General features: G+C 60.7%; 77 protein-coding genes and 1 pseudogene (1 of these 78 running past the window's edge). 29 read left to right on the top strand and 49 right to left on the bottom strand.

The features are described from left to right. The 4 genes from E4S61_RS24330 to E4S61_RS24315 form a co-directional block, all read left to right on the top strand. Nucleotides 1-371, top strand: the 3' portion of a protein-coding gene (locus tag E4S61_RS24330) for a hypothetical protein (protein ID WP_245180941.1). Its footprint begins 2,212 nt before the window's first position; the window shows 371 of its 2,583 coding nt (coding positions 2,213-2,583); the start codon falls outside the window, past its left edge; it ends in the stop codon at nt 369-371. Between the two features lie 47 nt (nt 372-418). After that, nucleotides 419-1,978: a S8 family serine peptidase gene (locus E4S61_RS24325; protein WP_167768630.1), complete on the top strand. Its 1,560-nt coding sequence runs from the start codon at nt 419-421 to the stop codon at nt 1,976-1,978. A 2-nt stretch (nt 1,979-1,980) separates the two neighbouring features. Continuing rightward, the gene (locus tag E4S61_RS24320) at nt 1,981-2,685 is read left to right on the top strand and encodes a twin-arginine translocation signal domain-containing protein (protein WP_135306372.1); all 705 of its coding nucleotides are present in this window, start codon (nt 1,981-1,983) and stop codon (nt 2,683-2,685) included. Nucleotides 2,686-2,786: 101 nt separating this feature from the next. Beyond that, entirely contained in the window at nt 2,787-4,427 is a 1,641-nt protein-coding gene (locus E4S61_RS24315; RefSeq protein ID WP_135306371.1) for a polysaccharide deacetylase family protein, read from the top strand. A gap of 82 nt (nt 4,428-4,509) precedes the next feature. Here E4S61_RS24315 and E4S61_RS24310 read toward each other — a convergent pair whose 3' ends face one another. Further along, complete coding sequence (locus E4S61_RS24310) at nt 4,510-5,250, bottom strand: site-specific integrase (protein ID WP_135306370.1); 741 nt, start codon at nt 5,248-5,250, stop codon at nt 4,510-4,512. Nucleotides 5,251-5,502: 252 nt separating this feature from the next. Between E4S61_RS24310 and E4S61_RS24305 the strand changes: the two genes are divergently transcribed. From E4S61_RS24305 to E4S61_RS24210, 20 genes are all read left to right on the top strand, one after another. Further along, a complete protein-coding gene (locus E4S61_RS24305) occupies nt 5,503-6,558 on the top strand; it encodes a hypothetical protein (protein WP_135306369.1) in 1,056 nt (351 codons plus the stop codon). Between the two features lie 359 nt (nt 6,559-6,917). Beyond that, complete coding sequence (locus E4S61_RS24300; RefSeq protein ID WP_135306368.1) at nt 6,918-7,727, top strand: FkbM family methyltransferase; 810 nt, start codon at nt 6,918-6,920, stop codon at nt 7,725-7,727. A 42-nt stretch (nt 7,728-7,769) separates the two neighbouring features. Then, nucleotides 7,770-8,297, top strand: a complete 528-nt coding sequence (locus E4S61_RS24295) for a hypothetical protein (protein ID WP_135306367.1) — start codon at nt 7,770-7,772, stop codon at nt 8,295-8,297. 2 nt (nt 8,298-8,299) lie between these two features. Continuing rightward, nucleotides 8,300-9,031 (top strand): hypothetical protein, encoded by a 732-nt coding sequence (locus E4S61_RS24290; protein WP_135306366.1) that lies wholly within the window; start codon nt 8,300-8,302, stop codon nt 9,029-9,031. Next, entirely contained in the window at nt 9,028-9,402 is a 375-nt protein-coding gene (locus E4S61_RS24285; RefSeq protein ID WP_135306365.1) for a hypothetical protein, read from the top strand. Before E4S61_RS24290 ends, E4S61_RS24285 begins: the two co-directional genes overlap by 4 nt. A gap of 2 nt (nt 9,403-9,404) precedes the next feature. Continuing rightward, nucleotides 9,405-9,809 carry a hypothetical protein gene (locus tag E4S61_RS24280; protein ID WP_135306364.1) on the top strand — a complete coding sequence of 135 codons (405 nt, stop codon included), beginning with the start codon at nt 9,405-9,407 and terminating at the stop codon, nt 9,807-9,809. A gap of 3 nt (nt 9,810-9,812) precedes the next feature. Beyond that, entirely contained in the window at nt 9,813-10,160 is a 348-nt protein-coding gene (locus tag E4S61_RS24275) for a hypothetical protein (RefSeq protein ID WP_135306363.1), read from the top strand. Beyond that, nucleotides 10,160-10,477 carry a hypothetical protein gene (locus tag E4S61_RS24270; protein WP_135306362.1) on the top strand — a complete coding sequence of 106 codons (318 nt, stop codon included), beginning with the start codon at nt 10,160-10,162 and terminating at the stop codon, nt 10,475-10,477. Before E4S61_RS24275 ends, E4S61_RS24270 begins: the two co-directional genes overlap by 1 nt. Next, nucleotides 10,477-11,394 carry a hypothetical protein gene (locus E4S61_RS24265; RefSeq protein ID WP_135306361.1) on the top strand — a complete coding sequence of 306 codons (918 nt, stop codon included), beginning with the start codon at nt 10,477-10,479 and terminating at the stop codon, nt 11,392-11,394. Before E4S61_RS24270 ends, E4S61_RS24265 begins: the two co-directional genes overlap by 1 nt. After that, the gene (locus tag E4S61_RS24260; protein ID WP_135306360.1) at nt 11,394-11,624 is read left to right on the top strand and encodes a hypothetical protein; all 231 of its coding nucleotides are present in this window, start codon (nt 11,394-11,396) and stop codon (nt 11,622-11,624) included. Before E4S61_RS24265 ends, E4S61_RS24260 begins: the two co-directional genes overlap by 1 nt. Further along, nucleotides 11,624-11,941 (top strand): hypothetical protein, encoded by a 318-nt coding sequence (locus E4S61_RS24255; RefSeq protein WP_135306359.1) that lies wholly within the window; start codon nt 11,624-11,626, stop codon nt 11,939-11,941. The genes E4S61_RS24260 and E4S61_RS24255 overlap by 1 nt, the downstream gene beginning before the upstream one ends. Nucleotides 11,942-11,980: 39 nt before the next feature. Next, nucleotides 11,981-13,027, top strand: a complete 1,047-nt coding sequence (locus E4S61_RS24250; protein WP_135306358.1) for a hypothetical protein — start codon at nt 11,981-11,983, stop codon at nt 13,025-13,027. Next, nucleotides 13,027-13,356 carry a hypothetical protein gene (locus tag E4S61_RS24245; protein ID WP_135306357.1) on the top strand — a complete coding sequence of 110 codons (330 nt, stop codon included), beginning with the start codon at nt 13,027-13,029 and terminating at the stop codon, nt 13,354-13,356. Before E4S61_RS24250 ends, E4S61_RS24245 begins: the two co-directional genes overlap by 1 nt. A gap of 4 nt (nt 13,357-13,360) precedes the next feature. Further along, complete coding sequence (locus E4S61_RS24240; RefSeq protein ID WP_135306356.1) at nt 13,361-14,065, top strand: hypothetical protein; 705 nt, start codon at nt 13,361-13,363, stop codon at nt 14,063-14,065. Next, entirely contained in the window at nt 14,058-15,128 is a 1,071-nt protein-coding gene (locus E4S61_RS24235) for a hypothetical protein (protein ID WP_135306355.1), read from the top strand. The genes E4S61_RS24240 and E4S61_RS24235 overlap by 8 nt, the downstream gene beginning before the upstream one ends. A gap of 10 nt (nt 15,129-15,138) precedes the next feature. Beyond that, nucleotides 15,139-16,539, top strand: a complete 1,401-nt coding sequence (locus E4S61_RS24230; RefSeq protein ID WP_135306354.1) for a hypothetical protein — start codon at nt 15,139-15,141, stop codon at nt 16,537-16,539. Further along, nucleotides 16,539-18,515, top strand: a complete 1,977-nt coding sequence (locus E4S61_RS24225; RefSeq protein WP_135306353.1) for a hypothetical protein — start codon at nt 16,539-16,541, stop codon at nt 18,513-18,515. Before E4S61_RS24230 ends, E4S61_RS24225 begins: the two co-directional genes overlap by 1 nt. 2 nt (nt 18,516-18,517) lie before the next feature. Next, nucleotides 18,518-18,853, top strand: coding sequence for a hypothetical protein (locus E4S61_RS24220; protein WP_135306352.1), 336 nt, complete (start codon nt 18,518-18,520; stop codon nt 18,851-18,853). After that, complete coding sequence (locus E4S61_RS24215) at nt 18,850-21,300, top strand: hypothetical protein (RefSeq protein ID WP_135306351.1); 2,451 nt, start codon at nt 18,850-18,852, stop codon at nt 21,298-21,300. The genes E4S61_RS24220 and E4S61_RS24215 overlap by 4 nt, the downstream gene beginning before the upstream one ends. Continuing rightward, nucleotides 21,297-22,256, top strand: a complete 960-nt coding sequence (locus E4S61_RS24210; protein ID WP_135306350.1) for a minichromosome maintenance protein MCM — start codon at nt 21,297-21,299, stop codon at nt 22,254-22,256. Before E4S61_RS24215 ends, E4S61_RS24210 begins: the two co-directional genes overlap by 4 nt. 652 nt (nt 22,257-22,908) lie before the next feature. Here the strand turns inward: E4S61_RS24210 and E4S61_RS24205 are convergent. From E4S61_RS24205 to E4S61_RS23990, 46 genes are all read right to left on the bottom strand, one after another. Further along, nucleotides 22,909-24,438, bottom strand: coding sequence for a hypothetical protein (locus E4S61_RS24205; protein ID WP_135306349.1), 1,530 nt, complete (start codon nt 24,436-24,438; stop codon nt 22,909-22,911). A 257-nt stretch (nt 24,439-24,695) separates the two neighbouring features. Then, nucleotides 24,696-24,899: a hypothetical protein gene (locus E4S61_RS24200; RefSeq protein ID WP_135306348.1), complete on the bottom strand. Its 204-nt coding sequence runs from the start codon at nt 24,897-24,899 to the stop codon at nt 24,696-24,698. A 417-nt stretch (nt 24,900-25,316) separates the two neighbouring features. Next, on the bottom strand, nt 25,317-25,559 hold the full coding sequence (locus tag E4S61_RS24195; protein WP_135306347.1) for a hypothetical protein: 243 nt from the start codon (nt 25,557-25,559) through the stop codon (nt 25,317-25,319). Between the two features lie 73 nt (nt 25,560-25,632). Next, complete coding sequence (locus E4S61_RS24190; RefSeq protein WP_135306346.1) at nt 25,633-26,802, bottom strand: hypothetical protein; 1,170 nt, start codon at nt 26,800-26,802, stop codon at nt 25,633-25,635. Continuing rightward, on the bottom strand, nt 26,799-28,241 hold the full coding sequence (locus E4S61_RS24185) for a hypothetical protein (RefSeq protein ID WP_135306345.1): 1,443 nt from the start codon (nt 28,239-28,241) through the stop codon (nt 26,799-26,801). The genes E4S61_RS24190 and E4S61_RS24185 overlap by 4 nt, the downstream gene beginning before the upstream one ends. 104 nt (nt 28,242-28,345) lie before the next feature. After that, nucleotides 28,346-28,564, bottom strand: a complete 219-nt coding sequence (locus E4S61_RS24180) for a hypothetical protein (RefSeq protein ID WP_135306344.1) — start codon at nt 28,562-28,564, stop codon at nt 28,346-28,348. After that, complete coding sequence (locus tag E4S61_RS24175) at nt 28,561-28,887, bottom strand: hypothetical protein (RefSeq protein ID WP_135306343.1); 327 nt, start codon at nt 28,885-28,887, stop codon at nt 28,561-28,563. Before E4S61_RS24175 ends, E4S61_RS24180 begins: the two co-directional genes overlap by 4 nt. Next, on the bottom strand, nt 28,884-29,219 hold the full coding sequence (locus E4S61_RS24170) for a hypothetical protein (protein ID WP_135306342.1): 336 nt from the start codon (nt 29,217-29,219) through the stop codon (nt 28,884-28,886). The genes E4S61_RS24175 and E4S61_RS24170 overlap by 4 nt, the downstream gene beginning before the upstream one ends. Further along, a complete protein-coding gene (locus E4S61_RS24165) occupies nt 29,212-30,021 on the bottom strand; it encodes a hypothetical protein (protein WP_135306341.1) in 810 nt (269 codons plus the stop codon). Before E4S61_RS24165 ends, E4S61_RS24170 begins: the two co-directional genes overlap by 8 nt. Further along, nucleotides 30,018-30,416 (bottom strand): hypothetical protein, encoded by a 399-nt coding sequence (locus tag E4S61_RS24160; RefSeq protein ID WP_135306340.1) that lies wholly within the window; start codon nt 30,414-30,416, stop codon nt 30,018-30,020. Before E4S61_RS24160 ends, E4S61_RS24165 begins: the two co-directional genes overlap by 4 nt. After that, a complete protein-coding gene (locus E4S61_RS24155; RefSeq protein ID WP_135306339.1) occupies nt 30,413-30,913 on the bottom strand; it encodes a hypothetical protein in 501 nt (166 codons plus the stop codon). The genes E4S61_RS24160 and E4S61_RS24155 overlap by 4 nt, the downstream gene beginning before the upstream one ends. After that, the gene (locus tag E4S61_RS24150; RefSeq protein ID WP_135306338.1) at nt 30,910-31,320 is read right to left on the bottom strand and encodes a hypothetical protein; all 411 of its coding nucleotides are present in this window, start codon (nt 31,318-31,320) and stop codon (nt 30,910-30,912) included. The genes E4S61_RS24155 and E4S61_RS24150 overlap by 4 nt, the downstream gene beginning before the upstream one ends. Beyond that, nucleotides 31,310-31,717, bottom strand: a complete 408-nt coding sequence (locus E4S61_RS24145) for a hypothetical protein (protein ID WP_135306337.1) — start codon at nt 31,715-31,717, stop codon at nt 31,310-31,312. Before E4S61_RS24145 ends, E4S61_RS24150 begins: the two co-directional genes overlap by 11 nt. After that, complete coding sequence (locus E4S61_RS24140) at nt 31,714-32,724, bottom strand: hypothetical protein (RefSeq protein ID WP_135306336.1); 1,011 nt, start codon at nt 32,722-32,724, stop codon at nt 31,714-31,716. The genes E4S61_RS24145 and E4S61_RS24140 overlap by 4 nt, the downstream gene beginning before the upstream one ends. Continuing rightward, the gene (locus E4S61_RS24135) at nt 32,724-32,939 is read right to left on the bottom strand and encodes a hypothetical protein (protein ID WP_135306335.1); all 216 of its coding nucleotides are present in this window, start codon (nt 32,937-32,939) and stop codon (nt 32,724-32,726) included. Before E4S61_RS24135 ends, E4S61_RS24140 begins: the two co-directional genes overlap by 1 nt. Beyond that, a complete protein-coding gene (locus E4S61_RS24130; RefSeq protein ID WP_135306334.1) occupies nt 32,936-33,610 on the bottom strand; it encodes a hypothetical protein in 675 nt (224 codons plus the stop codon). Before E4S61_RS24130 ends, E4S61_RS24135 begins: the two co-directional genes overlap by 4 nt. Before the next feature lie 154 nt (nt 33,611-33,764). Further along, nucleotides 33,765-33,956 (bottom strand): hypothetical protein, encoded by a 192-nt coding sequence (locus E4S61_RS24125; RefSeq protein WP_135306333.1) that lies wholly within the window; start codon nt 33,954-33,956, stop codon nt 33,765-33,767. After that, nucleotides 33,949-34,155 (bottom strand): hypothetical protein, encoded by a 207-nt coding sequence (locus E4S61_RS24120; protein WP_135306332.1) that lies wholly within the window; start codon nt 34,153-34,155, stop codon nt 33,949-33,951. Before E4S61_RS24120 ends, E4S61_RS24125 begins: the two co-directional genes overlap by 8 nt. Beyond that, entirely contained in the window at nt 34,152-34,580 is a 429-nt protein-coding gene (locus E4S61_RS25755; protein ID WP_167768629.1) for a hypothetical protein, read from the bottom strand. The genes E4S61_RS24120 and E4S61_RS25755 overlap by 4 nt, the downstream gene beginning before the upstream one ends. Then, nucleotides 34,573-34,872, bottom strand: coding sequence for a hypothetical protein (locus tag E4S61_RS24110; RefSeq protein WP_135306330.1), 300 nt, complete (start codon nt 34,870-34,872; stop codon nt 34,573-34,575). Before E4S61_RS24110 ends, E4S61_RS25755 begins: the two co-directional genes overlap by 8 nt. Before the next feature lie 272 nt (nt 34,873-35,144). Beyond that, on the bottom strand, nt 35,145-35,489 hold the full coding sequence (locus tag E4S61_RS24105; protein WP_135306329.1) for a hypothetical protein: 345 nt from the start codon (nt 35,487-35,489) through the stop codon (nt 35,145-35,147). After that, the gene (locus tag E4S61_RS24100) at nt 35,489-36,034 is read right to left on the bottom strand and encodes a hypothetical protein (RefSeq protein WP_135306328.1); all 546 of its coding nucleotides are present in this window, start codon (nt 36,032-36,034) and stop codon (nt 35,489-35,491) included. Before E4S61_RS24100 ends, E4S61_RS24105 begins: the two co-directional genes overlap by 1 nt. Beyond that, complete coding sequence (locus E4S61_RS24095; protein WP_135306327.1) at nt 36,031-36,327, bottom strand: hypothetical protein; 297 nt, start codon at nt 36,325-36,327, stop codon at nt 36,031-36,033. The genes E4S61_RS24100 and E4S61_RS24095 overlap by 4 nt, the downstream gene beginning before the upstream one ends. Then, complete coding sequence (locus E4S61_RS24090; protein WP_135306326.1) at nt 36,320-36,724, bottom strand: hypothetical protein; 405 nt, start codon at nt 36,722-36,724, stop codon at nt 36,320-36,322. Before E4S61_RS24090 ends, E4S61_RS24095 begins: the two co-directional genes overlap by 8 nt. Further along, on the bottom strand, nt 36,721-37,128 hold the full coding sequence (locus E4S61_RS24085) for a hypothetical protein (protein ID WP_135306325.1): 408 nt from the start codon (nt 37,126-37,128) through the stop codon (nt 36,721-36,723). The genes E4S61_RS24090 and E4S61_RS24085 overlap by 4 nt, the downstream gene beginning before the upstream one ends. After that, entirely contained in the window at nt 37,125-37,430 is a 306-nt protein-coding gene (locus tag E4S61_RS24080; protein WP_135306324.1) for a hypothetical protein, read from the bottom strand. Before E4S61_RS24080 ends, E4S61_RS24085 begins: the two co-directional genes overlap by 4 nt. After that, nucleotides 37,430-37,969 carry a hypothetical protein gene (locus E4S61_RS24075; RefSeq protein ID WP_135306323.1) on the bottom strand — a complete coding sequence of 180 codons (540 nt, stop codon included), beginning with the start codon at nt 37,967-37,969 and terminating at the stop codon, nt 37,430-37,432. Before E4S61_RS24075 ends, E4S61_RS24080 begins: the two co-directional genes overlap by 1 nt. Next, nucleotides 37,966-38,742, bottom strand: coding sequence for a hypothetical protein (locus E4S61_RS24070; RefSeq protein WP_135306322.1), 777 nt, complete (start codon nt 38,740-38,742; stop codon nt 37,966-37,968). Before E4S61_RS24070 ends, E4S61_RS24075 begins: the two co-directional genes overlap by 4 nt. Further along, nucleotides 38,735-39,268, bottom strand: a complete 534-nt coding sequence (locus E4S61_RS24065) for a hypothetical protein (protein WP_135306321.1) — start codon at nt 39,266-39,268, stop codon at nt 38,735-38,737. Before E4S61_RS24065 ends, E4S61_RS24070 begins: the two co-directional genes overlap by 8 nt. Next, nucleotides 39,265-39,852 (bottom strand): hypothetical protein, encoded by a 588-nt coding sequence (locus E4S61_RS24060; protein ID WP_135306320.1) that lies wholly within the window; start codon nt 39,850-39,852, stop codon nt 39,265-39,267. The genes E4S61_RS24065 and E4S61_RS24060 overlap by 4 nt, the downstream gene beginning before the upstream one ends. Continuing rightward, nucleotides 39,839-40,321: a hypothetical protein gene (locus E4S61_RS24055; RefSeq protein WP_135306319.1), complete on the bottom strand. Its 483-nt coding sequence runs from the start codon at nt 40,319-40,321 to the stop codon at nt 39,839-39,841. The genes E4S61_RS24060 and E4S61_RS24055 overlap by 14 nt, the downstream gene beginning before the upstream one ends. Beyond that, nucleotides 40,314-41,027 (bottom strand): GNAT family N-acetyltransferase, encoded by a 714-nt coding sequence (locus E4S61_RS24050; RefSeq protein WP_135306318.1) that lies wholly within the window; start codon nt 41,025-41,027, stop codon nt 40,314-40,316. The genes E4S61_RS24055 and E4S61_RS24050 overlap by 8 nt, the downstream gene beginning before the upstream one ends. Then, a complete protein-coding gene (locus E4S61_RS24045) occupies nt 41,027-41,428 on the bottom strand; it encodes a hypothetical protein (RefSeq protein WP_135306317.1) in 402 nt (133 codons plus the stop codon). The genes E4S61_RS24050 and E4S61_RS24045 overlap by 1 nt, the downstream gene beginning before the upstream one ends. Then, on the bottom strand, nt 41,421-41,561 hold the full coding sequence (locus E4S61_RS25750; RefSeq protein WP_167768628.1) for a hypothetical protein: 141 nt from the start codon (nt 41,559-41,561) through the stop codon (nt 41,421-41,423). Before E4S61_RS25750 ends, E4S61_RS24045 begins: the two co-directional genes overlap by 8 nt. Beyond that, nucleotides 41,561-41,797 carry a hypothetical protein gene (locus tag E4S61_RS24040; RefSeq protein ID WP_135306316.1) on the bottom strand — a complete coding sequence of 79 codons (237 nt, stop codon included), beginning with the start codon at nt 41,795-41,797 and terminating at the stop codon, nt 41,561-41,563. Before E4S61_RS24040 ends, E4S61_RS25750 begins: the two co-directional genes overlap by 1 nt. Beyond that, nucleotides 41,794-41,985: a hypothetical protein gene (locus E4S61_RS24035; RefSeq protein ID WP_135306315.1), complete on the bottom strand. Its 192-nt coding sequence runs from the start codon at nt 41,983-41,985 to the stop codon at nt 41,794-41,796. Before E4S61_RS24035 ends, E4S61_RS24040 begins: the two co-directional genes overlap by 4 nt. Then, on the bottom strand, nt 41,986-42,549 hold the full coding sequence (locus E4S61_RS24030) for a hypothetical protein (protein ID WP_209309597.1): 564 nt from the start codon (nt 42,547-42,549) through the stop codon (nt 41,986-41,988). After that, the gene (locus E4S61_RS24025) at nt 42,539-43,789 is read right to left on the bottom strand and encodes a FliH/SctL family protein (RefSeq protein ID WP_135306314.1); all 1,251 of its coding nucleotides are present in this window, start codon (nt 43,787-43,789) and stop codon (nt 42,539-42,541) included. The genes E4S61_RS24030 and E4S61_RS24025 overlap by 11 nt, the downstream gene beginning before the upstream one ends. Further along, the gene (locus tag E4S61_RS24020) at nt 43,782-44,297 is read right to left on the bottom strand and encodes a helix-turn-helix domain-containing protein (protein WP_135306313.1); all 516 of its coding nucleotides are present in this window, start codon (nt 44,295-44,297) and stop codon (nt 43,782-43,784) included. Before E4S61_RS24020 ends, E4S61_RS24025 begins: the two co-directional genes overlap by 8 nt. Next, nucleotides 44,290-44,436, bottom strand: a complete 147-nt coding sequence (locus E4S61_RS25745) for a hypothetical protein (RefSeq protein WP_167768627.1) — start codon at nt 44,434-44,436, stop codon at nt 44,290-44,292. The genes E4S61_RS24020 and E4S61_RS25745 overlap by 8 nt, the downstream gene beginning before the upstream one ends. After that, on the bottom strand, nt 44,433-44,813 hold the full coding sequence (locus E4S61_RS24015) for a hypothetical protein (protein ID WP_135306312.1): 381 nt from the start codon (nt 44,811-44,813) through the stop codon (nt 44,433-44,435). The genes E4S61_RS25745 and E4S61_RS24015 overlap by 4 nt, the downstream gene beginning before the upstream one ends. Next, complete coding sequence (locus tag E4S61_RS24010) at nt 44,810-44,989, bottom strand: hypothetical protein (protein ID WP_135306311.1); 180 nt, start codon at nt 44,987-44,989, stop codon at nt 44,810-44,812. The genes E4S61_RS24015 and E4S61_RS24010 overlap by 4 nt, the downstream gene beginning before the upstream one ends. Next, complete coding sequence (locus E4S61_RS24005) at nt 44,986-45,447, bottom strand: hypothetical protein (protein ID WP_135306310.1); 462 nt, start codon at nt 45,445-45,447, stop codon at nt 44,986-44,988. Before E4S61_RS24005 ends, E4S61_RS24010 begins: the two co-directional genes overlap by 4 nt. Next, on the bottom strand, nt 45,444-45,857 hold the full coding sequence (locus E4S61_RS24000) for a hypothetical protein (protein WP_135306309.1): 414 nt from the start codon (nt 45,855-45,857) through the stop codon (nt 45,444-45,446). Before E4S61_RS24000 ends, E4S61_RS24005 begins: the two co-directional genes overlap by 4 nt. Then, nucleotides 45,857-46,108, bottom strand: a complete 252-nt coding sequence (locus E4S61_RS23995; RefSeq protein ID WP_135306308.1) for a hypothetical protein — start codon at nt 46,106-46,108, stop codon at nt 45,857-45,859. The genes E4S61_RS24000 and E4S61_RS23995 overlap by 1 nt, the downstream gene beginning before the upstream one ends. Beyond that, nucleotides 46,108-46,416, bottom strand: coding sequence for a helix-turn-helix transcriptional regulator (locus E4S61_RS23990; protein ID WP_245180940.1), 309 nt, complete (start codon nt 46,414-46,416; stop codon nt 46,108-46,110). The genes E4S61_RS23995 and E4S61_RS23990 overlap by 1 nt, the downstream gene beginning before the upstream one ends. Nucleotides 46,417-46,565: 149 nt before the next feature. Here E4S61_RS23990 and E4S61_RS23985 point away from each other — a divergent pair, with 149 nt between their 5' ends. Continuing rightward, complete coding sequence (locus E4S61_RS23985) at nt 46,566-46,832, top strand: hypothetical protein (RefSeq protein ID WP_135306307.1); 267 nt, start codon at nt 46,566-46,568, stop codon at nt 46,830-46,832. Between the two features lie 22 nt (nt 46,833-46,854). Here E4S61_RS23985 and E4S61_RS23980 read toward each other — a convergent pair whose 3' ends face one another. Together E4S61_RS23980 and E4S61_RS23975 are read right to left on the bottom strand one after the other, a co-directional pair. Further along, nucleotides 46,855-47,124, bottom strand: coding sequence for a hypothetical protein (locus E4S61_RS23980; RefSeq protein ID WP_135306306.1), 270 nt, complete (start codon nt 47,122-47,124; stop codon nt 46,855-46,857). Nucleotides 47,125-47,206: 82 nt separating this feature from the next. After that, the gene (locus E4S61_RS23975) at nt 47,207-48,343 is read right to left on the bottom strand and encodes a tyrosine-type recombinase/integrase (protein ID WP_135306305.1); all 1,137 of its coding nucleotides are present in this window, start codon (nt 48,341-48,343) and stop codon (nt 47,207-47,209) included. Between the two features lie 260 nt (nt 48,344-48,603). Here E4S61_RS23975 and E4S61_RS23970 point away from each other — a divergent pair, with 260 nt between their 5' ends. The 4 genes and pseudogenes from E4S61_RS23970 to E4S61_RS23955 all read left to right on the top strand — a co-directional run. Next, on the top strand, nt 48,604-49,416 hold the full coding sequence (locus E4S61_RS23970) for a ParA family protein (protein WP_135306304.1): 813 nt from the start codon (nt 48,604-48,606) through the stop codon (nt 49,414-49,416). Beyond that, nucleotides 49,413-49,793 carry a hypothetical protein gene (locus E4S61_RS23965; protein ID WP_135306303.1) on the top strand — a complete coding sequence of 127 codons (381 nt, stop codon included), beginning with the start codon at nt 49,413-49,415 and terminating at the stop codon, nt 49,791-49,793. Before E4S61_RS23970 ends, E4S61_RS23965 begins: the two co-directional genes overlap by 4 nt. A 201-nt stretch (nt 49,794-49,994) precedes the next feature. Then, nucleotides 49,995-50,447 carry a hypothetical protein gene (locus E4S61_RS23960; protein ID WP_135306302.1) on the top strand — a complete coding sequence of 151 codons (453 nt, stop codon included), beginning with the start codon at nt 49,995-49,997 and terminating at the stop codon, nt 50,445-50,447. A gap of 398 nt (nt 50,448-50,845) precedes the next feature. Then, nucleotides 50,846-51,056 (top strand): annotated as a pseudogene (locus E4S61_RS23955) (hypothetical protein); the annotation flags it as partial.

Below are 51,056 nucleotides of genomic sequence, written 5' to 3'. Positions count from 1 at the left end.
CCCAAATCGTCAGGGAGCCGGACGACACGAACGTCCGGCAGCGGGCGACGGTCATCACACATCTACAAAACGTCGGTGATGACAGCTACGTGTACCGCGTCGCTGATGGCAATCTCCAGCCGATACCGGCCGATGGCGGGAAGTACGGGTCAGTGAGCCACACGGACAATGCGACGAGCATCAACACCTACACCCAGGCCGACGGCGGCGTCTGTGTCCGGTATATCTCGAATCCGAACACGGCAGACTGGGTGAATTGGCAAATCCAGAACTTCGAAGAGAGCATTCCTGACCTGCCCGGAATCGACATCCTCCAGACCGCACCAATGATGCCTACCACAACCTCGGCAGCCACGGGGGCGATAGCATGAGAACGCGCGCAATCGCCCTTGTCTCGATACTTGTGGTTGCAAGCATCATGAGCCCGGTCGCACTCGCGGCCAGCGACGAACCGATAGCGCCGGGAATCGAGGACAATCAAGAGTGGTTCCAGGGCTACCAAGTCCCCGATGACGCGGTCAAACACGGATCGGGAACGCCGACATGGATTGTCACAGTCAGCGACAACGATACGTCGGCACTCTCTGCCTGGACGAACGAGAGCGAGAGTCGAAGTCTCCTCTCGAAGATGGATGAAAACCAGGCCGTCATTGCGGCATCGCCCGGCGACATGGGCCTCACGTTCTGGGCCGGCCTTCGAAACAACGGCCTCGCGCATCAGGCCTACGTCACGCGAATCAGCCCCAACCGGTATCTCTCGATGACAGAGCCGGTGCCGACCTCCAGCGTCCCGACCGCAGAGAACGCGACCGTCCCCGACGATTATGGGACGTTCCGACAGTTCCGAAAGGACTGGCCGGACTCCGGGATTGCCTACCGTGACTCGATGAACGTCACGACCGCGGGCGAAGCGCGAGAAGTAATCGGCAGCGACAATCTGTCGGCCGATGGCTCCGGACTCACGGTTGCCGTCGTGGATACCGAGTTCAATACGGCGAACGGCACGCTCGGCCTCGAAGACAACGTTCTCAACGCGTCGAAGGACTTCACCGAGTCGAACTCCACGTATGAGGATACTGTCGAGAAAAACGGCCTAGACGCGATTCGCTCAGGCAACGGGCACGGATCATGGGTCGGCAGCACGATCGTGAATGACCCGAACTCCTCGGTGTCTGACGAGGAATACGAGGGCGTCGCACCTGGAGCGGACGTGCTGGCGCTCCGGGTTCTCGGTGAGGATGGCAGTGGTTCGACGGCCGATATCGCGGCGGCTATCAGATACGCAGAAGCCCATGGAGCGGACGTGATTTCCCTCTCGCTCGGGAGCCAGCTGTATACGGCCGAAGTCGCCCAGGCACTCGACGACGCCTGTGCTGGGAACACGACGATCGCGACCGTCGCAGCGGGCAACGCTCGTGAGAGTGGGTCGCCGTACCTCGCATCGCCGGCGGACGCACCAACGGGTTGTGTGGTCGCAGTCGCCGCGACGAACACGACCGCGCCGTCGAACGCCGGCGTCGCGTCGTTCAGCCAGCTCGGCAGCGACGCGGGAGCGGATCTTTCCGGCGGCGTCACTCGTGGACAAGATGTCGATGTGAGCGCGCCTGGAATGCTCATCGAGCAACGCGTCGCCACACAGTACGGCACCACTGACAAAGTCGTCCTGTCCGGAACGTCGATGGCGCAGCCGTTCGTGGCTGGGTCCGCACTCCAGCTACTTGACGCTCGCCCGGAACTCGTCAACGACACGGCCGGAACGCGCGAAGCACTGACCTCAACGACCAGAACCATGCCGAATGCCGCCGTCGTGGAGAGCGGACAGGGGATGGTCGCGGTTGACCGCGCCGTCGAAGACAACTCGACGGGCCAATCTCAGAGTGAAGCGATGGACGACGACGCAAAGTTCCGAAACACGTTCTGGGAGAACGTCGGCGGCGACGGGTTCATCGACCAGATAGCAAAGGCGATCGGAGCGTGACGATGCCCACGAGACGACAGTTCTTGACCGGCGTCGGCAGCGCCGCGGTCGCGGTCGCGACAAGTTCGACGGCGACGGCACAGACGGATGAGTCGTTTAGCGAGCAACCCGACCACGTCACGATCAACGGACTCGACGAGGAGCGGACTGCCATCGAGCGTTACCGACCACTGCTTGACCTCTCGAACGTGGAAGTCCGGCCGACGGACCTCCATGCGTGGGAAGTCGTGAGCGAGGAGTTCGACTACGATTGGTACTGCTACTGGGCGTTCTACACGGCCCAGCAGGGCGTTAGGTCAGAAGACAGCCACCTTCCGGACCGAGAGCCGGTCTACGTAGCTGTCGAAGACGGTTCGGTAGACCACATCATCGTTTCCGACTGGCACTACGCCGCTGAGGTTATCGAAGACCCAGAGCTCTACGAGACCACGCACCCACGCCTGCGCGTGATAGAACCGTGGCACGGGACGACGCCGACCGACAGCGGTGGCGAGTTCGTGAGCTTAGCGAACATGAAATCGACGTACCCGGACTGGCTGGCGAACGGCTGGAACGTCGATCGGCGCTCGGTGGTTGACCCGCCGACCGCGGAAGAACGCGGGAACTGGTGGCGCGAAGACGACCAATTCAACCACAGCTTAGCGGTCTGGTGGCACGACCTGAGCGTTCCATTCGACTGGAATCCGTTCACAATCGAGGGGTGGTGATAGACGAATGTTCGTAACTGATCATCCGCCGCCCGACCCGCCGCCGATACCCACGACCGCCGCCCGCACTGCCCGCTAACTAACCGACGATTTTCAGACTCATGAGCAAACACGAAACCACACGGAGAGACTTCATGGCGTCGCTGCCCATCGTTATGGCGGGCAGCGACTCCGGGGGATGGATAGACAAAGACGGGGATGGCGACTATCTCGACGACATCTTCGGCGAAGACGAAGAGGCGAGCAGTGGCGAGTACACGATCATCCTCGGCACCCGGGAGCACTTCAAGGAGACCAACGCAGAGGAGAACACCGCCTTCCAAATCTTCCCCGGCGGGACGTGGTACCGAGCTGTCGAGAAGGATGGCTCCGCTCTCGGCGGCCAGTACGAGTGGGAACAGGTCAAGTCCTCAGGAGCGAATCCGACGTTCAAGAACGTCGAAGCGGAATCGGTCATTACAGACGAAGGAAAGATCAACAACTACCTCAACGCGAAACAGGTCCGACCAACGGGCAGGCTTGGACAGCATACCACCCCCATCGGGGGAGGGAGAGGTAACGGGACCATTGCAATAGAGACGGACGACCATCGCACGGGAACGTACACAGAGGCATATCAAGATTTGAAGGATCGGGGATTGCCGTGGGCAATTGCCTGTTACCCCCCTCGCGTCGGAGAGGCTCCCGAGTCCGTCAACTGGGAGGAGTTGGCTCAGATGTATGCCGATGGTTGTGAGATAGCCCTCCACCCCGCAGGCATCGACGTACTCAAAGATAACGAGGATGAGATATACAATTTCCTCATTGAGCAACGCAATAACCTCCAAGACCGAGGGATATATTCGCAGCGGGTGGTGTTCTCCTCCGACCCAGACTTTAACAACCGATCTGATTGGGAGAGTTTTGGAGGACGACTTCTGCTCGGGGCTTTTAACTCGGTCGGGAACCACGGCCTCGAATGGTATAAGGGGACGAACAGCACGCAGAACGACTTAAACCAGCAAATGGCTGCGAATGGAGGGATGTGGGAGAGTCGGTATCTGATAGGCAACAAGCCCCAGTCACAAGTCTTAGACGTTATTGATAACGTTGCTGAGTCTGGCGGCAATCTCACGATTTATTGGCATCCACCGAACATCGGAGATAGCGGTTCTCTCTCCCGCTCGGAGTTACAAACAATATTAGACGATGTGGCGACAAAACGGAATAATGGGAATCTGAACGTCGTTACGCCCACGGCGATGAAGTATCTCGTCGGAAATGCACGAGATAATCATGTAAACCCATATCCGTCGTTCGGCAAATCGGATGGGTTGCTCTATACTGGCGGCACTCAGCCGAGTAAATGGGCAGTCACAAGTTCCGCGACGACGATTAATACCACAACGGGCCGAACTGGGCCGAACTCGTTGGAGATTGCCCCTAATGAGGAGGCAAAGTATAGATGGATGCACAATTCGATGACGAATTGTTTCGTCGTCGAGGGGTACGCTCGGACAAAGGCAAGCGGTACCACGGCCAATTTGCAGGCGGATATAGGTATCAGAGCAAACAACGACTATCCCGATATGGATAGTTTCTTCCAACCTGGACAGCGCGTCTTCTCCCTCAATGATACGTGGACCAAATTCGTCACAACTGCTCAGACTCATTACGAGTTTCCTGCTGAGCAAATAAATCTCGAAAATCGAGACGATGCTGAACCCATACTCGTTGACGATGTGTATATCTATCCCGCGTAACGGTCAGCGTTGAAGCTCTCAATAACAGCCAGTCCGCGACCGACCGCATGAAATAAAGGTCGCGAAAAAACGAACCGGGACGTCAGAACTGGATGTCGCGGATCGCCCGAGCCGTGTTCTCGCCGGAGCGCCTGATATAATTATGAGCTGTACTCAACTGCGCCCAGCCGAACATCGACTGGAGCGCCAAGACGTCCAGACCGCGACTCGCAAAGCGACTGGCGGCGGTCGCTCGAAGGCCGTGCGGAGTGACCATGTCAGCATCCAACTCCTCGGCTATCTCCGCGGCGCGTGTCACTCGCCGATTGATGCCTGTCTGGCTGCCCTGAAACCGACCATGCTTCTCCAGATACCGTTCGACGGCAAGCTCGGCCCTCGGCTCAGCGTCGAAAGGGACCTCGCGAGCTGCCGCAGATGTCTTGGGCGACCACATCGACGCGCGGGCCTCCTCGAGGTCGACGTCGTCGTTGTGCTTTACCTTCTGTTTGGCCGCCTGCTCGCACGACCCGCAGATGCCGCCGTCCTTGCCCTGAGTACACTGCTGATAGGGTGGGATAACGATCATCCGTCGGCGATCGTCGAGCCAGTCTCTGTGCATATGGCAGATCTCTCCCGAGCGGAGGCCAAGGCGGCCGGCAGCCAGGACGATGAACCGTGACTCGAGACCGAAGTAATCATTGTCCATCTTGTACGTCGCCTCAAGAAGCAACTCGAACTCACGGTCGTCGAGCGCGTACTCCTTGGAGTGATGAACGCTATTGTCGGCTGAACTACCTACTGACGTAGGGCTACGACTAAATGGCCCTGATTCGTACGTTGACATGCTTGCTCCAGGCAAGCACGGTCGGGTGTATCAGCACCCGGCCAGACGGTTTCTGGCGAACCGCGCTCACTTAGCTCATCAGACGCACCTGTAAAAAGTATCACCCCACTCAGCAACAGCAACCATGAAAGCACGTTATCAAGTTGGAGGCATCCCCCCGCCCCGCGGGCCGCCACCCCCAGTGGTCCCACCGCCCGTGCGGGCCACATCTAGAGCACCGATATCTGAACAACACGCAGTCACACTTACTCAATGAAAATCACGAAGTTAGCCGCAGCGCTCGCTGTGGTCGGACTCGTCATGACCGCGATCGCCGGCCCCGCAATGGCCGCCGCGCCGTCGGTCGACAGCGAATCGACCGACACGACGACCACCAGCGAAGTCACTGCGGGCAGCACACAGACGTACAACGACTCGACCAACTCCACGCTCTCGTACTCCGCGGACAGCAACTCGACTGGCGTCGACGTCCAGCAGGGTGACCGGACGCTGGAAAGCTACGAGCAGAACAGTAGCGACGTGCTCGAATGGCAGACGACCGCAACCTCGACGTACTACGTCAACGCCACGTTCGCCGACGACGCCAGCGATTACACTGGCATCGAGGCAGACGCGGGCGAGAACGTCGACCTCACCGCCGAGATCATCAACGACACGTCCCTCGGCGCAGACGCGGATACGACGAACGTGAGCTACACGTTCGCCAACGACGCCAACACGTCGTTCATCTACTACAACGATAGTGAGACGGAGACGGCGACCATCTCCACGTGGTCGGTCGCCGGCCTCGCGTCGTCGCTATCGACTGTCAACCCCTTCGCTAACAGTACCGACGACTCCGACGCTGGCCCAGCTCGCATCGAGCAGGAGATCGGCGTCAACGGTGACAGTCAGGACAAGATCCACGTCTACACGGGCAACTCCGATGCAGCGTCGTCGCTCGCAAAGGTCTACGACGCATCTGACACGTCCGATGGCGTCGCCTACCTCGGCACGACGACGGTCAACGGCAAGGTCGTCCCGATGATGGCCGAGGGCGCTGAGGCTCCCGAGTGGGTCGACACGTCCGAAGACGCCTACATGACCATCCAGGAGGACGGCAAGATGGCGACCGTCCACAACGCAGGCTCGCTGATGGACTCCGACGACGAGACGGCGACCGTCAAAATCACGGCCAACGAGAAGATGGACTTCGCAGACGCTGAGTCCATGTTCAGCAGCTACGATTACGACGGCAACGTCTGGTACGCGGCGTTCACGAACGGCGAGTACTTCGGCGGCAACCCGACCTTCGAGGCGGTCGCGTAAGCCGTCCTCACTTCCGCTTTTTATCGTCGCGATGGCCGGTCGTCGGATTCACTTCCCGACGATCGCCGGGGTTCGATTCCCCGGGCGGCGGCTACCCCGGCTCGGAGGGTCCAAATCCGGCACCATGCCTGTGCGTGGTCGTTCGACAACCCCGACGACCACGCTTCGAGGCACCACCAATCCCAACCCCACCATCCATCTTGCCACCCTTTTTCATACCCCTACCCAGCCCGTTCTAGACAGCGACGGTGCAACTCCGTCGGCGGGTTTTGCCCCGGTAACGGCGTCGGTTCAAATCCGACTCCGGGGAGTACAGAGGTGAGCTCATACATGTACATCATCAACTTGGAGGGCCGTCTATGACGGCTACCGACTGGGCACGCAACACGATGCATGACGTCCGGCGAGACGGCATCGCCGGCGTCGTTGAAGCTGGCCGCGAACTATCGTGGGGACTCCGCCGACGGTGCCGAAGAGCCCACTCGCTGTTCCCGGGGACGTTTCGACTCACTACCGATGAAACAACTATCCGCCTCCGGCAGCAGACTGTTGGTGAGTTCGACCAACGGCGTAACCTCTACATCGAACGTGATATCCTGCGCGAGTGGGCTATCCGTGTTCGCCCGGGCGATACCGTGTGGGATGTTGGGTCGAACGTTGGTGCCTACGCATTAATTGCTGCTCAACAGGGTGCGGAGGCAGTCGCGTTCGAACCGGTTCCTGCTAATCAGCAGGCCATCCGCGCCAACGCTGTGCTCAACGACGCTGTAGTGACCGTTGACTCCCGTGCTCTCTCAGATAGCCAGGGACAGGAGATACTGACCCTAGATGATCGTGGCGTCGCTGGCGGCGGCAAAGGGTCGTTGACCGATGAGATGGCGACCGGCATCGAGATACCGGTGGACGTGGCGGCCGGCGACAATATTGACCGTCCCGATCCTGATATTGTGAAAATCGATGTCGAAGGGGCTGAACTGAGCACAGTTCAGGGCATGTCTGAGCGGTTACGCGAGTCGCGAACCGTATTCGTGGAGTTACACAGTCACGACGACGCCGCTGTCAAGCGCGCGCTGATAGAATTCGGATTCGATGTAGCGTCTCCGTTTGCAGAGAAGCCTGAAATCATCGTGGCAACCCGTCAGGAGCGGGCAGCCAGAGATAGGAAATGACCAGTAGACAATGGCTGCGTTAATCAGGAGTGAACGATAATCATGTCTCACAGCACCTTCATCTCGACAGCGGACAGTTCTCCAGATAGCAGGGGAGAGTCGCTCCCTGTCGTCGCTGGCAAGTTCCTGACACCCTCCGTTATTGGGACCGTGGTCTGGCTTGCGGTTTTGAACATACTCGCTGGAGGGACCCTTCCAGAGTCGTCGCCACAACCACTCCAACTCCCAGCAACGACGTATGAATGGCTTTCACTGGCGTTCTTGTTGTCGATTCCGCTGTCAGTCTTAGCAGCGGTGGCGATTTACCGCCATGCCCCGGCCTCACCAGCCGACTGGTACCACAGACTCGGCATCCAGTTGGCGATGTTCGTCGCAATCAACCTCGTAATCACGACGATGGCGATGGCGATGTGGGTTGCGAGCGTCAACTCGGAGATTTACGGGAGCATGTTCTTCGCCACCAAGGACGGCATCACGCCGCTACGGGCGATGGCGGTTGCCATGCTATCTTCCATTTTCCTGCCCGGACCGTACGCCGGCGCGATTGTCGGCCGGTACTGGAGTAACTGACTATGCTCAGACAAACACTCACCGTTACGCTAGCATTGCTTCTCGTCGCGACCGTCGCGGTTTCCCCGGCGGCCGCAGCGAGCAACGACCCAATCGACGAGTGGATGACCACCGTCGAAGAGTCCCAAGACGAAGAGCCCGACGGTATCTTCGACCGGATTCGCTCGTACGCACCATCGTCGGCCGTCAATGGCCTCGCAGCGATAGACGGCCAACTCGACCGAGCGATCTCGAATCCGTTCGCAGACGTGCCGACGAACGACGATACCGCGACGGAATTCGAGCGCGTCGTCCAGGCCAACAACGCGACGTTCGAAAAGGAACTCAACTCGAACTCGAACTTCACGAGCGCTTCGGACACACACGCGGTCATGATCGCTCACGAGGACAGCGATCCGGTGACGGTCTTCCTCGTCGGCGACGTTTCGAACGGTAACATCTCGAACCTTCGTGTGCTGGACCGCCCGGAGTTCAACGAGACGAACCGTGAGACAGACGAGCTATGGGTCGTCGACGGCGACGCAGCCGAGAACCTCCCCACCCTCACGACCTCGATCGCCGAGCGCATCAACAACGGCGAGTCGATGGGGACATCTTACCAGCAACGACTTGGCGGTCGCTACTGTTCGGCCCAGGCCCCGTGGAAGGGCAAACTCGTCGACCTCCAGAACTGTGACATCCGCTCGACCATCTGGATGGACGAGCAGGCCGTTCTCGAAGGTGGCGACGAATGACCTTCGGCGGCGACGATCGTGGCCGCACACGCGGGAGCGACGGCCGACTGTACGACTCGAAGAAGCAGTCTGACCGTGGCCGTCAGGCCCACGAGAACCGCGCCCAGACGGCCGCCCGACGGACGAAGTGGAAGGCTCAAGGATTCCTGGGCGAGTTTGCTAAGATTCCGCTGTTCCTCTACTACGCCGTCGTCAATGGTATCGGGAATGCCCTCAACCCGTCTCGAATCGACTGGGGGCGCATCCCGGGAGACATAGCGAAGGTCCCGAAGTTCACGGCCGCGGCCTTCAAGAGCGGGTTCAAGCCAGTCACATCACGCGTCCGACGAGGCGAATCGAGCAGCAAGAAGTACAAGCGACGGAGGGACTGACGATGCCGAAACGACTGCTCAAAGCGCCCAAATTCGTCTGGAGGCAGGTCTCCCAGATCGCGTCGGGGCTCCGAAGCCTGTTCTCGTGGTCGCTCGTCAAGGGCATCGTCCCGGACTGGATTCTCAAGATTACCGTCGAGGCCATCCCGAAGGCGCTGTATGGCGACGACCCGCAGGACCAGATCGAGGGCTCCATCATCCTCATCGGGTGGTCCATCGCGACCTCGCTGTTCACTGGTGGCATCACGCTCGCGTTCGTCCTCTTCTGGGGCGTGTTCCTGACCATCGGCGTCCTACGGTTCTCGGACGCTGGGTCCGGAGCGTGGGACAAGACAACTTCGCTGTTCTCTCCGTCGCTGCCCGGACGCGGCGGCGACGGGAGCTACGGCCGCCGTCGGGGGCGATGACCCGTGTTACTCACTCCAGTCACGTGGCTGGGCGAGCAGGTGTCACGTCTTCGCGTTGGCGGTCGCGAGCTGCGCGACCGTGCGCCTACGGAGGACATCCCGAATCCGATTCTGAAAGTCGGCCTCGGCGTCATCGTTGTGCTGTTCTTCCTCGACGAGTTTCTCATCCTCGCTGCAGTCTTCGGCGGCCCGATCGCGCTGGTTATCCTGCTGGGCTTTGCCGGCACGGTGCTGGTCGCCCGCCGAACCGAGCGGGGCCGTCGAGTTCGGAACCGAGTCTCGAAACGTGCGCGAAAGACGGTCGGGGCGTCACGAACCCGGCGGTACGCTCGCCGGGAGGACGGTGAGTAATGCCACGGAAAACAGGACGGAAGTCACGCTCACGACGGCAACGAGTCCAGAAACGAGTGTTCTCACTTGAGCGCGGCCTGTTCAAGGCAGGGAGCATGGGCCTGTTCGTCTTTGGGCTGCTCGTGCTCATCTACATCGGCCTGACGAGCGATATCCTGATATTGGCCGCTATCGCGAGCATCGCCATCTTCGTCTGGGGGGCAGTCGCCCTCCCGGTCGATCGGTTCCAAGACTTCGGTGCGTATCTCTGGGAGGGCGAGCTCGGCCGCGACGCCCACGACCTGTGGGTGAGCCTCATCCCGTGGAGGGGTCGCTGATGCGTTCGCTCACGGCGCTGGTCGTGGCTGGTCTCTTGCTGGTCTCGATGGTCGCTCCCGTCGCCGGCCAGACCGCGACGGAGACCTCAACGACTCAGTGCTCGACGAGCGTCTACTACGACGCATTCCGGACTGACCAGTCGGTCATCAACGCGACGAACGACAGCGGGAGTGCATCTGCCACGAAGCAGAACACTCGCGTGACACTCAACGAAACCGAGGTCGTGCACCGACTGACCGCCGAAAATCCCAACTCCTACTGTGTCAACATGACCGTCGACATCTCTGACGAGATTCTGCCGGCGGCGACGCTCGGCGACGTCGAGAGCGTCGACGGCGAGACGACGGCCCAGTGGAGTGACGTGACGGACTTCGACACACAGTCATCGTACACTGAGGTCTCGTTCACCGTCCCAGCCAACGCGACGGTGACGTTCGCGCCGTCGCGACCGACGGTGTTCTTCCCCGCGTGGCGCGACGAGCGCAAGCGCGACGCACAGGGAATCCTCGAACGGCTAAGCGACTACTCGCCGTTCGGTGATGACAACGAGTCAGACGAGGGCCTCTCGAAGCGTGTCTACTACTTCAACGCCAGTGAGAGCGAGACGGTGACTGTTCGTCTGGACCATCCGAACTCCTCGGCTGAACGCATCGAGGAGTGGAATGCCGTCTACCGGCTCTCGAAGGACGACCCGTGGCGGCCGGTTGATACCGACACCGAAGACCCGGTCTACTACTCGACGCCCGGGCCGGACAAGGTTCGATTCGTCATGGAAGACGAAAACGCCCAGATAGAGTTCCGAGCGAATCCAACGATGAAAGACGAAGCGCTCGCAGAGGTACGGTCGTACAAACGCTCGTGGCTTGACCTCACGTCGTTCCTCCCGTTCATCGCGATGCCGGAGGTGTCGGCCTGATGCAGCTCTTCGACGTCGTCCTGTTGAGCGTGGTTGGACTCATCATCGCGGTGAGTCTGATGAATCCCGGCGGGGCCGTCCTCGCCGCCATCATCGGCGGTCTCATCCTTGCCGTCCGGCTGGTCGCGCCGTGGGTCGGCGACTATATTGTCTCGGCCCACTCGGGCAAGAAGGGCCGCCTCCAGGCACAGCAGGCCCGACAGAGCGACGACAGTAGGGAGGGTCGCTGATGCCGGCTCTCGAAGCACTCGGCGCGATCGTCGCCGGCCTCGCTGGCGGCTACCTGCTCCATCAACGCTACTCGAAACACGCCAGCCCGCTGCAGTCCATCATTCAGATGGCACTTGCTTTGACGTGGATTCTCGCCGCGCTGGTGACGATCATCACCGGCTTCTACGGCGCGGGCATCATCATGCTCGCCCTGTTCTTCTATTTCTTCCTCGGGAATTACAAGAACGTCCGCGAGTCGGACCTGCAGACGAACCCGCGGTCGTGGCGGCGCTCCCTCTCGAATTTCAACCCCTTCGGGATGGAGAACCGCCGCTAATCGACGTTCCATAGAGAGTAATCATTACTAATCATCACCATGCTCAAACAGCACCTGCAGTCGATACAGCAGTGGTACAGCGCGACAGATTGGAACGACGCACTTGCGACCGCGGCGGTCGCGTGGTTGTTCGCTATCCCCGGCGGGGCCGTCGCCGAGTACGTCGGCATCGCTCACGTCATCCGACACGGGACGGTTAACATCGCATACGGCTGGACCGGCGCGGCAGTTATGGGCGTTCTTGCAGCGATGATTGCTGTTCCCGCCTTGCTACTCTCACGGTCGCTCTTCTCTCGATTCTTCGGACGTCGGGTTTTCTTCCTCCCAGCAGTTGCAGTTCTCGCCGTTGCAGCGGTTCTTTCAACCGCACTTTGGGCGACTAGTGTCTCTGCATCAGACGAGTTCGTTGAGTTCGCTCACGAGCAGCTTCTCGTGGGTATCGTCTGGTGGGGGCTTCCACTCCTGACAGCGTCACTCGGCCTGTGGCTTCGGGACAACCGGCCCCAGCTACGGACCGGCACCACACCGACTGCCGCACTCGCCCTCATCGGCGTCGTCGTGGTCGCCGGCGCGGCCGCGGGAATGGTCGCGCCCGCTGATGCTGGGGCAAGTGGCGATAGTGTGTCGCTCAGCCCTAATCCACAGAACGCATCGGCCTACGCCGACGGCAAGGGCGGTCCTGCATATCCGTTCAACTCGACGCGAACTGACGAAATCCAGCTAACTGATTCCGAGTTCACGTGCAGTGGCCGGGTGCATCCACCGGGAGTAATCCCCGCCGAAGAGCACGAGCGAACGTCGAACGTAACGATCGAGCGCGCTCAATTCGAAGACGGGCAGAATATCCCGAACCGTCTCTGGGTAAACTTCGACGTTCCTGCAAACTCGACTGTGCTTGAGGTACGATGGGGGACGCTGACCGGCCACACCGGCTACGACACTGTGAGCTACGACGACGAGGTGTCGGCTGGCATCATCTCGACGGAGTGGGATGGCCCGGGCTTCGTGAGCGTAACCGTCGTCACAGAGAACCACACGACGGAGCGTTACTGGGCAACGCTATGCCCCTCCCAGGAGGTCTCCTGATGTTCATCGGTGACGAGACGCACTACACAGGGAAGTGTGCAAAGCCGCTCTGGACGGAGTTAAAGGAACTCTCACCGGCGGACCACCAGCTCGAACGGACCATCAACTACGGCGTCGCTCTGCTGGTCGCTACTTATCGCTACGACGAACTCAGCCCGGATACAGCCCGGCTCGTCGACCAGATGCTCGCCGACGAGCATATGCCGACGCCGATACAGACCGAGAGCGGCATCGACGTCGACAGACTCGTCGCTGATCTACAGCGGGACCGACCGCCAGCGGCGACCACTGAGACAGACGACGCTGTCGGTGAGACGCATACCGAGTAAAATCATGCAAACGAACATGCATTCTTCGGCCAGTGAATCGACTCTCGAACACAAGCAATCGGAGCTGCGGGAGGTGCGGTCAGACCTGCGCGAGAAACAGAGCTGGATACCGGACGGCCACGAAGCCCTGTACCGCGCGACCTCCGAGTGGATACAGCGCTCGTACGACCTCCCGATGGGGAGCATCCAGGCCCGCGTCCGGAGTCGGCTGCTCGGCCTCCAGAAAGAGCCCAAACACAAGTTCCGACCTCACCGTGGCGTCGACGACCCGGAAGAGGCCTTCCCCGACGAATGCGAGGATTGCACCCACTACGGCGGGCGGTGTCCGGTCCTCGCAAAGAAGGTCGGACAGGACACGCTCGAACGGTACTTCGAAACTGCCAATTCCGACGAGGAACTGCTGGGACTGCTCACGCAGTTCGCGTCGAAGCGCAGTTGCGTCGTCTTGAAAGACGAAATCGAGAGCGGGCAAGGGCAGTACCGAGAGTTCGTCAAGGTCGGCGAACAACTCCGAACGCGCGTGAACGCCGTGGTGTCGGATATCGACCTCGGCGATATCGAGGACGACGACCTGCCGTTCGATATCGACATCAAGGCCGGCGGGTCGGCGGGCGGGACGTCGAGCACGCCCCCGACACAGGAGATCGCCGAGCAGGTCGCCGAGATCACCGCGGCCGTGACCGGAGACGAGGAGGAAGCCGATGGTTGACTGGATGACCGCAGCGCTGAGCGCTGTCGGCGTTCTCGTCGTGCTGGGCCTGGTCTATCTCGTCTGGTCGCGATGGCTCTCCGCACCGGACCACCAGCGCGAAGCCAGCGAGGAGACTCAAGAGCGCCTCCAGATGGATGACGACGGCGTCTCCAATGCCAACCGTGTCGGCCTGTTCCAACGCACACGCGCCCAGCCGACGACGACGAAGGCGTTCTACCTGTCGCTGGTCGCGCTGTTCGCTGTCATCGGCTACGCCGGCTACACGCTGTTCCAGTCCGGCACCCCACAAGAGATGGCGTACTCGAAGCAACTCCAAGAACTCGTCTTCGGGACCATCATCGCCGTCGGCGTCGTGTGGTTCACCCGCCGGCAGGATCGCAAGGCCGGCGAACTCCGCGTCACGCTCGAAAACGACTCGACGAGCGTTCGGGAGATCCCCTTCGACTGGCGGATGGCCGAACCGGCCGTCGCCGCGAACGAAGGAAAAGACGTCGTCCTCGCGCCGGCGTTCAAGAAAAACCGTCTGCTGGGACTGTTCTGGCGTGTCGCACTCGCGGGCGACGACCCACTGACTCGGGATATCGATAAAGCGCAACCAGAGGACAGAGCACTGTGGGAGGTCCCGATGGACGACTCCTCGGCGTGGGATTACCGCAACCAGACTGTGACTGTCCGAGCGAAGGATATCGTGCCGTGCAAGGACCCGAATCGCGTCGCCACCCACACACTCATCCCAAGCGACCGGGCGTCGAAAGGCGAACTTGACGACAAGAAGCAAGAGATCGCCGAGTTAGAGCAAGAAAACGAGCGTCTGGAGCAGATGGACGCTATCAAAGACGAGCGCATCGAGAGTCTGGAAGAGCACCTCAAGAACATCGATCACGACTCCGAGCAGGAGTACGAGAAGGCAGTCAACAACATCCTCAGCCTGCTGAACGCCATCACTGGCCGACAGCAGGGAATCACGAACGGCGACGGGTCGCCGTCGGCCCCGCTGGATGCACTCCAGCAGAACACAGACGGTCCGTCGTCGAACGGCAACGAAGCCGAAGCGAAGTAACCCGATTCTCATGCACGAACACACCCCATCAACGAGCGGTCGCTCTAGGCGGCGCTGGCTGGCCGTCCTGGTCGCCATCCTCGCGCTGTCGAGCGTCGTGATGCCCGCCGCGGCGGCCGCCACTGACAGCACACCTGTCCGTCTCGACACGCCGGATACGGTTGCACAGACAGCGAACAACACGACGGCGACGAACACGAGCAACGGGCCGACGACAGCCTCACAGACACGTATCACGCCGGCGATCCCCGATGCAGACTACGTGAGCGTCACCGTCGTCGAGAGCGACCAGCGGTTCAACACTAGCGGGACGTTCGCGACGTTCGCGCTCTCTGAGCCAGTCGACGCCGTCCGCATCGAGCAACCGAACGCCAGGGCTCGCGTCCTCGGCGACGGCTCCGTGGTGCAGGTTCAGTACGACCGAAAGGCCGCGCCCGGCGACAACCCGAGCCTGTACTCGGTCGAACTGTTCTTCGCCGACGGTTCGACGAGGACCTTCGAGTTGCTAGCGACGAACACCGACGTCACGGCGTCGCCGAGCATCAACCCGGCCTACGAGGAGCACATCGAGTACTTCGAATCACAGGCCGAAGACATGGGATACGACGCCGATCCGGAAGGTGTCCGGGCCTACGTCGAGAACCGCGAAGACCGCGCACAGTTCTTCGAGGGCCTCTGGACGGACCAGATTAAGACGTTCATCGGCCTGCGATTCGCGCAGGCGGCCTCGCCGCTGGACTGGGTCGCTGGCATCACCATCATCGCGATCGTCGCGTACTGGCTCAACCGCCAGCACGGCTGGGTGCTTCGGATTCAGCAACTCGCTGTCTCCCGCGCCGAGCTCGTCCGCGAAGCGGTCCGGCAGGAAGCCGAACGCCAGCGCAACGCCGCAGCGAAACATCCACTTTCGGAGGTTGACGGCATCGGGAACAACGCCCAGCGCTTCTGGACGAAGATGGGCGTCGAGACGGTCGAGAACATGATTCAGGTCGCGTGCAAGGGCATCGTCGCCGCCGACGAACACGGTGGCGCACAGACCGACGAGGACGGTAACATCATCCTCGCACACCAGGGCGTCGACGACCTCGTCGCCGTCGAACCGCTGACCGAGCGGGAACTTCGCGAGAACACGTGGCTCAAACCGGTCATCCTCGAAGGCCGACTTCGGGCTTCGACGGCGCTCTCCCACATCGAGAACGCGCTGCTCGTCGCCGAGAAGGACTACAACCGCGGGGCAGAGGTTCGAGAGACGCGCATGCAGGTGCAGGAACTCATCCGAGACCTACAGGGACGGAAGGACGGTACGATGGAGAAACACTCCCGACAGGGCCGACTCGAACTGCCGAGCGACCAGCACGATCGTGACCCCACGGGACGTCCCAGCGGGTCGCCGTCGGGAGGCGATGACTGATGCGACTCGATATCCTCAGCGACAGTCTCGATGACTCGTGGCCCGGGAAAGACCGACTTGCCGGACTCAAACGTCGGGTTCTGGGCGACCCGAGGCAGGCTCCTGGGCGCATCCTCGGCGGGCTCGTCTTCCTGCTGATTCTGGGGCTGGTTATCGGCGGGCTGTACGCTCTCAGTTCGACGGCCGAGAGCAGCGGGTCTTCACTCTGGATCGTAGGTGTCGTGACCGATATCGTCGGCACGCTCTGGTTCGCGATTCCGGTGGCCGTGTACTTCTACTACAAGTACCTCGGCCGGCGACGCTCTCGCTACGCCGCGCAGGCGGCCGAGCACATCGGCTGGCTCACCGAGAGCGTCAAGCAACTCTCCGACGAGGTTCGGACGACCGACAACACGACGCGAGTTATCGTCACGAGCGACGATTCCTTCGATGCGATCACCGATGCCGTCGATGCCGGTCTCGACGGCGAGTCTCACGCCTTCGAGTCCGTCGACTACTATGGCCGCGGCGAGGACGGCGACGAAGACGACACACCGACCGACGCATCCGAACTGCCGGCCGAAGCTGGTGCCGGTCCGGACGCTCCCCAGCTCCCGGCCGACGTCGAAGACACGCCCGAAGAGCATCCAGACCCGTTTGGTGGATTCACCGACGACGGTCAAACGTCTGGGAATGTGGACATCGAAGGCGCGTTCGACGAACCGGCGAGCGACGAGTTCGTCACGACGCCAGACACGGACGCAGAACCAGAGGAGCCGGTCTCTCTCCGCGGGCGCATCCGCCGAGCGGTCGCCCGCACGGGCCAGCGCGCTCTCGACGCGGGCGTGACTGCCCTGGAGATGGCGTGGCGCGGCATCCGCCGCCTGTTCGCGTTGATACCGGCATTCATCGGGTTACTGGGTCGTCTCCTCAGCTACCCGTTCGTCCTGCTGGGCCTTCGACAGCCCAACACGGACGACGCCCCCGACGCGACCGACGACCGAAACGATCGCGACGAGGAGATTCCGTGGCGGATTCGATTCTCCGAAGAGGTCAAGCACTTCTTGCTGGACTTCTCGGCAGGCTACCGATCGGACGACGTCCGCTGGCGATTCGTCCTGCCGTCGGTCGTGTCGATGGCGACGCTCTTGCTGATTGCTCAACTCTGGGTGCGCCCGATTACGTTCGTCCTGTTCCTCGGGCTCTCGCTGCTCGTCGGCCTCGGCGTCTTCTGGTCGACCAAGCGGCTACGGTCCCGGCGGCTTCGAAAGTACCGACAGGGCCGCGGCGGCAGTCACTGGGACGACGTCGCCGGCCTCGTCAAGACCGTCGAGACCGCGGACACGACGGCCTACGTCGGCTTCATGGCCGGGCGCTCGTACGCGGGCTACGACCGCGAGGAGTTCGTCACGGAGTTCTCGCTGCGGCTCTGGCAGCACACGCACAACGAGCGCGTCGCGCCGTCCATCCTCGAACAGTACGCACGGAACCTTGCGATGATGAAGCCGAACCTGCAGGGCCACCGAGAGAACATCGAAATCCCGGCGATTCAGCGCCGGCTGAAAGAGGTCGTCGAGACGACGGAGGACAGCGTCGTCGAGAAAGCCGAACTCGCCTATCGGGCCATCGAACCGACCAACGAGACGGTCAAGTTCGAGCAGTCCCTCGGCCACGACCCGCGACTCGTCGCTGCCGAGTACCGCTGGATGGTCGAACAGGGCGGCATCCTCTCGGAGATGAACGTCGAGATGCCGGGTGCCGACGGCGAGGATGCCGAGTTGACGCTGGTCTACCCCAGCGAGAAGCCGCGCCTGCCGGATATCCAGCAGATCCACTCCCGGCTCTCGGACCGTTTCCACGGCCTCCAAGGCGACCCGTTCTACCGACTGCCTGCTGTCGACCCGGCGCGGCACCTGACGCCGTTTCAGGCGACGACGCGGGCGTGGGACAACCTCCCCGAGAGCGGACCGAACGGCCACACGACTGTTTCTGACTGACTATGCGAGGACCAACACGAGAGGCTATCCGACCGACGTATCGCATCGAACTCGCCGATATCATTCGCCAGGCGTTCGACGAAGACCGTACCGTCGAACTCGTTGACGGAACGCACGGCTACGCCATCCTCATCGACGGTCTCGAAGTGTTCGAGGTGGCGTCCGAGACCTTCGGCTGGCCGGTGGATGATTGTGAGTTCGACGACGAGGCGGCGGAGTTCGTCGACGGCTGCATCGACCGTCGGCTCGATCGGCGGCGACGGCGCCGCATCGAGCGCCGGAAGTCGAAGCTCCAGACGACGAACCACGCGGCGTCGGAGGGTGTTACCGGCCTATGAGCGGGAGTGACAGCAAGTACGCCGACCTGCAGGCGACCGACCGCTACTCTCCCGACGAGGTCGTCAAACGCGTCGCGAAGAAGGGCCTCCAGAACCAGCAGGCCACCCAGCAGCTCGAACACGAGTCGGTCGTCCGGCAACTCGTGATGCAGTTGCGGAAGGCCTTCGAGGGGGACGGTATTCACGACGCCGAGAACCTCCTGCTCGCTGCTCACTGGCATCTCCGACAGGCCGACAGCCTGCCAGACCTGTTGCACCCGGCCGACGACCGTCTCGACCGAGAGACGAAACTCGACTTTCGCGAGCAGTGCCGACTCCGCGACCAGGGCAAGCAACCGCCCTCGCCGTCGACGGAGTTCGTCACGCTCGCGAAGATCGCCGAAGCCCTAGACTACATCTCCGCTATCATGGACCCCTCACGGTACGCGCCTGTCAGGTTCGACAGTATCGACGAACCCGGCGCACGGACGACCACTGACCAACCGACGCCGATCGGCCGGATTCGTATCGGTCACGACTCGGCGAAGGCGCTCGACGACCGCGCCGTCGAACTCCCGCATCAGTCCTGTGACCACATCGGCGCCGTGGCACTCCCGCGCCGCGGGAAGGACTCGACGCTCGTCTCTGCGGGGATGAACTTGCACGCTGAGCATGGCTACAAGTACATCTCCATCATGGACGACGGCCGGATGGAGACGCCGATGGTCGCGATTCCCAACGACGAGGACGTCATCCAGCAGAACCTCAAGCGAATGGGACAGGAGCCGACCGCCATGGCCGCCGACGTGTACGTTCCGGCGATGAGTGGCGTTCCCGAGATGCTACCCGGGAACTTCAAGCAGTTCACCATCGGCATCGATTCGCTGACGCCCCACCTCATCCTCCGGCTCGCCGGCGTCACGAAAAGCGACGAGACCGTGGAGGCCCGCATCAAGAAGGCGCTCGACGAGACGCTAGACGGCACCGGAAACGTCTCCGAGCTCGTCTCGCGGCTGGAGGTCTACAGCCGGGAGATGGAGGCAACGATCGAGTGGACTGAGCAAGAAGAGAAGTCGCCGGGGAAGGCGACGACGGAGACCTACACCGCCCGGTACCAGATGGACGCCGAGGACGCCCTCGAGAAAGCGGCCCAGCGGCTGGGGCAACTCGCCGCGGAGGGACTCATCGCCTCGCCATCCGCGTCAACAAATCTGGATATGAAGGGCATCATCCGAAACCGTGAGCGGGCAGCGGTTCTGTGCTGCAACTTCCTCGATTCGGGGCTGGAGCCGCTGAAGTACGTCATCATGGACCTGTGGCTGCGGCTCATCTACCAGGCCCGGGACCAGAACCCGCGACTCCCTCGCGTCTGCATCGAGGTTCGGGAACTGAAGAACATCGCGCCGTCGAAGCTGGCTGACGTCCGATACAAAGACGATATCAAGACGCTTCGGCAGACGATTTTCTTCCTCACGACACAGGGCGGCTCTCGAAGGATTCTGTTGCTCGGGTCGACGCAGAAGTGGAACGACGTCTACAAGCCAGTCAGGTCGAACATCGCCATCAAGATTCTCCTGCAGTTGGGTGACGACGAGATCGACACGCTGGACCAGACCCATCACTTCTCCTACGAGCAGCAAGACCAGCTCGCCGAGTTCTCCATCGGGCAGGGGATGCTGCTCGCGGAGGGCGGGGCGCACTGGCCCATAGAGTTGCGGGGCGCTCCCTGTGGCCTTGGTCTCGGCGACCGGCACTGGCGCGATCGCTACGGGGTCGCGTGGGGTGCGCGGGTTCGCGAGCACGAGCGTGACTCGTGGCGTGGGCCGAACAGCAACCTTCCCGGCTGGTGGGTCGACGTCGCCCGGCTGGATATCGCACAGATTGACGAAGTCGCCGACAAGCCCGATATCGGGACGTGGTTCCTGCTGCCGTCCGACCTCGATGGCGTAGACTGTGAGGCCGCAGATACCTACGACCGTGACGCCGACCGATTCGAGGAAGCGACTGCCGAAGAACAACGCGAGTGGGTTGATGCCGCACTCGAGGCCCGACGCGAGCATGATATCCCGAACGACCTGTTGCTCCGGCCGACCGGGACTGGACACCGCCAGCGGAGTGTCACGCTCGGTGCCGACGACGCGGATGCCGCCATTCAGGATCTCGTTGAGGAGCACGGTATCCCCGGGCCAGTACAGTCGTGGCTCTCGACGAGGAAAGACACTCGAGAGAACCTCATCACTGCCGTAGAGACTCTGGACGAGAATGGCCCGTACAAGTACGCAAAAGACATCGCAGAGGACGTTCCCTATGCAAAGTCGACATTCAAGAATTACTGGTCGGACGATTCGAAGTTAGAGGAATGTTGGAAGAAAGACGGCAAATCGTATCGTATCAGTCCCATTGGGAAACAGGCTGCCTCCCTAGACTGGGACAAGATTGAATCCCAGCTACAGGAGGTAGACGCGTGACCGAAGACATCCCAGAGGACTACGTCAATCTCGTTACCGACACGTTCGAAGGGGAGGTCCGGCAGACCAACAACGCATATCCAGAGGACCGGTCGGTGCGATTCGACTGGGAGCGGATTCACCACGTCGCGCCTGATATCGCCGAAGGTCTACTGTTGAACCCGCGGAACACGAGAAAGAAACTGAGCAAAGCGGTCCACGCCTGGGACGAAGTGAGCATGCCCGAGGTCGCCGTCCGGATCCACAACATCCCCGACGACCGAATCTATCGTGTTGGGAAGCTTCGAACTCGGCACCTCGGGACGGCCATCGGCGTCACTGGCGAGGTCGCCGAAATAGACCCGGTCAAACCGCTCGCGACGCTCGCAGTATTTGAGTGTCGGCGTTGTGGGACGCTAAATCGCGTTCCCCAGCAGTACGGCCCGATGATGCGTCCTGTCGAGTGCATGGGCTGTGAGAAGAGCGGTAAGAAGAGCAACTGGCTGTTCCAGCGAGCGCAGTCCGAGCTGAAGGACGTCCGTGAGGTCGAATTGAAACGTGTCGACACGAATCTTGATGGCGACACTGTCATCCTGAAGATACGGCTCAAGGAAGACCTCGTCGATCGCCTCGGTCCCGGCGACGAGGTCTCGTTGGTCGGTCGCTACGATTCGGGCGCGTTCCAGAATAGTTCCGTTCTCTCGACGTATCTTGATGTCTGGGCTATCGAGAACCACGAAGAGGGAGTCCTGATGGACGAACTCCCGCCCGGCGAACTGCAGGAGATGGTTGTCGACGAGGTGCGCGTCCAGCAGGAAGATGATGCCAGCGATTTCGGTGCGTCACGTGCCGATGTGTTGGACGCCATCGAAGACGAGGGCATCCGTCGGAGTGAAGTTGAGACAGCGCTTGATGAGGCTATCGAGGAGGGTGACGTTGACGAGATCGCCGGGGAGAAGCTGATGGTCGCAGAGTAGTTCTCTCGCTGTCAGAACAGTCTTAGATGAGTCGGAGTCTAAACGAGGTCCACTTGGTAAGTAGACTTCTGCGAGAATTCTATCTTGGCTAATTATGGCATCTTCTGCTGTTACCGAGACATCTCTGACAGGAGACTGAGAGAGCAAGTCCTCGCGTCCAGTCGCGCCTGCATCGTACGCGCGTACGACGTAGCGCCTGTCGCTACTAGTAGAATCTTTTCTCGGCGGACCGACACCGTGGTGTCCGTCGACTCCCGAAGACCAAGTCCTCCGATACGAACCCCACTCCTCAGCCGATGAACGACGACCAGTTTCGAACACTCACTCGTTTCAGTACTATTGCGTCCGTCTACGCGGCCAGTTGGCTGGTCGCGAACACTATCCTCCCGGGTTGGACCCACGGCGTCGTCGCTACGATACTGGCTCTCGTCCCGATCGTGTTGGTTCTGGGGGTCGCGTCGCTGCTGGGATTTGAGTTATCGAGCGGGCAGTGCCGAGCAGCGACGAACGACGGCGATCGATGCAGCCGCAGCCGGCCACCGAACCGAGACTGCTGCTGGCAGCATCGAGAACTGCATGATGTGACCCTTCACCCCCAGGGTATCGACGAGAAGAACCGGGCCGCAGACGATGACCTCGTAGTTCGGTGAGGTCAGCCCTGTTTGTGCTGCTCGACGCGACGGACGTTCTCTGCGTAGTCCCGTTCGGAATCATACAGCGGGTCGTCGGGAAATAGTTGCTCGCCCTCCGGGACAGTGACCGTCGGCCACTCGGTCTCGTCGACGGTCGTCTCGAGTTGGTCGACCCACTCAGCATACTCGCCTCGCTTTTGCATATCGTGGAGCCGATCGAACACGGGGTCAAGGTCCGAGAGGTAGTTGTTCCACTCGGCCAGCCAGTCTTCGAGCTCGTCGACGTCCTCCTGGACGCCGGCCTCGGTGAGCGAGTCGACCAGCGTCGTTCGTACGTCATCAACCCACCCGTTGAGCGCATGGGCGTTCTGTTCGTGGAGGTCGCCGGCGCGGTAGGGAGCAATCCCCTCGCGAACGATGTGTTTGTAGAGGTCAGGGATCTGTTCGAGCGTGTTCAGTTCACAGGCCCCAGTTCCTTTCCGCTGTTCCCACTCGTCGACAAGCGTGTCGTAGGCCTTCCCGCCCGTCCCGGTCTGGTCAGACTCGCTGATGGGCTTTCGCGGGAGGCCGAACTGTTCGACCTGGTCCTGCGTGACCGCGACCTGCTCGATACAGACGCGATGTTCGAGGTCGCCGCGTTCGTCTAGCCACGCCACCTTCCCGGCCATCGCACTACTCATGTTGTCGCCCTTGGGGTCGAAATCGGAGAGGTAGCAGATGACTGCGGGCTTCCCGGCCGCGTTGACTCGCTCGACGAACTCGTGTGCGATGGTCAACGAGAGGTCGCCCTCGCCTTCGACCACGACGTTGACCTGCAGGTCCCCGGCGAGGGTGTGAACGTAGTCCGGCAGCCCCTTCTCACACCACAGTTCGACGTGGAACGGCTGTTGACTGGCCGTGTCGAACTCGATTTGCTCTGCGAGCGATCGGGCTACGTTGTCGGCGATGTACTCGGCGACGTCGTCGGGGCCGTCGAAGGCGAGTTCGCCACGATCGCCGCTGTTGGGTAGCGTCGGGAGGGTGACGCCCGACGGGATAGAGATATCGCCGACGTCCGCCGTCTCTCGATGCTCGCCGTACTGCGTGATGACACGCTGGCCGTGCTTGTTGTCGTAGATGCCACCGAGTGGGATATACCCGAGAATGCGTGCGAGCGTGCCCGCGGACTCCAGATAGTCGTAGCACTGGTCGGTGTTCTGGTAGACGTCCCACGAGCAGTTCGTCGGAGGTTCGACCGGGCCCTGGAGGCGGTCCAGTTCGCCGGCATCGAACTCGACGGGAAGCTGGTCGAGATTCAGTCGGGACTCCTCGGTCGTGCTCATCACGATGTAGTAGTGGACACCGCGGATATGGATGCGATCGGCTTCGCGACCAGCGACGGCCTGTTTCCACAGTTGGGCGAACCACTCGGCTTTGGCGTGGTCGGCGCTGGTGCCCTTGTACATCGGGTCCCGACGTCGGCTCTGGATGAGCAGCGCGTCGGGATCGACGCCGAGTTCCTTCGCTCGTTGCTTCACGCGCTCGCGCAGGGACGCAGGGCTATCGGTCATCGCCCTCGGTAGAAGCTGTATGTTTGATTGAAGCGATACAGTACATAGTCAAATTATCGAGAGATGCGACTGTAAAGCTCCCGACGCCGGGGTCCGGGTTGTTTCAGGCTGTATTCGAGCTAACCAACACAAACCGGCTAACTACGGTAAGCGTTGGTTAGTGTGAGAGGTTGAAGTCAGTACGAACAGTCTCGAGCCGAAGATTCATGAAAGCGGACAAAGATACTGCCGACAGACACTGTGTTAGAGCACAGTGCCTAATCCGCTGTGACCGCCGCGATGACCGCTGCCACAAGGATGGCCACGGCGATCACGATGTACGCTTGCGATGCTGTACCGGGAGACGCGCTCGCTATTGCGGTGATGCCCACTACCGCTGCCGTGAGGAACTTCCAGGGCCCGCTACCCAATAGCGAGAGTGCCTTTTCGAGGATTCCAACACCTCCTGTGTTTACCGCCACACAAGGTGGGAAAGCCCGAGGGTCAAAATTCTTCCTTCCCCTAACCGAAGATAGGTTAGACCGGCAGATGGGGACGTTCTCCCAGTTGTCTGTTTTTACTACAGGGTAGCTGCAGTCAAGCCGCCGAGAAATCAGAGTTTTCCGACTCAGAAACGCGGATTTCTGGAGTCGTTCCGCAGAGGCGCGTATGCGTCCATTTGTATCCTGGCACAGACCACAATGAGTCGAACGCTTGACGATCTCCACACTCGGAGCAAACGAGTTCGATTTTTCTGGTGACCGTGTGCTCTAGGACCGTTCGACAGAAAATCAGGTGCATCACGTAATGAATCGGAAGGTAGGAAACGTCTGGTTCCCGATGCTCGCGACCGCAACTTGAACAGCTTACGTGATGTCTGTGGCGAGCCTCTTCTTCTGTCACTCTATTTCTCCCGGGTGCGGCTGCCGTTTCACGCCGTCCGCTGGCCGGTAGCGACCATTGTCATACTCGACACGGCCTTCCTCAACAAGCGTTGCGAGCGCGTCCCGGACGTCGTCAGGATGGATGCCTGCGTGGGAGCTGGCGACGGTTCGAATCGTTCGCTCGCGCGCCCACTCGGGCTGGGGCCCGCTGGTCTGGGACAGGAGGACATTCAAGACTCGGCGTTTCGTGTCTGTCATTATCTAGTAATCTCCATCCTGTTCCTTAGACTCTTCGACAGTCTGAACAACCTCATCTCTGGATTTGTATCTGTCAGTCATCGGTATCAGTGGAGGACTCTGTCCCCCGGCCTTGCTCGCCAACCTCAATCCCCAATTCGTCCGCCAGCGGTCCCCACCCGAATCGGGACCAGATTGTACTGTGAGTCGGGACATCCCGGTCAGTTGCCCAGTCTTCATAGCGCTGCTGAGTAAGACGGCCATCCACGTCGGCGGCCGCCTGCCTCATTGCAGACCGAATCTCTTCGTCAGAATACTCGCCTGCCCACTCTCCCGCTCCCGGACCGTCCTCGATCCGGGGCTGTTGCGTCGCCGTCTCCCGTTCTTGCTCCCCCGAGTTTACGCCAGCGACGGAAAGGGCGCTCTCCCACGACCCGCCGGCCAGCCAGTCCGAGACATCCTCCGCGGAGATCCCGTCGACGCGGGCCTCGAAGCGCTCGGGCGTGAGCTCGCCAGCGGTTCGCTTCCGGGCAATCGACAGCGCCGATTTGTATAGCACAGTCCTGTACTCCATCTCGTCGCCGGGATCGGTCCGGAGCGCTCGATATACCGGCTGGTCTGTCTGCCATTTGTACTCGACGCCGGCCACGGGCGGCGCGGTCAACGCAAGCCACCGTCTCGCTTCGTCGGCGTACAGCACGACTCGACGGTCCAAACGCTTGCTCTCGAAACCAGCACGGTCCAGAACAGACTGGATAGCCGCTGCCCGTTCGTCGGCCTCGGCCGAGAATGTCAGTCGGAACTGGCTATCGTAGTCTCCGCTCCACTCGATGCCGCCGGCGAGCGCGTACCAGACCTGCGCCGATCGCGGCGACAGGTCAACGTCGCTACGGAGTTGCTTGCGACCATCCACGTACCACGCTGCTCGGTAGCGCCGAAGTTCGTCGTGGGCGTGCGTGCGGACGATATAGATCGGTTCTCGGGCACCGTCCTCCGTCTTCCGCCGGAGAGAATGTGCGAGCCAGCCCAGTTCGTTGAACAGCCAGCGAGCAAGCGCTTCATTCGTCGTTTTGACCACCAAGTGCTTGGCGTCGCCGTTGCCGAGGAGCGACCCGCCGCCCAGCAGGATGCCCGTCAGTAGGTCGTGGCCGGCCTCGGATATCTCCGGCCACTCGCAGTACGACCAGTGGCGGCTGAGTCGTTCCTTCTGCCCGTCGCAGACCGGACAGCGCTTGTTGCCCTCTTCGAGGAGTGTCCGGTTCATGCCTTTAGGAGGCGTTCAGCCTTCGTGACGTTGTTGCTGATACTCGGCTGGGCCTTCCCGCGTTCGGTAGCCCACTCGGTCTGGGACAGGCCCTCGATCTCCGTCATCAGGTAGTCCACAGCTGCGGGTGGCGAGCAGCCGGCTTGGATAAGCCCGCGCAGGTAAAACTCGTCAGGGAGTCCCTCGCCGTCGTCGACGTCAATACGAACCGTCGGGTATCGTGGGATGATGTTGGCTTCGTTCAGTTCGCGCATCACGCCCTCCAGCGTCTCTCCGTCGATGCCGAGGATATCACCGACCAGGTCCTCGACGTCGAACGTATCGCCCCACGGTTCGGACGTCCACGTATCCAATCGCACGGTGTCACCGTGAGAGCTTCTGAAGAGTGCATCTTCAGCGAGCTCGTCAACAGCATCGGCGAACTCTCGCTCGAAGCGGCCGCTTCGGCGAGCAAGACGGTCGAGTGCGTCCACCACGAATTCATCCACGGCGTCAATTCCCTGCACGGCCGCGATCACGTCGGCTAGCTCATCCCAGTCGCAAGAGTCGGCGTAGGTCACAGACAGTTGGCCGATCGACTGAATGGAGTGCCACGCATCGACGAGGTGGTTTTTGTGCGCGACCTGGAGGAGGACGTCGACGCCGGTCTCCGGGATACTGTAGATGGCGTAACGCTCTTCGGCGTTGCCTTTGATTCGTGCGCGTTCGTCCCAGTTGTCGGGGATAGTCCACAGCTGCTGTCCGGGCACGACAGCCGTCCGCTCAGCAGGCGTTCGTTTCGTCCAGCGCGTCGCCGGTTCGTTGCCCCGAGAGACCACGACGTGCTCGCCGTCTTCACGGTAGGCATAGAGGTTGCCGTCGGCGCTGTACTCGCGAACAAGCTCATCGCTCTGCCCGAGGTCGCGCTTCGAGCGGATGTCCGTCTCGCCGCCGTCGGCGACGATCTCCGCGACGCCGTCGGTCTCTGCACCAGCGTTGGGTTCGGCGGATTCGTCTTCGTCCTCGCTGTGGACCATGCCTTCGTGGATGCTAAGCCCGTGCTCGCTATCGAACTCATCGCCACACTCCTCGCACTCGTGGGTTCCGGGCTCGATATCCGGGATGATTTCGCCGTCGAGCGCGGCCTCGACGTCGGCCTCGTCGATCTGGTAGGACCCGCCGTCGACCAACTGGAAGAACTGGTCTTTGCGGTTCTTGCCCGAGTGCGTGTAGCGCACGCGTTCGATAACAGCGCCGTCTTCGACAGACGCCGAGCCGCTGTCTCGGTTCGACGTCTTGGGCTTCTGGTAGGCGACGAACTCGCGCTCGTAGTTGTACGTCGGGTCCGTGTCGGTGATGACAGCGACCCACTGCTTGTTTCCAGTGTTCGATTCGGCGTACAGGGAGTTGTCGCGCAGTTCGACCGTCATGTTGGAGCCGCCGATTTTGAGTTCCGTCATTGTCTACACCCATAGCTTGTGGCTATACCATTATAAAACTTTGCATCAAGCATAGCCTGTAGCTATATCTCGGTATAGATAATAGCAGATCGGCACTCTGTCGCTCAGATATTACCCAACGCGCCCAGAGCGATGAGAACCCACCAAGAGGCCGCACAAACAGCAGTCACGAGTAGCTGTCCGTCGTTTAGCTTTCTTCCCGGGCCCGCGACCTCGGCGATTATGAGGAGTGGCGAGAGGAGCCAGATGAACAGTATCGAGCGCACCAACGCGAACGGGTCGTCGGGCAGCTGCCCAGCTTTGTCAGCCTGTCGCTCGCTCACACTCCTACCTCCGTCAGCAATGTCTGTTCGGTCCGTCCCGATTCTCGCGGCCAGTCAAAGACACGGAAGTCACCGTGCTGGAAACAGAACCACGCCCCGCGACCCTCGTCGTCGTTGATGCGCTCGCAGATGACTCCACACTTGTGGCCGCCGGGGCTCGACGCGATTGTCGCAGGACACTGTGGTCGTGCGTAACCATCATCGTAGAGGTCTTCTGGCGACCACCACGGCAGGCGGCCGTAGTGGTGCCACGTCCCGTCAATACCTGGATGAGCAGCCTGCTCGCGGGTCTGAGTCGGCCTTTCGGCCTGTTCTTCGCTCAAACCCGACCCTCCAATTCGTCCTCGTGAATCGCCTCGTGGCTGGCCGACCACTCAGCGTCTTGGTGGGCCTGGCGTCGGCACTCGTTCGAGCAGAAGTAGTGTCGGCCGTAGTAGTCCGAAGGTTCCTCTCCGGGCTCCTGTATCCGGATATCCCACGTCACGACGCTCTCTGGCCAGTCGGCGAACGGAATTAGCTCCTCACAGTATTGGCAGTCCCGGCCTTCGAGGTCGTCGCCGTCGATAGTGTGGCCCGCCGCCATCGCGTCGGCGACGTACTCCGCTATCGAATCATAGTCGTCGATATCGTCGCTATCGTCGGGCGCGTTACCCATTCTGGACCTCCGGCGAGTCTGTCGAGCCTTTCTCCAGCGGGTCGATGTACGTGAACCCGCGCGTCGGTGGGTCCGTCGGCGGCTCGATGTCGACACGCTCCAGCGGCGAGAACCAGATGCGGCCAGTCTCGACGCCATCAATGGTGCCGCCGGCGACAATCCGGCCATCTGTCTCGAACCAGATTCGCTGCCCGTATCGAGTCCGTCGCGGGGTTCCATTCACCGTCCAGTAGCAGCGGTAGCCGTCGGGAACGTTCTCCCGTCGCTTGTGGGCTATCTGTTCGTCGGTCGTGTGGACGAGGACGTCCTGATACTCGTCTGCGCGCATGTTCGAGAATTGGTCGGTCGTGTTCGGGCCGAGATCGCGTTGTGTGCTGCCGTCGCCGGAGGTGCTTCGGAAGCTGAGTTTCTTGACGGCATAGCCGTCGTGCCACGCAGCGCTGGGGAGTTTCGTCACCGAGAAGTCAGGGTTCATGTTGGTGTTCGCCCGCCCGTCCTCGATGAGGAGATCGGCGAGTCGGCCCCCGCTCCCATCGTACTCCAGTTCGAGATACGCTTCGGCGAACCACATCGCTTCGTGCTCGCTACGCGCGGCCACGCGGAAGTAGCTCTCCTCAGCGCCCGACTTCGGAATCGTCTGGATGCGGCCAACGAGATAGACGTTGAACTCGTCGGGCATCGGCTGGTTGTCGGGAGCGACGTCCGGGAACTCAAAGCAGTCCGGGCACGTCTCGTGGTCGAACAGCCAGTTCTCCCGCGTTTCGAACGAGTCGTCGCAGTGGTGGCAGGTTTGTGTATTCATGTTTCTCTTACCATGTTTCGAATTTCGAATGCTGCGGGAGTGGTGGCTGCAATACCAGCGAGCGCCCAGAACAGAAAGGGCCTGATAGAGAACGGGGTGGCTAAGAACATCCCCGCTTTTTCCTGTCTATACTCGGCGTACGTCGTGTTTTGGCACTCTCGAAGGTCGTCTTTGTTGACGGTCTTTATCTCGTACTCGGTGCCGTTTCGGACTCGGTAGGGTTCACCGGCATTGTCTTCGTAGAACTCGTCACAGCTATTGACGTAGGAGTGGTACTCGGTCCGCGTAGGTTCGTCTGCCAGAACGAACCCCCACACGGCCATCGTCAACGTCGAAATCCCAATCAGCAAGCCGACCGCGGAGAACCCAACGATAAATGCTGTGTTGTCTGTCATGCCACCTGCACCTCACATCGGTCGTAGATATCGTACTCCTCCCGGGTCTCGAAGAACGTCAGAGAGCTATCCGACTGGTTCGCAGGTCCGCGGAGTATCTCACCGTCGTTCTGGTCGACGAGGAGATACCGCTCAGAGCCCGTTACGACAGACAGATCCGTGTAATGCTGTGCGAGGGTTCCGTCGAAGGACTGGAGCGGGCCGGTCGCGGCGTAGGTCCCGTTCGGGAACACAGCGAAATACCCACTCCCAGGAGTATCGTCAAAGAAGCCGTCTGGTTCGGCATCGTACAATAGAACCGTCTCAGCGTCGGTCGCAGTCTCGACCGGAACGTCCGAACACGCCATTTCAGGACCCTGGAGGATAGCAGCGTTGTTGACGAACCAGAACCCCGCAGCCACCGCAGCGACGACAGCTACAACGCTAATCCCAGTCACAAATACGGCTTCGACCCTCGATGATTCTGGAAGTTCGTCCTCGGATGTTTCGTCCGTCATTCGTGCGGGCACACCCCCGCGACCAGCGCCATCGACTTCTCGCGGCGGTTCTGTAGTATCTCGCCGCACTTGCACTGCGTGGCCTTTCCAACGTCAACGACTTCGAGCGAGACATTGCCGACGCGCTCCCAGCCCTCGATAAAGCCGTCATCGTCGCTTACTGCCTTCCAGAGTTCGGGATCGGCCGCGAATCCTGCCGGAACGACACGCCAGTTCTGCTCGTTGTCGTCGACGAGCGTCAGCTTGGGACCGAGGTAACAGTCGTTGCGCTTGACCACAGTCATCTCGCCGTGGCCTTCGACTGCGACCGTGTCTTTGAGGCCGGCGACGAGAAGCGCCGTTTTCGTCTCGTAATCGGAGACCGGTTCGCCCTCGTGATACGCCGCGCCGTCTTGCTCACTCGGCATCGTCGACCTCCGAGAAGTAGTCCTCAATATTGCGCTGTTGCTCCCCAACGCGATCGTCGTGCCACTGGTAGCCGCAGCCGTAGCGACAGACGAACAGGCCCCGTATGGCCGTCGTCGCTCGGCAGTTGTCACCACAGCGAGGACAGAACCCAATAGCGACCGTCCGATGCGAGTCGCTGGGTTCGTCGCCGAGTGGGCCGACGGGGCGCGTGTCCAGGCCTTCGACAGCAGGGAGCGTGTAGTCGTGGGGCGGACTCGACAGTTCTTCTTTTTCGAGCGTACGTTCTTTGTTGCCCTCGATGTTCACCCACCGCGTGACGAGGTAGACGGTATCCGTCACGGGACTTCGCATCAGTTTTGTGCCGGTCTCAATGTTCTCGCTGCTGAATTGGCTCATTTGTTCCCTCGCTTCAGATTGCATTTGCTGCACTGTTCGCCGATTGATTCGAGCGTCTCTGTGTCGTAGACGGTGTGAAACGAGTGGTCACAGACGCGCTGGTGCGTCTCGCGGAGTTTGCCCTCCTGTCCCGGCTGGCCCTGCTCGCGGTCGTAGAGGCAGGTATCCCAGAAACAGTCGGCGAGGTCGTGCTCATGATACCGCCACTCGTACGTGTGCGTGAGGTCCGTCAGAACGTACTCCCAGTGGCCGTCGGCGTCGTCCTGGAGGCACTGTTTCACGACGACGAGTTTCGTAGTGTCCTCATCGTCACGGCGCCGCCACAGCACCTTATCCTCGAAGGCCCGACCTTTCGTCGATAGCGGGTCGACGTGGCTTTCGAGTCGATGGACGAAGCTGTCGTTGTGCCACACGCGGATCTTTCGCTCGTAGGCTTTCAGGGCGTTCTGCATCCGCTCGGTCCACTCGCCGTCGTAGCACATCCGACAGTAATCGCCGAATAGGAGCGGGACAGCGTGGTCGCAGTCCTCGCACTCGCCCCCCTGTTCGGGACGGAGTGGCCCGCCGGCGAATGGGCCGACTTTCTGCTCGATGTGCGTCAGTTCGAGCGCGTGCAGTAGCTCCTCGCGATCGGGGTCCGGTCCGAGGTCGAGCACGCGATCGGCCGGGAGATTGAGTTTGTCAGCAGTATCGCCGTAGGCGAGGATACCCTCCTGTCCGTACCAGTCACCGCCGATGAACAGGACTTCGTCCTCGTCGACGCGGTGGCCACAGTCCCAGCACCGAAGGTCGAATCCATACTTCTCGCTAGCTGTCCCGCGTGTCGTACTTTCGATGTAGTAGACCTTCCCGGTACCACAGTCCCGGGTCGCGTGGAACTTCATCCAGTGGTTGCCGACCGTTCGACGAGGAGATTCGTAGACGGCCGACGACCGGTAGTCCTTGTGCCGGTCGTCGTAGCGGTTCAGTTCTCGGTAGGTATCGAGAGCGGCCTGTTCGGACTCCATCAGTCCAACACCTCGCTTTGCTCATCCTGCCGAAGGAATCCGATATCAGCGCCGCAGTCCGAACACTCGCCGAAGGTCTCTTTGAGGCGCTCGATGTACGCATCGACGTTCGAGTCCGGACCCTCGGTCTCCATCTCGAAGCCCTGGCATCCGTTCGGGCAGGATCCAATGACGACCGTCGTCATGCGGTCGGTATCGTGACGATGGTCCGTCACTCCAGTCCCTCCTGGTCGGTGACCGCACTGAGTGGGCTGTTCAGGTCGGCGATATCAAACCGAGGCGCTTCGGCCTCGGTATAGATATTGACAGGTGCCGTATCCTGACGAATGTAGTGGAAGCCGCGAAACAGGTCGGGCTGTTCATCTGGATATGGCACAGGATTGTCCGAGTCGGTGCCGTTGTAGAGCGTTTTCCGTTCGCCGTCGCGAACAGCGATGAGTAGCGTAGCTCCCCACGAGCCTTTTCTTATCGCGACAATCTCTTTCTCGGGACAGATGCCGGCAGCTGCCCAAAGACACGCCTCTGCACCAAACTGTAACCACTCGTCATCGACTGCCATTGGGTGTGGTGGGTGCGTATCTGAAACGTTCTCCCGACCGGTGAGGTAGACACCTGTCTCGAGTGGTTCGCCAGTCGGCCAGCCGTGTTCAACGGCATCCGCGCTATCGTCAAGGATGATAGATAGGCGGCCAGCTGGTACGAGAGAATAGATCGGCCAGTAACCGTCTCTGCCCCGTTTCCGAGTCCCACGCCAATAGTCATCGATCTCGTTGACCTTGTAGAGATGGCCGTCATCAGGCCTCCCAACGTAGCGTGTCTCGTACTCGTCAGTCGTCCCCTCACTCTCGGCGTAATCGATTAGCGTCGGCTGCCCAGTGCCGCTCATCGGCCGTCCTCCGAGCGGTCAGTGGCCGTGTCACAATACTGGTTGTAACAGTCTCTACAGACTGTAGAAAACCCAATCACTCCGTGCGGGGAACCAGGTGGGATCGACTTGCCACAGCCCGTACAGACGTACGGGTCGTGACGGTCAGCGTCGCTCATGGCCCCACCATCTTACCGTCGCTCTGGCGGCGAATCTCGATAGTGTGTCGCATCCCCATCGCGTGGTCTTGATGACTCATCGCCTCTTGCTCCGCGCCGCCAAGAGACGAGAACTCGGACGACCAGCCACAGCTACACTCCACGTCGTACCAGCGGGACAGGTCGCGGTCAGTCTCGCCCTCAGTCATCTCGGCTCACCCGCATTATCTCATGTCGAGCGCCGTATCCCGTCCCGCACTCGGGGCAGTTGATTCCGGGGCCGAAATCGGCGTTCGTTAGCTCCGTTTCGCAGACGGTGCATCGGCCCGTGATTTCTACGTCTAACTGGATACCGTCCTGTTCGAGTTGGTACTCACGTTTGTCCATAGTTCGGTCAGTATCGCTCATCGTTCCACCCGCGGGTTTCCGTCGAGACTGTTCGGTTCGAGACTAATCTCCTCGCCGTCTATCTCCAGTTTGAGACAGCCGCGGGCGGGCATCTCTATCTCCATCGCCTCTTTGTCGATCTCCGTCAGGCCTTCGTCGTCTGATGCGACAGCGGTAATCGTCACAGTCTTTCGCTCGCTTCGGTCTTCGGCCCAGCCAGCGTAGGCCAATTGTTCAATATCGTCTGCAGACTGACCGCCATCAGTCATCGCTATCTCGTCAACAGGGTACCGTTGGATAGCGCAGTTTTCGGTAGCCATGGGGTTGTCTGGATGTTCGCTGTCGAAGTGGTCCAATCGCCACTCTCGGGCATCGTCAGCTGACTCAACCCACTCGCTCGACGTCTTGCAGATACCGCACCGAGCGCGGAACAGATATTCAGACATCCCGCTCGCCTCTGTTGCCAGCAGGCATCTGCGACAGCGTCATCAGCAGGTAGTTGAGCTGGTCGGCTGCCTCCTTTCGCACCTCGTCGGCATCGCCGTCTTCCACGACCTCGCCCAGCGGCCGGTGACTATCAGCACACTCGGCGAGGTACTCGGGATGGCAGTCACGCCACGCCGGCCCGTCGTTTTCGTCGTCCTTCTCGTCAATCCGTTCCGCGGCACGGTCGAAGAGCATCTGTGCCTCATGCTCAAGATCGGCGTAGGTCATGCCGTCCGTAGATTGTTCAGTCACCCTGACCACCCCAGCGGTCAGCGGTCGCCACGTTGTGTTTCAGTTGCATTGTTCTACATGGCAATTGTATTCCCCTGCATACTTGTAGCTATTGACACCAGTAGCAATATATTCTGTATTTATTGCCACACAGAACAACGAACAGTCGAAGCTACAAGATGGGTGCGCCGTTCACTCGTCCGTATCGGCGTCCCGAAGACGTTCCTTCGCATCCTCCGGTAGTTCGTCCCACATCACTTGAGCGAACGACCGCTTGCCATCGTCATCCTCCGTCATTGGTCCATCACCAGCAGCTTTTCCAGACCTTCTCGGTCGTCGTAGTCATCAGGCAGTACCTCGGCCGTCGTGAAGTCCCACATCAGCGACGCCAGATTATGAAAGACCATTTGACGATTCCTCGGTTCGTCGCGCTCCAGTTCCTTCACATAGACATCGTGGCGGAACTTCGCCCATTCCTCGCCGTCAAGATGGCTGATATCACTCGCTTCGTCCCACGAGTGCTCACACGCCGTTTTCTCTCGATCGCCGTCGGCTGGGACGTACTGCTCGCACGGAACGCAAATCAGCAGTCCCGGCCACTCGTCGCCAGTGTCTTCGGTCGGAACGGGTTCGGGCATCAGAACTCCCCCAGAGAAGTGTTTTTCTCGGAGCTCTCGTCGGGCTTCGCGCCCCGTTCCCAGCCGGATTCCCACTCGACAACCACATCGGACGGGTCGGTGCCGTTGTCGATCGCGGCCAGCGCCGCGGCGACGTTGGCATACAGTTCGTCCGTTTCGGGTTCAACGCGATCGAAGACGGTCGTCCCGTCGACGGTCAACTGCTGTTCGAGCTCCCAGTCCTTCATCGAGACGTGCTCGTTGACGACGTCATTACCGAGCATCGCCGTCTCGCCGCGGGCGTCGTTGTAGCCGTCGTAATCGCTCTCGAACGAATCGAGGACGTCGTTATCGTTCGCATGGCCTTCGCCAGCGTCCGGGTAGCGGTACCAGATGATTCCGTCGGCTTCGACTAGGTCCAGCACCCAATCGCCGGGCACCGGGTAGGCGTCGGGGCCGCGGTACCGCGTCCAGTCGTACTCAGCCGCCCAGTCGGCGTCGGGAGCGTCCCAGCGGCCCATCGTTCCGAGCCGGTGCGCCTCTTTCTCGCTCTCTGTCTCGTTCATGCCGACTCTCCCGTGTAGAAGGCGTCGTACTTTCGTTTCCACTTCTCCGGTGTGTCCACGTCGTGCATCACGGTCGCGCTGAAGATGTCCTTCCGCCACTGCTCGAGTCGATACGAGTTCTCGATGCACCGTGTACAGGGTTGTAGGTTGTAGTCCATCACGGCCTCCTCTTCGTCGTCGGCGTCGACGGCCGCCCAGTCGCCCTTTTGCTGAGTGCCACACTCCGGGCCATCCTCCTGCGTGCCGCGATGGACGGTGTTAGTGTTCGAACTGACGAACGACAGGTCACTCATCGCCCTCACCGTCCCGTAGCTCATCGCAGCGCTCTTGCAGCCGGTCGAGATTCGCAGCGACGTTGCCCCAGTTCTCGCTGTTGGCCTCCGAGACGATATCCCGAAGTACCTCGGAGACAGCTTCGTCGGCGACCTCTCGCGGGTCGTAGTATGCCGGCATCCCCTCTCCGAACATGATTTCGCCGTTCAGTTGCTCGACAGCGTCACTGGCGAGCCCGAGACCTACCTCGATGCCTGTGAGGGTCGGCAGGACGTTTCCGGGGTCGCTGGGGTTGTTGCGCTTCAGCACCTGTCGGAACGATCGGGCCGTGTTCCGGTCGGACTGGATACTGTTCTGGACGTTCTCTACCATCTGCATCCGCATCTCGCCGCGGTCTGTGTGTTCGCTATCGGTCATGCTGTCGTCTCCTGTTTCTCGAATTCGCTGCCGCAGTCGTTGCACGTCGACGGGCAGAAGATCTCCAAGTCCACGTCGACGGACCCACACTCGGGACACTGGGTTGGTTCGGGGAGGTCACCCTCCGCGGTCTGCTCGAACCAGTCGCCGATACGGTACCATTGCTGTTCGCAACCGGGACAGTAGGGCAATCCCTTCCCCCACCGCTGAGTGGAGAGATAGCGCCGGCAGCATCGGCATCGGAAATAGTACGGTTCAACCATCTGCTGATAGGCGTCTGAGTCGTCGGTTAGCAGTTTTCGACGGACCCAGCCCTCGCGGTACTCCGCTTCTATCCACGCATCGTCGTTATCGTCCGCCTCGAGGCGAACGACACCGTCCTCAATAGAACCATGAACCGTCATGCGCGGAAGTCCTCCGGGATGGTCAGGTCCAGCGGTTCGAGGTACATCTCGAGTCGCGCGATCGCTGGTTCCGGGATAGCGTCGTGATCGACACACCACTCCGGGCCGACGCCGTAGGAGAACGCGAAGTCAATCTCCCCATCACCGTCCTTATCCAGCAGGTTGAACGTTCGCCCGCTGGCGTGAAACTCGATGCCGCGGGCGTAGATCTCGTCGCCGCCAGTGTGGCCGATACTCATGTCGTCGATGTGGGTATGGGCCAGCGGCGGAACCGACTGGCAGAGCGTCATTTCGGTCGGCATCAGGCCGCCTCCCCGAACGGCGTTTCATCGAGGGGCTTCAGCAGGACTCGTGTCATGTCGGTCGGCTCGTCGAAGAACTCCCCGAACCGCGTAACGTCGAAGTCCTCGCTCGATTCCGTTCCGAACCGGAGTTTCCCGTCGTCGGTCATTTCCCGAGTCGAGTGACGCGCTTCGACCTCACCGTCCGTGATGCGTATCCAAGCCCGGCCGCCGACGAGCATCGGCATAAGGTCAGCGACGAGCTCACCGTCGGCGGCTTCGAGGATGTCCCACAGTCGGTCGCCGTCGGTCACGTCGTAGTGAGCGGCCTTCTCCCGGCCGCGCTGTTCGTTCCAGCAGTCCTGACACCAGTGGCGTACGACGACGCCGCCGGTCGTCCCGTACACGAGCCCGTGGTCCGTGACGCGGGCGACCTTCCCGAATACCTCTCGGTAGGCGTGCTGCTCGGCGTCGAACGCTTCGCGACAGCCGAAGCACGTCGACCCGCCCGGTTCGTCGGTATCGTCAGTCCCGTCAGGGCCTGCAACGGTGGGCGTCATTCGTCGCCCCCGTCGTGATCGGGATGCCACGAGTCCGCGGCCAACGCGACGTCGAGAAGCCACCACTCGCCGTCCGTATCCCGGGCGAAATCCACACTCCACGTCTCGTCGTCGGGCACCTGCTCGGAATCATTCAGCGCTGTCGCGGTCTCGGTCGCCGCGGACCGAAGCATCTCCACATCCGCGAACGCAGAGGAACGGGCATTGGTCAGTCGCGTCCGCCACGCCGATTCTGGGAGCTCCGTATCACCGTCCATCGTCGTCGGCTGTCCACGGCCGCCGCCGATGGCTTCTGCTGGCCAGTAGAAGTGGTCGCACTCGGCGATGGACGGGCGTGCGAACACACGCAGTTCCGAGCCGATTGGCAGGCCATCGAACGCACGGAACTGGCCGTTGATGTCGACGAACTCTCGGACCATTAGTGCCGCCGGGTGGCGGTTGGACTTGACGTGAAAGTCGGTCAGGACGGCAACGATGGTCGGTACGTCCTCGCCGGGGTCGGTCGCTTTGTACGCGCTCGGGCCCGCGTGCTTGACGGACTTCTGGTCGGTGCGGAGAAAGGCCGGCGTCCCGATAGCTTCGACGGCCTCGATGAACTCGCCCCACGGGAGGGTGTCAGGCATCTCGCCGTCGAGCAGCGCGAACGAGTCCAAGAAGTCGTACTCGACGAACGTCGACTCGGGAACCGACACCGGGAGATCACCGGCGACGGCTTCGAGTTTCGGGTACCAGTACAGCGCGCTGTTGGGGTTGACGGTTTGTTGCTTACTCATCGTCAGGCTCGCCTCCGTCGGTCGCAACCGGCGTCTTCGGGATAGCATCGGCGTGGACATTCTCGACTCGCGTCGTCAGCTCGTACAGCGTCGCGACGGCGATGGCCGTGAGCCCGATAACAGCGGACATGAACCAGTCGCCGCCGGTTAGCAAGCCATTCGCGAACGAAATCACGAAGAACCCGATGACACAGGCCCGGCCGAGCGGCATCAGTCTCGTCAAGAGGAGCGTATAGGCTGCCGTTGCGGCGACAACGCCGCCGGAGAACGTCGCGAGGAAATACGACAGCGTGTCGTAGTACGCAGTGAGTGCTGCCGGGACGCCGTTGAGAAGCGTTTCGAACAGGACGACTGGAGCGCCGAGCAACGTCGTCGCTGCCGAGAACAGCAGGACCGCGGCCCCGATGTCCGGAAGGAGTTGCGTCCGGTCGATCTCGAAGTCCGCGGCGTCGCGAACGTCCTTCGCGATGGCTTTCGTCGAGCGCGGGAACGCAGTCGTCCCCACGCGTTTGTCGCCGTCGTTCATCGGTCGTCCTCCAGCATCCGCCGAACGCGGTCGGGGTCGACACACTGTATGCAGACGTCCTCGGTGTGATGGCCGGAGCCGTGCGTATCGTACCAGAACGTCACTCCGAAGACTGTCGTGAACTCGGCGTCACAGTGGTCGCACGTTTCGATCCAGTCTCGAACGAGCAGCGACGGGTGATCGCCCGGCTGCCAAAACCACTGGGGGAACCGTCGGCAGTCATCACAGCGGTACTGGTAGTCTGCGAGCTCCTCGCCGGGGCAGATGTGGACGTCCTCGGTCGTCCCGCAGGCCTCGCACTCCGGGTTGTCGAGTGGGTAGTTCTCCGGACCGAAGCGAGCGGCGAGTTGCTGTCGCAGCCGTTCTTGGCGAGCGTCGACGATGGACTCGACCGTCCAGCCGCGGACGCCGGCTTGGTTCCCGCCACAGGACGGACAGGGCGCGAGTCGGGAGGGACTGTACGGCGCTTCGACCTCCTGCTCGCAGTTGTCGCACGTGTACCCCACGATGGGGTTTCCGCCGTCGCCGATGCGTCGGAACCAGGTGAGGCGGTCGGTGGCCTCGGTGATCTTACTCTTCGACATGGACGGTCACCTCCTGGTCGTCGTGGTCCAGCGAGCAACTCCGCCGTTGGTGCCGGTCGAGCGCCTCCTGACAGGCTTCGACGTCCTCGAAGGCTTTCTGCCCGCGCGCATCGCACGCACAGGACCACTTGTACTGTCCGTCGGCGACCTCGATGACGCCCGTCGCGTAGTCGAGCAGGCGGGACTCGGCGAACTTCCGGCGGTCCTTCTCGGCCAACAGCTCGTCGTAGAGGGTTCCTCTACTCTCCCGAGAGTTGCGGTATTTGGACTTGTACCGTTCGACCTCGGCCTCTAGTTCCTCGATACGCTCGCGGAGTTTCTGTTCCGTCGACTCGGTGAAGTGCTGTTCGTGGCCGGCCGGGCAGGTGAACGTCTGGCCGGTGCGCTTGAGCTTCTGTACTAGGGCGTCGTCCATCGGGAAGGTCCCGCAGGAGTCCGCGACACAGGTGATTCTGGTTGTGTTACTCATGGGTTGCCTCGTAGCAATCGCTGGTTGTCGGTCGATTCTGCCTCGTGGCAATTCGCTGGAGGTCCGCGCCGTCGAGCGCCCACAGCGTCGTCGGGCATCCACACTCGATATCGTTCGACGGCCACGCACCGCAGTCTGGGCAGCTGGTCCGAGCGTCGTCGCCGATCGCGTAGTAGTCGTCGAACGTCTGGATGGGGACGAACTCGTGCGCCTCGAACAGCGGGCGGCTGGACCGGCCGTGTTCGCGTTCCCAACCGAACGCGAAGACCATATCCGGGTCGTGATCGGCCAGCCAGTCGAGTCGGGCGTCGAAGAGGTCGTGGCCGATGCCGCGACCCTGCCACGCCGGGTCAACGACGTTTAGCCGGAACCAGCCGTTGCGCTCGCCGACGAGGGCGTCCGCGTCGAACGCGCCGTCGGGAAGGTCATCGAGGGTCTGCTCGTGGTCGTTAAGCGTCGCGACGGCGCCGCCGACGTGAACGCCGCGATAGGTCGCGACGTAGCCGGCGGCATCGAGCAGCGGAACTTCGTCGTCGGTCCACCCGAGCAAGTGCGCGAGTGGGTGCGGGAGCGTTTGGCCGGACTCGTAGTAGCAGCCGAAGTAGTGTTCGTGCTGCCGCGCGAGATAGAACGCATCCTCCCGGCCCATCACCGGCCGAGTAAGCCAGTTCCGCGGCCGCTCGGTGGTCCCCGTATCGACGGCCATCATGGTGCACGCTCCGCGGCCTGGTCAATGGACTCGACGTCGACGATCTCGTCCTCTCGGCCGTGGCCGTTCAGCGCCGACAGTGCTTCCTCGCGAACGAGCTGGGGAACGTCGCCCCATGCCCGGAAGCCCATCGGGTCAACGTGGCCGGGACCGGGGCAGTAGTGTGCACAGTCGACAGCGATGATGGTACCCTGCTCGATGACGAACGACCACTGCAGGCCGTTGTAGTCCTCGATAGCGTCACGCTCGTCGTTGACCGTCAGGAAGTGCGTCCCGACTTCGACCGCCGGTTCCGGCTCCGGCGCTGGGTTGGTGTCTTCGTCAAGCGCGTCGCCGACGAGGTCTCCGTACTTTGTATCCTCTCGGTTGATGCTGTTGAGGTCGTTGGCGTTAGACATCGTCGGCCACCTCGCTCACGAGTGGGTGAAGTCGGCGGCGATTGCCGCGGATTCGTTCCGCCGCGTCCTCCCACGACTCGCCATCGGCATTCGGGACGCCAGGGTCGTCGACGACACCACCGTAGCGGCTCATCACTGCGACCCCTCCCGGGAGGCGTCCGAACACACTGACCACTCTGTTCCGACCGCCTCTAGGCACCTCTTGAGACGGTCACTTGCTTGTTCTCCAGCGATAGTGTAGCCCGGTTCTTCGGTGATGAGGACTTCGCCATCGTCTTTCATCGCGTCGAACTGCTTTCCCGTGGGGGTCGTTATGGAGAGGCGAGCGCCGGCCCACAAGGCCAGTAGCGCCCGTTCCATATCGCTCATGCAACCACCTCACGCTCAATATCGCCACCACAGACCGGACACTCATCGGGCGCGTCTATCCGGTCGTACTCCTCTTCTCCCGGCGTTCCTGCGATACCGCTGAACGTCTTCTCCAGTTCGAACTCGTCACACTTCGAGCAGCGGTGGATTTCTCGCCGACTGATGTTTTCGAATCGGTCGCCGGGCATCTACAGCTCCCCCCGTATTCGAAGTGACTGCTCGGTCTGGAGTCGCTGTTCCCATTCGTCGACCGTGTGGACAGATACGATGTAGTCGCGGTCGTCGTTCCCGAGTTTTAGCTCGATCTGGAGGTCGGCCGCCTTCTCGGCCATGTGCTCCGTGGGGTACTCGAAGGCCTCTCGCGGGCCGTCGTTGTGGTCACGGACAAGTATGTGCGGGCGTGCGTCTCCGTTGTCGAGCACGTCCCGCGCGTGGCCGAGGTTGTTCCGGGCTATCGACTGGGACTTACTGATATGGAACGACAGCGGTTCGAGTTCGCCGTCCTGATTGATTGTCTCGTAGCAGACGCTCCAGTACCGATCGTGGGTTCGGGGACGAGGCTCCAACCACGTGTTGACGACGAACCGGTGGTCGTCGCGAACGACTTCGGCCTCGCCGCGATCAACGACGCCCTCGACGTCCGGGTCGTCGTCCCACTCGGTCACCTCAAACGTCCAGTCATTCGGGAGGTCGTTGAGTCGGTTGAACTCGAACCAGTGCGGGGCCCGTGGGTTCATGCCGTCAGTCGCCACCGGCCTCACCTCCCGAATCGAGTTCCCCCTCTTCCGGGACGTCCATCGACTCTTCGAGGAGGTTCAGTTGTGCCTCAACTTTGCCGAGTTGGTCTAAGAGCCCCTCAAACTCTCCACGGACTGAACGGAAGCCTTCGTCGTCGAAGAGTTGGAGTAGCTTCCGCGCCCGCTTGATTTCGTAGATGTCGGACTGGTTGACGCTGTAGAGCCAGTCGAGACCGTTCTCTTCGAGCGTGTCCCACTTCTCTGCCTTCTTCTTTATTTGCCGGTCCTCGATGCTGGACCCGCGTTTCTTGCCTTCCTCGCGACCTTCTTCGTAGCCGCGCTTCCGGGCTTCGCGGAGGTCCTGTTGCGTGTAGTTCGAGTCGTTGCCGATTGTTTTCTGGATGAATCGGCCCCAGAACGCTTTGTCAGGCTCTCCCTGCTGGTGTTTCGTGAGGTTGGATTCGACCTGCGACCAGATCTGTTCGCTGTTGGGCTTGAGTTCGAGCAAGCCCCAGCCGTCGGGCAGCTCCTCTTCTTTGACGACGCCCGACCACGCGACGACGTAGAACTCATCGACGGCCTGGACGAAGTAGTCCGCTTTCGCGCCCTCATTCTTCTCGCTGAGCCAGTCTGAGCGACTGGCTTTGAACTCGAAGCCGATGACCTTGAAGTTCCGAGAGGGGAACGTGTTGACCGCGATCGCGTCGGCACGACGGCCGTCTGGACTGGCGAGTTCGAACGCCAGCGACCACTCCGGGGGGTCGTATCGCCGTTTGATGGAGAGTTTGATCTTCGTCGTCTTCTCGGCATCCGAGAGTTCGTCGACCGGCTTGTCGACGAGTTCTTCCCACTCTTCTTGCTCGGTCTCGGTGAGCATCTGTTGCCCGCCGTCGGTGACGAGTTTCGTCTGCGCGTCGTCAGGCGTTTTCTCGATGCCGCGCTGGTCGTCGCCGCCCCAGAGCCGAATCTCGTCACGGCAGTCCTGGCAGAGACCTTTGCGGAGGTTCGCATCCTGCTCGACGTCGCCGAAGCATCGCCCGCACTGTTTGCGGTCGGCGTAGCACTCATCGCACCAGGAGACAGCGAAGCCCCACTCATCGACGTGGACCGTCGTCGGTGTGGACTGGCAGTATAGCGGACCGTCGCCGCCGGGCTGGAACGTCCCACAGATATCCTGCCGGTGGACTTCGGGACCGACTGTGACGCTGTGTTGGTCGGGCAAGTCTCGCGGGACCTGCGTCGGCGTCTCAGTCATCCTGACCACCCACTGCGTTGGCAGTGACGTCGTCGGGACTGGACTCCGCGAGCGTCGCCGCGACAGAATCCTTCGGAAGTCCGTGTTTGACTCGGCGGTCGCGTTCGGCCGGTTCCTCGAACGTCGCGTTACAGGCCTCGCACCAGTACGTTCCCGATTCGCGTCGGGAGATGGCCGCACTATCGCACGCTGGACAGGCCTCAATCTGTTCGTTAGCCGACTGCCCGTCGACACTCTCGACGAGCGGCGACGCCTTCGGTTTGGGACCGCGTCGGTTGATCTCGTCGCGATCGCGTGGCTCGGCCTCCTGGAGGACGTGGAGGAACGCCCGCATCGTCTCCGTCTGCGGGTCCATATCCCGGTTGAGGATGGTGTTGAACCGGCCTTCCTCGCAGCCAGCGCGACGGCTGAGGTCGCGCTGGGTCAGGCCGATCGCCGTCCGCATCGCGTCGAGTTCTTCGATGGTCGGGATGCAGAACGCTCCCGGGTCGGGGACGTCGTCAGTCATCGCTCTCACCCCGCACGGCGCTCTCGGTGAGATTGTTCGCCACCGCAGCGCCGACGGCCTGTCCAGCACGGTGTGGCCCGATGCCGGCGGCCTCGGGGAACTTTCCCACGTCGCCGTCGGGGAGGTCGTTGGTACTCATTCATCCTCCCGCACGAGTTCGCAGTTGGCGAGGTTCTCTAGTTCTCGGAACTCATACTCGTCGCCGCCCTGGGGCGTGAACCGAACGTCGTCGGTGATGAGATTGTGTGCTGATTCGGGGTCGAAGTGAACGTTGATCACGACCGCTTCGTAGTCGCCGGCGGTGTCGACGTGGACGTTCTTCAGTTGCATCCGCCCGTCGTCGCTCGTGTCTTTGACCGTCGCCGAGTCGACCGTGCCCGACAGGAACTCGAAAGAGCCGTCGTAGAACTGCATCTCCAGTTCGATGCGATCGTCCTTCTCGGCCTGTTCGAGTACGTCAACCGGAGCGAAGCCAGCTTCGTCGTGCGGGCCGATGCGCTGTTTTTCGGCGCTCACGACTCGATCACCTCGATTTCATCCACGCCGTCGGCGCTGCCGATTCTCTTTTTCAGCACCTCCGCTTCGTCTCGCGTCTCAGCACCGACGCTGTAGCAGTCGATGCCCGCGATCTGGACACGGACGTAGAAGTCGTACGCTCTGTCAAGCGGCGTGTCAGTTCCGTAGATGCTCATTCGGCGACCTCCCGCTCGGAAACTACAGTTGCCTTCGCCGCAAAGGTGAACTGAGCGCCACACTCGACACAACAGGCCTCGGGTGGTGGACCGAACTGGGCTTCAGCTTCGTTCTGAACGAGGTCGTTACCGTTGTGGGACCCTCGAATTGCGTACTCGTACGTCCACGTTTTGTCTGTGTCTTCGTCCCCGTCAGACAGATTTCCGGTTATCGGCCAGTCGGCGGCGTCTCCCGGCTTCCCTTCGCCGTTGAAACCCGGATACATGACGGCAAGGCCAATCACGATTTTACACGACGGGCAGGTCAGACGGCCGGATGCCTCAGATGGCGACTCGATAAGTTCGGTGTCGCACTTTTCGCACTGGCCACGAGCGCCGACCTCAAGATCTGCATCTATCGTTTCGGGACTGTAATTATCCACGAGTTCGTATTCGTCGGCTGGTGTTTGCGCGCTCATCGGTCGATCTCCGATGCTAAGTTCTCGTGGCCGTCAGATTCCCGGTCTGGGTGCACTTCTTTCAACAGTTCGTAGAGTCCCGATAGCTCGTTAACTGAGACGAGAACGTCCGATTCGAGCCCGCTACGCTTTATTTCGAGTGAGTATGATTCATCAGCCCCTAACGGCGCTTTGTCGATTGTGAATAGCCCGTCCTCAATCGAGACTTGTGGCTTGATTTCAGTCTCCTCGACAGCCATTTCGATGGCCGTGAGGACGCTGTCGAAGTCTTCTCGACTGAGAAGTAGTTCGTGGTAGGTATCCGACGTTGCTATCTGCAAGCGTGACGGGTACGCGCCAGTCAGTTCACTATCGTCCGGGATTTCCACCGTCTCTTCGACGAAATCAGCGTCAACTCTGTAGAAGCTCATTAGTCGTCACCCTCCACTACGCCGATGATATCGTAGTCGTCTGCCGCCATTCCGTCGTCACTATAGAAGGCGACAGTCACGGTTTCGCCGACAGAATACTTCTCCTCCACCGTTTTTTCAGCTTCCCGTAGCAGATTGCCTTCATCGCCCTCGGTGAGCCATTGTTCCAGGCACGGGAGATCTTCGTCAATCCCATTTTCCGTCGGCGTCAGTTTCGCCTTTGCCGGGAACGGCGTCTCGATACCGTTCATTACGCCTCAGCCCCCCGCTCCTGGTCTCGGTACGCGAGGTCGTCCTCTATTGCCTGCCGACCAGCGTTGGTCAGCCGGTAGGCGTCGCTCCGCTTGTCTGCCGCCTCCTTTTCCACGAGCCCGTCCTCAACGAGCGAGGAGAGGTTCTGGTACAGCCGCGCGTTGGAGACGTTCTCGTAGAACGCTTTGAGTTCGTCTTTCAGATCTAGTCCACAGGACCCGGGCTGGTCACGGATCTCGACCAGCAGGTCGCGCTGGAAACCCGACTGGCCGGTCATCGGCTCGCCGGATTGGGTATTGGTTGACATTGTGCTACAAAGCAATACTATTTCCCCATGTACTTGTAGCTATTGACACCAGTAGCAATATCAGCCCAGTCTATTGCTCTCCAGAGCAACGTTCGTCGGTGTGAGAATACCGTTGGTCTATAAGTCAATAGCGTCGCCACGCACACGTAATGCAAAACCGGGGCTTACTGACCGATGACGATCGTGCGCTGTTCCGTGGCGAGAAGGATATCGACGCTGAAGAAGAAACGAAGCAACGTCGCGAGCGTCGGCATAACATCCGCCAGCGCATCGATCATATCGAGGAGGACTTAGAGATACTCGCCGAGGCGGACGAGGAGAGGGTCCTGCAGGACTTTCACGAGCAGACCGATAAGAAAGAGGCGCTCATAGGTCGAATCGAGCGGCTGGAGCAGGCCGTTCTGGACGACGAGTAGTTGTCAAACTGTTTTCCGGTAGTCAATCCTCTGAGCGGTCGTCGATGAACAGAATTCCGAGACCGAATAGGACGATTCCACCGACCCAGTAGTGCCATTCGAACGCGATGGCAGTATCTACAACCGAGAGGACGAGACCGAGTCCTGCTACGCCGGCCATAACAGCGAACTTGTCTCTTGAGTCTGGATAATTGGCGGCTGCAAGAGTAAATACGATCGCTGTAAGAGATAGCGCTGCAACTTCATCTGGCTGGGAGAGGAAAGTACTGACCAAGTAGTCGATGCTTTGCATGTGTGTACTATTTGCTGATGTGTTTATAAATCGAGCTAAAAGAGTAGGATGCTTACTCTCTTAGCAAATCCTGTAGATGAGATTACTCGTTTGAGAGAATGTCGTCGGTGATTTCAGCGACTTCCCCCGCTTTAATGTCGGCGTACATCTCGCTCGTGGTTGACGGGTCTTTGTGTCGGAGCGCCTTCTGAGCCGCTTCGTGGCCCGCGTTTTTGTACAGCGCTTTGCCGATGCCACGTCGAGCGCCGTGGGGTTTGAGGTAGTCGTGGTCTCCTTCGACATCGATACCGCCCTCGTCGCAGAGTCGTTGGAGGATGTTCCGAACCGACGTTGTCGTGATACTCGGTGGCTGGAGGTCGTGGTCTGCGAGGAACTCGTCGAGCGGCTGGTCCCCGCGGTCGGCGTCAGCACGATCTTCGAGCTTCGCGAGCGTCGGGCGATGCGCGGTCGGGAAGACAGGCCAGTCGTCGGTCGGCGGCTGTTGGACTCGCTTGTGCTGTTCGAGCGCCGTGTGCGCGGTCTCGGGATACTGTGCGGACTCTATGTCCTGGGACTTCCCGAGGACGGTCAGACGGTTCTCGTCAGGGTCTACATCCGACCAGCGGAGACCGTCGCGACGGTCGTCACTCGGATCCCGAAATAGTTCGGCACTGCGGGCGCCCGTGTACGCGAGAAGATAGACCACTGCCCGATCACGAACGGGCCGGTCAGCGTCCAGGCCATCCTCGTCGATGGCCTCGTGCGCTTGCTCATCGACATAGGAAATTAGCTGTCGTCGTTCGTGTTCCGACCACGTCTGTTCGTCGCTGTCGTCGACAGCAAGACTTTGCTCCGGGAGTTCCTGCACGACGTGTGCTTTTTTCGCGGGGTTCTCAGCGAGATAGCCCCATTCAACGCAGTAGGAGAGGAACGACCGAACGTAGCTGTAGTATTGATGGGCAGTTTGTCCCGTGATTCCGTGCTCGTCGTCGGAGTCGTTCACTCGAGCGCGGACGCGACGGGAGAGGTACTGCGCCCAGTTTCCCAGCAGTCGGTCGGAGATATCGTCCGTGTCCTCGGCGCCGCGATCGGCGGCCCAGGAGAGCCAGTCGCCGACGACTCTGTCGAGCTCGCCCGCGTATCGGCCACCGTTTCCTTTGCTGCGGGAGTTCACGAACTGCTGCTTGGCCTCTTCGAGGGGCTGAACCCCGGGAGTAGCGTCGTTCTGAGTCTGGTCCATCTCTTGTGCTTACCGTAGGGCGTCCACCCACTAGAAACTACTTGCCCTTCCATGAATAAGCAAAAGTAAACTATTCGCGGGTGCTATTGTCCTGAATTGTTGCGACTCAGCGTCTGTAGCGTTTGAATAGGTGCCTGAGAATAGGTGATAAACTATATGCCGCTATACCAAGTCTGCGCCCCGTTTTTCGAAATGTAATGTCTGACGGAGATTTATATTATACGGGTTAGACAGTATATGCGTATGATACAGGTGATGCGATGAGCAAGCGAGTCGCCGTCGGAATGCAAAAAGGCGGGGTCGGGAAGACCACAACGTCGATTAACGTTGCCGGAGCGCTCGCTGAGCGTGGTCACGACGTCCTGGCTATCGATGCCGATCCGCAGGGCGGAATGACGCTGAAGCTTGGGCACAGAGAGCGCTACCGGGAAGCAGAGGGGACACTCTTCGACGTACTGGCAGACGTCGGAGATCTATCCTACGGAGAACTCGGCGAGCTTGTCGTAGATAGCAACGAGTTTGACCTCGTGCCAGCGTCGCTCAAGAATTTTGTTCTTGAAAAGCACCTCCACACAGACCGTCGCGGGACCGAATCACTCTCACTCGCTCTCGACGAATCCGCCCTCGACGAAGAGTATGACTACATCATCATCGACACGCCGCCGAACCTCGGTCCGCTAGCCGATGGCAGCATTCTCGCCGCTGGGACCGTGTTGTTCCCCACGCGCGTGAACGTCATCGCACGAGACTCGCTGGAGATACTGTTCGACGAGATAGATACCTTGGAAGCCGAGTTCGACCGAAACGTGACGACCGCGGGCGCGGTCCTAAACGAAGTTCCTGCACAGGGCAATATCGCCGAAGAACTTGAGAAGTGGTTCGTCGAGACGTTCGGCGAAGAATTCGTCTTCGAGATCCCCGATCGCGATGCGATAGAGCACGCCATCGAGTATCGAACATCCGTATATGCGTATGGCCCGGATGATGCAGGGTATCCGTGGGATGCGGACCCGATTGCGGACTTGCGTGACCAGTACAACCAGATAGCAGTTCACCTGGAGGAAACACTATGAGCGACAACGACGACGTACTTCGAGACAGATTCCGTTCGCATCAGCCAGATAGTTCAGACAACACGGATAATTCGCATGATACGGATGGTTCGTCTGATTCAGGTGGCCCGGATGATATAGATGATTCGTCTAATGCAGATAATTCGAGTGAGTCGGGTGATGCGAGCGTTCGCAGCCGAAAGCAAGAGGCGATGTATCTCCGACCAGACCAGCGGAAACGGCTTCGGAACTTCTACGACGAACTTGACGGCCGTTCGAAGGTCGCCGGGGAAGGCGGGTTGACAAAGAACGATGACTTTTACGAGGCCTTCGTCGAGTTCGTAATCGAGGAGCGCCGAGAGGAATTTATCGAGTATCTTGGATTAGACGAGTTGTAGAGATACTCCGTTTGAGAGGGTCTTTTCACGGGTTACACTCGAAATCTGGTGTGTTAGAACAGCGGAAACGGTGGTGTGTCTACACTTCGATAGCGGGGTGCATGACAGTTTTACTTCCACTTTGGTGACTCAATCTTTATTACCAATCGCATCCCAGTTCGATTTGTCTCCCAACGAAACAAGTCGGAGACGAGAAACACTATGAGTGGATTAGCAATTGCCGGTACGGTAGCTGCAGCGTACGTTTTGAACAGACTTAGTAAATCAGACAGAGACCACGACGACGTACTCGAAGAGACCTATCACGCGGTCGAAGCGGCGGTCTCGACGAACGCGAGTATCTACGTCGACCACATCGACGTGGATGCAGAGGGGAACACCCGATCGGCAACGCCGGGGAACGATCACGTGCCCGATCTCGTGGTCAAGTCGTTTGCCGACAACAATATCGTTGTTGAGGTAGAGACTGGGGATTCGCTGGATGGTGATGCTCTGGACCAGCTCGAAGACTTCGCTAAACCAGGCTACACGCGGGTGCTCGTCGTTCCCGATAGCGCGGTTGACGACGGCGTCCACCTGATAGAAGAGTTCACAGACGGGAGTACGGAGAATATCGTCGTATGCGGACCGAGCGACGTGGCTAAGCTGCTGTAGGTCATCGCTCGTAGATTTTCTATCGATACCGAACCGTGCTATCGTCGCGGTGTGAAGGCCCGCAGCGACGCCATGAGAACCCCTATACCCCCGACGAGAAGCGTAAGGAACCCCGCAACGGTTCTACTTATTTCCCCCTGGATAGTGGCTAACTGACCACTCCCCGAAATAGCGAGAGACGTATCTGCCACGCCAGCGATAACAACCATCAACAGAAGTGCGATGAGGCCGCTGATTGTGAAGGTGATTACAGCGTCAGGGTGATTCGCGTGTGTCACGAGCAGTATTACTCCCGTGTGAGATATATAACGAAAGGTTCGCCGGGGATAGAGCTAACCAACACTGAACAGCAGGATGTAGTCATAACGCCTATCTCTCCGGGGAGTGTTGGTTAGTCCATGACCGACGCCGACCGAGCCAAGCGAGCCTTGGAGACGCTGGAAGAGATCGACCCCAACGACGACCACCTGGAGGTGATCCATGAGGACGCGGTGGTCGCGGTCGAGGCGCTGGTAACGGCTCTCGACGACGAGCAGGCTTCCAAAGACGAGCAAGACATCGAGGCCCCTGATGGGTGGTATGATGACGAAGATTGGGACGGGGCGCTTG

Origin of the sequence: Haloarcula amylovorans, assembly GCF_004681185.1 — an archaeon.
GTDB lineage: Archaea > Halobacteriota > Halobacteria > Halobacteriales > Haloarculaceae > Haloarcula > Haloarcula amylovorans.
The sequence above is the reverse complement of the archived record's forward strand: the minus strand, read 5'-3'. Positions and strand labels throughout refer to the sequence as shown.

What these genes read in the sequence shown, in the direction of transcription:
- E4S61_RS24325 (WP_167768630.1), top strand. Translation starts at nt 419, where the DNA reads ATGAGCCCGGTCGCACTCGCGGCCAGCGACGAACCGATAGCGCCGGGA.
- E4S61_RS24320 (WP_135306372.1), top strand. Translation starts at nt 1,981, where the DNA reads ATGCCCACGAGACGACAGTTCTTGACCGGCGTCGGCAGCGCCGCGGTC.
- E4S61_RS24315 (WP_135306371.1), top strand. Translation starts at nt 2,787, where the DNA reads ATGAGCAAACACGAAACCACACGGAGAGACTTCATGGCGTCGCTGCCC.
- E4S61_RS24310 (WP_135306370.1), bottom strand. Translation starts at nt 5,250, where the DNA reads ATGTCAACGTACGAATCAGGGCCATTTAGTCGTAGCCCTACGTCAGTA.
- E4S61_RS24305 (WP_135306369.1), top strand. Translation starts at nt 5,503, where the DNA reads ATGAAAATCACGAAGTTAGCCGCAGCGCTCGCTGTGGTCGGACTCGTC.
- E4S61_RS24300 (WP_135306368.1), top strand. Translation starts at nt 6,918, where the DNA reads ATGACGGCTACCGACTGGGCACGCAACACGATGCATGACGTCCGGCGA.
- E4S61_RS24295 (WP_135306367.1), top strand. Translation starts at nt 7,770, where the DNA reads ATGTCTCACAGCACCTTCATCTCGACAGCGGACAGTTCTCCAGATAGC.
- E4S61_RS24290 (WP_135306366.1), top strand. Translation starts at nt 8,300, where the DNA reads ATGCTCAGACAAACACTCACCGTTACGCTAGCATTGCTTCTCGTCGCG.
- E4S61_RS24285 (WP_135306365.1), top strand. Translation starts at nt 9,028, where the DNA reads ATGACCTTCGGCGGCGACGATCGTGGCCGCACACGCGGGAGCGACGGC.
- E4S61_RS24280 (WP_135306364.1), top strand. Translation starts at nt 9,405, where the DNA reads ATGCCGAAACGACTGCTCAAAGCGCCCAAATTCGTCTGGAGGCAGGTC.
- E4S61_RS24270 (WP_135306362.1), top strand. Translation starts at nt 10,160, where the DNA reads ATGCCACGGAAAACAGGACGGAAGTCACGCTCACGACGGCAACGAGTC.
- E4S61_RS24265 (WP_135306361.1), top strand. Translation starts at nt 10,477, where the DNA reads ATGCGTTCGCTCACGGCGCTGGTCGTGGCTGGTCTCTTGCTGGTCTCG.
- E4S61_RS24260 (WP_135306360.1), top strand. Translation starts at nt 11,394, where the DNA reads ATGCAGCTCTTCGACGTCGTCCTGTTGAGCGTGGTTGGACTCATCATC.
- E4S61_RS24255 (WP_135306359.1), top strand. Translation starts at nt 11,624, where the DNA reads ATGCCGGCTCTCGAAGCACTCGGCGCGATCGTCGCCGGCCTCGCTGGC.
- E4S61_RS24250 (WP_135306358.1), top strand. Translation starts at nt 11,981, where the DNA reads ATGCTCAAACAGCACCTGCAGTCGATACAGCAGTGGTACAGCGCGACA.
- E4S61_RS24245 (WP_135306357.1), top strand. Translation starts at nt 13,027, where the DNA reads ATGTTCATCGGTGACGAGACGCACTACACAGGGAAGTGTGCAAAGCCG.
- E4S61_RS24240 (WP_135306356.1), top strand. Translation starts at nt 13,361, where the DNA reads ATGCAAACGAACATGCATTCTTCGGCCAGTGAATCGACTCTCGAACAC.
- E4S61_RS24235 (WP_135306355.1), top strand. Translation starts at nt 14,058, where the DNA reads ATGGTTGACTGGATGACCGCAGCGCTGAGCGCTGTCGGCGTTCTCGTC.
- E4S61_RS24230 (WP_135306354.1), top strand. Translation starts at nt 15,139, where the DNA reads ATGCACGAACACACCCCATCAACGAGCGGTCGCTCTAGGCGGCGCTGG.
- E4S61_RS24225 (WP_135306353.1), top strand. Translation starts at nt 16,539, where the DNA reads ATGCGACTCGATATCCTCAGCGACAGTCTCGATGACTCGTGGCCCGGG.
- E4S61_RS24220 (WP_135306352.1), top strand. Translation starts at nt 18,518, where the DNA reads ATGCGAGGACCAACACGAGAGGCTATCCGACCGACGTATCGCATCGAA.
- E4S61_RS24215 (WP_135306351.1), top strand. Translation starts at nt 18,850, where the DNA reads ATGAGCGGGAGTGACAGCAAGTACGCCGACCTGCAGGCGACCGACCGC.
- E4S61_RS24205 (WP_135306349.1), bottom strand. Translation starts at nt 24,438, where the DNA reads ATGACCGATAGCCCTGCGTCCCTGCGCGAGCGCGTGAAGCAACGAGCG.
- E4S61_RS24195 (WP_135306347.1), bottom strand. Translation starts at nt 25,559, where the DNA reads ATGACAGACACGAAACGCCGAGTCTTGAATGTCCTCCTGTCCCAGACC.
- E4S61_RS24190 (WP_135306346.1), bottom strand. Translation starts at nt 26,802, where the DNA reads ATGAACCGGACACTCCTCGAAGAGGGCAACAAGCGCTGTCCGGTCTGC.
- E4S61_RS24185 (WP_135306345.1), bottom strand. Translation starts at nt 28,241, where the DNA reads ATGACGGAACTCAAAATCGGCGGCTCCAACATGACGGTCGAACTGCGC.
- E4S61_RS24170 (WP_135306342.1), bottom strand. Translation starts at nt 29,219, where the DNA reads ATGGGTAACGCGCCCGACGATAGCGACGATATCGACGACTATGATTCG.
- E4S61_RS24165 (WP_135306341.1), bottom strand. Translation starts at nt 30,021, where the DNA reads ATGAATACACAAACCTGCCACCACTGCGACGACTCGTTCGAAACGCGG.
- E4S61_RS24160 (WP_135306340.1), bottom strand. Translation starts at nt 30,416, where the DNA reads ATGACAGACAACACAGCATTTATCGTTGGGTTCTCCGCGGTCGGCTTG.
- E4S61_RS24155 (WP_135306339.1), bottom strand. Translation starts at nt 30,913, where the DNA reads ATGACGGACGAAACATCCGAGGACGAACTTCCAGAATCATCGAGGGTC.
- E4S61_RS24150 (WP_135306338.1), bottom strand. Translation starts at nt 31,320, where the DNA reads ATGCCGAGTGAGCAAGACGGCGCGGCGTATCACGAGGGCGAACCGGTC.
- E4S61_RS24145 (WP_135306337.1), bottom strand. Translation starts at nt 31,717, where the DNA reads ATGAGCCAATTCAGCAGCGAGAACATTGAGACCGGCACAAAACTGATG.
- E4S61_RS24140 (WP_135306336.1), bottom strand. Translation starts at nt 32,724, where the DNA reads ATGGAGTCCGAACAGGCCGCTCTCGATACCTACCGAGAACTGAACCGC.
- E4S61_RS24130 (WP_135306334.1), bottom strand. Translation starts at nt 33,610, where the DNA reads ATGAGCGGCACTGGGCAGCCGACGCTAATCGATTACGCCGAGAGTGAG.
- E4S61_RS24125 (WP_135306333.1), bottom strand. Translation starts at nt 33,956, where the DNA reads ATGACTGAGGGCGAGACTGACCGCGACCTGTCCCGCTGGTACGACGTG.
- E4S61_RS24120 (WP_135306332.1), bottom strand. Translation starts at nt 34,155, where the DNA reads ATGAGCGATACTGACCGAACTATGGACAAACGTGAGTACCAACTCGAA.
- E4S61_RS25755 (WP_167768629.1), bottom strand. Translation starts at nt 34,580, where the DNA reads ATGTCTGAATATCTGTTCCGCGCTCGGTGCGGTATCTGCAAGACGTCG.
- E4S61_RS24105 (WP_135306329.1), bottom strand. Translation starts at nt 35,489, where the DNA reads ATGCCCGAACCCGTTCCGACCGAAGACACTGGCGACGAGTGGCCGGGA.
- E4S61_RS24100 (WP_135306328.1), bottom strand. Translation starts at nt 36,034, where the DNA reads ATGAACGAGACAGAGAGCGAGAAAGAGGCGCACCGGCTCGGAACGATG.
- E4S61_RS24095 (WP_135306327.1), bottom strand. Translation starts at nt 36,327, where the DNA reads ATGAGTGACCTGTCGTTCGTCAGTTCGAACACTAACACCGTCCATCGC.
- E4S61_RS24090 (WP_135306326.1), bottom strand. Translation starts at nt 36,724, where the DNA reads ATGACCGATAGCGAACACACAGACCGCGGCGAGATGCGGATGCAGATG.
- E4S61_RS24085 (WP_135306325.1), bottom strand. Translation starts at nt 37,128, where the DNA reads ATGACGGTTCATGGTTCTATTGAGGACGGTGTCGTTCGCCTCGAGGCG.
- E4S61_RS24080 (WP_135306324.1), bottom strand. Translation starts at nt 37,430, where the DNA reads ATGCCGACCGAAATGACGCTCTGCCAGTCGGTTCCGCCGCTGGCCCAT.
- E4S61_RS24075 (WP_135306323.1), bottom strand. Translation starts at nt 37,969, where the DNA reads ATGACGCCCACCGTTGCAGGCCCTGACGGGACTGACGATACCGACGAA.
- E4S61_RS24070 (WP_135306322.1), bottom strand. Translation starts at nt 38,742, where the DNA reads ATGAGTAAGCAACAAACCGTCAACCCCAACAGCGCGCTGTACTGGTAC.
- E4S61_RS24065 (WP_135306321.1), bottom strand. Translation starts at nt 39,268, where the DNA reads ATGAACGACGGCGACAAACGCGTGGGGACGACTGCGTTCCCGCGCTCG.
- E4S61_RS24060 (WP_135306320.1), bottom strand. Translation starts at nt 39,852, where the DNA reads ATGTCGAAGAGTAAGATCACCGAGGCCACCGACCGCCTCACCTGGTTC.
- E4S61_RS24055 (WP_135306319.1), bottom strand. Translation starts at nt 40,321, where the DNA reads ATGAGTAACACAACCAGAATCACCTGTGTCGCGGACTCCTGCGGGACC.
- E4S61_RS24050 (WP_135306318.1), bottom strand. Translation starts at nt 41,027, where the DNA reads ATGGCCGTCGATACGGGGACCACCGAGCGGCCGCGGAACTGGCTTACT.
- E4S61_RS24045 (WP_135306317.1), bottom strand. Translation starts at nt 41,428, where the DNA reads ATGTCTAACGCCAACGACCTCAACAGCATCAACCGAGAGGATACAAAG.
- E4S61_RS25750 (WP_167768628.1), bottom strand. Translation starts at nt 41,561, where the DNA reads ATGAGCCGCTACGGTGGTGTCGTCGACGACCCTGGCGTCCCGAATGCC.
- E4S61_RS24040 (WP_135306316.1), bottom strand. Translation starts at nt 41,797, where the DNA reads ATGAGCGATATGGAACGGGCGCTACTGGCCTTGTGGGCCGGCGCTCGC.
- E4S61_RS24035 (WP_135306315.1), bottom strand. Translation starts at nt 41,985, where the DNA reads ATGCCCGGCGACCGATTCGAAAACATCAGTCGGCGAGAAATCCACCGC.
- E4S61_RS24025 (WP_135306314.1), bottom strand. Translation starts at nt 43,789, where the DNA reads ATGACTGAGACGCCGACGCAGGTCCCGCGAGACTTGCCCGACCAACAC.
- E4S61_RS24020 (WP_135306313.1), bottom strand. Translation starts at nt 44,297, where the DNA reads ATGACTGACGACGTCCCCGACCCGGGAGCGTTCTGCATCCCGACCATC.
- E4S61_RS25745 (WP_167768627.1), bottom strand. Translation starts at nt 44,436, where the DNA reads ATGAGTACCAACGACCTCCCCGACGGCGACGTGGGAAAGTTCCCCGAG.
- E4S61_RS24010 (WP_135306311.1), bottom strand. Translation starts at nt 44,989, where the DNA reads ATGAGCATCTACGGAACTGACACGCCGCTTGACAGAGCGTACGACTTC.
- E4S61_RS24005 (WP_135306310.1), bottom strand. Translation starts at nt 45,447, where the DNA reads ATGAGCGCGCAAACACCAGCCGACGAATACGAACTCGTGGATAATTAC.
- E4S61_RS24000 (WP_135306309.1), bottom strand. Translation starts at nt 45,857, where the DNA reads ATGAGCTTCTACAGAGTTGACGCTGATTTCGTCGAAGAGACGGTGGAA.
- E4S61_RS23995 (WP_135306308.1), bottom strand. Translation starts at nt 46,108, where the DNA reads ATGAACGGTATCGAGACGCCGTTCCCGGCAAAGGCGAAACTGACGCCG.
- E4S61_RS23990 (WP_245180940.1), bottom strand. Translation starts at nt 46,416, where the DNA reads ATGTCAACCAATACCCAATCCGGCGAGCCGATGACCGGCCAGTCGGGT.
- E4S61_RS23985 (WP_135306307.1), top strand. Translation starts at nt 46,566, where the DNA reads ATGCAAAACCGGGGCTTACTGACCGATGACGATCGTGCGCTGTTCCGT.
- E4S61_RS23980 (WP_135306306.1), bottom strand. Translation starts at nt 47,124, where the DNA reads ATGCAAAGCATCGACTACTTGGTCAGTACTTTCCTCTCCCAGCCAGAT.
- E4S61_RS23975 (WP_135306305.1), bottom strand. Translation starts at nt 48,343, where the DNA reads ATGGACCAGACTCAGAACGACGCTACTCCCGGGGTTCAGCCCCTCGAA.
- E4S61_RS23970 (WP_135306304.1), top strand. Translation starts at nt 48,604, where the DNA reads ATGAGCAAGCGAGTCGCCGTCGGAATGCAAAAAGGCGGGGTCGGGAAG.
- E4S61_RS23965 (WP_135306303.1), top strand. Translation starts at nt 49,413, where the DNA reads ATGAGCGACAACGACGACGTACTTCGAGACAGATTCCGTTCGCATCAG.
- E4S61_RS23960 (WP_135306302.1), top strand. Translation starts at nt 49,995, where the DNA reads ATGAGTGGATTAGCAATTGCCGGTACGGTAGCTGCAGCGTACGTTTTG.